This window comes from Alicyclobacillus suci (genome assembly GCF_017329615.1).
GTDB lineage: Bacteria > Bacillota > Bacilli > Alicyclobacillales > Alicyclobacillaceae > Alicyclobacillus > Alicyclobacillus suci.
On sequence record NZ_JAFMTW010000005.1, the window covers coordinates 57,672 to 115,342 of the forward strand.

The window sequence follows — 57,671 nt, forward strand, 5'->3', positions numbered from 1 at the left end:
AATTTTGTCGAGACCGGAGAGCACGTCGAGCTTCATCAACGCCAGTTCCGTATAGCCGTTAATCCAAGCACCATATCGCAAGGTCGGCAGGTCTAGCCAACCACACGCGCGTGGACGGCCAGTGGTCGCTCCAAACTCGTGGCCCTTTTCTTGCAAATAAGTTCCGTTTTCATCGTGCAATTCCGTTGGGAACGGACCTGCGCCTACCGCCGTCGTATAGGCTTTGGTAATCCCTGTGATGCGGCGAATCGCTGTCGGTGGAATGCCCGCGCCCGCTGGAATGCCTCCAGAAATCGGCGAAGAAGACGTGACGAATGGGTAGACGCCCCAATCCAGGTCTCGCATAATACCCAGTTGTCCCTCGAGTAGCACGTGTAAATCTTTTTGTGCTGCCTCGTAGAGCAGCGGGGTTGTATCTTGAATGTACGGAAGCAGACGCTCTCTCGCAGCCATCAGTTCGGTCCACATCTCGTCAAATTGTCCATAGTCCTTGAGTTGCGGAATGCGGGTTAGTTTTGCCTCCCAGGCTTGACGCAGTCGCGTCTCAAATCGGGACAAGTCGCGCAGTTCGCCAAATTGGAGACCAAAGCGCCCGACTTTATCTTGATAGCTGGGGCCAATGCCCTGCAGTGTGGTGCCAACCTTTTTTTTCCGCTGCTCCTCTTCCCACGCATCCTGCCAGATATGGTATGGAAGAACCATATGCGCGCGCTCTGAGATGACAAGGCGTGACGTGTCGATGTTCCCTGCTTCGAGCGTCTCTAATTCCTTCACCAGTTGCCCTGGGTGGATGACCATGCCTGCACCGAGGACGGATGTTGTATGTGGATGGAAAATGCCGGACGGAACGAGGTGAAGCGCAAATTTCCCGTACTTGTTGACAATCGTATGTCCTGCATTGCCACCGCCTTGGTAGCGAACGACAATGTCGGCCTGTTCGGCCAAGTAGTCTACCATTTTGCCTTTGCCTTCGTCCCCGTACTGCGCACCAATCACTGCATGAAACACTTGATGACCCCCTCTAGGAAAATCCTTTTTCAGTGTACGACTTCATTTGATATGTGTAAAATGAATGATGTGTATGAAATGGATGCGAATATTGTATAACGGTTTGTTCGCTTCGGATGGCAAAGGGAGGCATACCTACCAATGCTCGGTGCCTATCAAACGTTTCTTACGGTGGTCGAGCACGAGACCGTGTCGGCTGCCGCAGAGGTGTTGCACACCACACAACCCACCGTCACGCGGCAGATTCAGCAGTTGGAGCGCACTTTGGGGACGACCTTGTTCGACCGGGTTGGCAAACGGCTGATTCTGACCAGAGCAGGTGCGAAAGTTTACGATACAGCGCGCGAGCTTCTACAGACACAAACGCGGTTGTTGGATGCGTTGTCAGAATTGACTGACCCGGAGCAAGGAACAGTCCGTCTCGGTTCTGGTTTGACTCCATGTATCTATTTATTGCCAAATGTCATTGCAAACTACGCAGCTGAGCACCCTGCAGTCCGATTTCATATTGTGACCGGGTCGTCAAAGGAGGTCACTGAGCGGCTTGTGCGGCGCGAGATCGATCTCGCCTTTGTCACGACGCCCCCTGCAGACCGTGACCAGTTTACCGCTATGCCGTTGTGGCGGGATGAATTGTGCGTCGTCGTGGCGCCGTCGCATCCGCAGGCCGGGGTGCGTTGTTCGGTTGGTGACATGGCGGAGATGCCGCTGATTTTGATGCGATCTGATTCTGGTTTGCGGCAAATTGTCGACCAAAAACTCGGCGCTCGGCAGGAGGGCTTGCGCGCTGTCGTCGAAACAGACAGTTTGGAGGCAATTAGCCGCTTTGTTCAAGCTGGGCTTGGCATGGCGGTGTTGCCGAAATCGGCGGTGGCCGACGACGTAGCGCAAGGGCGTTTGGCTATAGTCACACTGACGGACGCCACGCTTGGTGCACGCACCATTACGGCCCTTACGCGCCGAAGTAGCGGCTTGCCTGCCGTAACTGCCGCGTTTGTCCAGTTCTTGATGACACTTACCTAAGCCTAAGTCGATGGGTTCAGGTAACATGGGAGGGAATGGACGTGGTTGTTCTGTTAGTTGAAGACGAGCCCGGTTTTGCTGAGTTCCTAGCGTTGGAGCTTGAACTTCAGGAATCTGTCGTGCACATGGCGTTAGATGGTAAAACGGCGTTGGATTTCGTGCAAAACAATACGTATGACCTTGTGCTCCTGGATATCAACTTGCCTGACATTAGTGGTTTGGAAGTTTGTAGGGCGCTCCGCGCGACAATGACTGTGCCCATTATTATGCTGACGGCTCGTGGAGATGTGGCGGATCGGGTGGAAGGACTAGACGCTGGCGCTGATGACTATTTGGTCAAGCCATTTGCAATTGAAGAATTATTTGCACGGATTCGGGCAACGATGCGTCGACAAGCGGCAGGATCTATGGCAAATCCACAAATCCATTTTGGCCAGGTCACCGTACAGCTTGATACGCATCGCGTAACATATCAGTCGCAGGAGGTCGAGTTGACCGCCCGCGAGTATGACTTGTTGCTCTATTTATTGCGTCACCCGAATGTCACGTGGTCGCGCCAGACACTACTAGAGCGCGTTTGGGGGTTTCACGCGGCAGTGGACACGAATGTCGTGGATGTTTATATCGGATATTTGCGGCAAAAGGTTGACCCGCATAAGGCGTTTATCAAAACGGTTCGCGGACAGGGCTACCGCTTTGAGGTGTCATTGTGAGGGAGCGGAGGTTAAGCGCCCGTATTAGTTGGTGGAGTGTCGTTTGGTGTGCAATTGTTCTTTTTGTATGTACAGTATTGTATACCATGTCGTTTCATGCGCGCACGCTTCAGTCGTACAAGCGCGTTTTGGCGCTTGAAATGGCAGTTTTACTCGGCCAAGGTGTCGACAAATTGGCTATCCAGGGCAGCGCAAGTGATTGGGATCGGTATGCTGCTGTGACCGATTCTGCGGTTCGGTTGGCGAACGACCGCGGGGACGTCTTGTTTGAGATTGGGAGTCCTTCGTTTTCCATCACGCGTATGGACGCCATTATAGCGAAACTATCTCAGCAACCATTTTTTGCGAATCACTCATCGTCAAGTTTATCCAATCCTGTGGTGTGGAATGACACGTATGTATGGCATGACAAGACGGGGACGCATCATGTCATTATCGCCTCGAGACGTGTAAAGTTTTTGAATGGGACTAGCGGTACATTGCAACTATTTAGTCTGACAGACGCATTGATGCAAGAAACTTGGCGGACAATGGCTTGGTTAGCGGCGATTGACGTGGTTGTGCTTGCATTGTTCGCGTTGGGGATGCGGTGGTTGACAAGGCGTGGATTACGGCCGTTGAAGCTGCTTATAGATGGGATTCAGGAAGTAGAGTGGCGTCAGTCGGCACGCATCAAATTGTCGAATGTCCCGCAGGAAATTGAGTCTCTTCAGCAGTCTATTAACCAATTACTTGATAGGATTGACGATGGCGTAAAAGAACAAAACCGCTTTATTGCGGATGCTTCGCATGAGCTGCGCACGCCATTGGCCATTATTGCAGGGCATGCAAATTTGCTGCGCCGCTGGGGGCATAACAATGTACGTGTTTGGGAGCCTGCGGTTCGCAATATCAATTCAGAAGTGGACCGACTGCAAAAACTCGTCAACCAACTTCTCGTTTTGGCCCGTTTGGAAGAACTGCCTCCCCGGCATGTCGAGGGATTGACGAGTGCTCAGCTTCGAGAACTTTTCCAGCGGTTGCGAGAGGATGCTCGAGTTCTACGTCCAGATCTCGATATTGTCGTTCGGGTTCATTTGACGAAAAATGCGCGCGCGTATATTGATGCAGATGATCTTCATCAAGTTCTGGTCGTTTTGATGGATAATGCACTGCGACATACAACGGATGGTTATGTGGAGTTAGCGGCACATGGGGACGAAGGGATGGTTCGTTTCACCGTGACGGACACTGGGGAGGGAATTCCAGAGGAGGTTGTCGCCCATGTGTTTGATAGGTTTTATCGCGCGGACGGCGCCCGTAAAACGGAAAGCCGGGGGGCCGGTTTGGGCCTCGCGATTTGCAAGCGACTGGTCGAATCCTACCAAGGCAGGATTTATTTGCGGACCAAGCTTGGAAGAGGGACGACTGTGATCATTCGATTGCCCGCACAAGAATGCCCCTCACCGGTGTTTCAATCGACGGATGAATTGGTGCCGAAGAGGTACAAAAAGGAGAAACCAAGAGATGATACAGGAACATCTACTGACGCTGATGCCACCAAGCATTGAGTTGAATACTGGAGAAGATTCTTCGGATGCAATGCGCAATATTCTTTTGGATGACGAGTGGGCACGGGAAGTCGGTCGGCAAGAACGTATGCCAACTGTCCGCGTATGGCGCCACGCACCTGTTCGGGGGCTTGTTGTGAGTAAACGTGACGTCGCGGGGCCTCAGGGGGAAGTTGCGATGGCCACGATGGATAGGCTGGGCTGGCCGATTTTCGTCCGACCGACCGGCGGTACGGCTGTGCCGCACGGGCCTGGGGTGCTTAATTTCTCTCTGCTTTTTCCGCGCATAAAAGATAAGGTGACGACAGATGCGTATTATCAATTGCTTTGTCAACCGATGTTGGATTGGTTTACGAGTATGAACCTTGTGGCGACGACGGGTGCTGTGCCGGGGAGTTACTGTGATGGGAATTACAATGTGTTGGTCGATGGCAAAAAAGTGGTTGGCACGGCACAAGCTTGGCGTGGTGGGCTGGCTGGTACGAAATCGAGGCACCCGGGATACGTACTCGCGCACGCCTGTATTGTGGTTGATGTTGACATGATGGAAGCAACGGATGTCATCAATCGCTTTTATGAAGAGGTCGGAGACCCATACCGTGTCGATGCCAGCACATCGACTTCACTGGCCGATGTGCTAAGCGAGGTACGACCAGGGCAGACGTATTCTGCAACTACTGCCCAAAAGGAATTTGTCACATTTCTCGAGCGGTATTATCGAAGTGCAGGTATCGTGGTTCATGTACGCTCCTGATGGTGCAGAGCCCGTGATGTGTCGCTGCCCCACGGGTCGACGGGCCCTGCGGCGCATCACGTTGTACTATTGTTGCCACCACGTGGAAATTTGGTGGGAATCGGCAACTCGACATGGACGGTCGTGCCTTTGCCAAGCCCTTCGCTGTCGATGCCGATCTTACCGCCGTGCGCTTCCACCACCCAGCTTGCGATGGAGAGGCCAAGGCCAGTGCCCTTTGCGGATTGTTCGCGGGAGCGGGCGGGATCAACCGTATAGAATCTGTCAAATACTCGCTTGAGATCTTCTTTTGCAATCCCGAGCCCTGTGTCCTGAACGGAAATGACAGCAAAATTACGCTGTTGTGTTAACGTGATGTGGATGCTTCCTCCTTCTTGTGTGAACTTCAAGGCATTGTCGAGCAGAATCACTAACAACTGATGCAGCCTATCTCTATCGCCTGAAATGGTAATTGGCACGGGGGCGTCAGCTTTCAACTGAATTCCTTTCATCTCGGCTAGCGTCTCGTACAACTCGTGAATATGCAGGATGAGATCCCGCAAATCGACGGCATCATGCTCAATATGCACTTGGTCTGAGTCCGAGCGGGCGAGCGTCAACAAGTCTTGGACGAGCTTGGACAATCGTCGCGACTCGCTGTGTGCGTTGTTTAGCCATTCCAGGTTTTCAAGCACGGTTTCATCGGTGTGTTCCATGACGATACCAAGGTTTGATTGAATGACTGCGAGTGGTGTACGCAGTTCATGCGAAGCGTCGGCGACGAATTCGAGTTGGCGTTGCCAGGCGGAGCGGATTGGGCGAAGCATACGGTCGGCGAGGATGAAGCCGACTAGGGTCGCACCGACTAGACCAAATGCGCCGACAATCAGAATGATATGCTGCAGGTACGTAAGTAAACGGAGACTTCCACTATCCTCCGTCAGGGTCGCTAGGTAAATTCGCTGTCCACCGGAGGTGGCTTGCCACGGAATGAACAGAATGCGGAAGTGGCCGTTGCTCGACGTGTAATTAAGGTAGGTCTTGGTCGTCAAGGTCGATATTCGGTTGTTGATTTGCGTGGCTAGGTTCTCTCCGAATTCAGCAAGTTCCGGCGATGCATATAAAGGCTGCCCAGCCCCATACGCTTCAATAATATAGACGCCCGGAATTTCTTGCGGCGTGACAAACCCAGGTGTCAGAATTTCACGGGCTGCCCGGTTTAACTGTCCGTCGATACTCTGCATCGCCGTGCCGCGGATAATCGCAAACACCGCAAACGAGGTGATGGAATAGAGAACGATTAACAAGATGACAGACAGTAATGTAATACGAAATCGCAGTCGTCTAAACAATCACAGACCTTCTTTATCCTTTGACATCGTTTAGCATGTACTATGCAAGAGACTTCGTGTCTCAAGCTTGCGGATCAGGCTGGAAGATGTAGCCGACCCCACGGACGGTTGCAATGTAAGACGGTTTATCTGGTTCGTCGATTTTTTTACGCAGAAAGTGTACGTAGTTTTCGACCGCATTGCCGATGACATCGGCGTCTGGCCCCCACACTCTATCGAGTATGATTTCCTTGGAAAGCACTTTGCCTTGATTGCGAAGGAACAGCTCCAATAGCTGAAATTCCTTAGCCGTGAGTGTCAGGGGTTCCTCGTTTCGGGTCACTGTGCGCGTGGTGAAATCGAGCCGGAAAGGCCCAGCCTCCATCGCGTCGGTGCCGCTGATTTGCCCTGTGCGCCGCGTCAAAGCCCGCACGCGTGCGAGAAGTTCCTTGTTGTCAAACGGTTTAACTAGGTAGTCATCCGCGCCCGCGTCGAGACCGACGACCCGGTCTTCCACGGTGTCCTTGGCGGTGAGTAAGAGTACCGGGGTTTGTACATCCTGTTCACGCATACCTTTGAGAATCTCGATACCGGACATGCCTGGCAACATAATGTCGAGGATGACGATATCGTAACTATCTGTCGTCGCTAAGTCGTAACCCGCTTCCCCGTCGTGTGCGACATCGACGATGTATTGATTTTCCTTAAACAGCTGTTTTAGCGCCGACGCTAGTCGCCGCTCGTCTTCCACGAGTAAAATACGCACGTCATCCCACTCCCACCCTGGCGAATTGTCTATCCATATTGTACATGGTTTGCACGTGACAATGAACGTGCTATACTATCGCGGGCTCACGAAAGTACAGACAAAGCACATCATTGAAGTTGTACCATAAAGCTACGTGGCTGCTTGCCGCGTGTATCACGGTTTCAGGAGGGGCTAATGGTTCGCACGGAGCGTTTACATCGACAGTTAAAATCAGATATTCCCATGATTGTCTGGTTATTAGGGCTCGGATGCCTTTTAAACGTAGGCGGACTGTCTCTTTTGTGGCCCGTGAACGCTATCTATATCCACACAAATTTACATAAAAGTATGGCTGTCGCCGGTGTCGTGTTGATGGTCTACTCTGGCACAGGTCTTTTTGGCAGTTTTCTCGGCGGTTGGCTGTATGACCGCTACGGCGCCATCCGGGTAATGGTTACGACGCTTGTCGTCAGTTGTTTTGTCATCGTCATTCCCGCCTTTACTGCAAATTTTGCGATATACGTAGGCGTTATGGCCCTCTTTGGCACGGCATGCGCCATTCCATTTCCCGTGTTGAATGCAGTCGCGGGTCATGCTTGGCCAGGCGGTGGTCGCCGGGCGTTTAATTTTCTCTATGTCGCCAATAATCTGGGCGTAGCGCTGGGGACCGCTCTCGGTGGTCTCATGGCTTCGCACTCGTTTCATGCTGTGTTTTACGGTATTGCGTTAGGATATGCAATTTTACTACTGCTTGTCGTCACCGCGCTGCGAGCCCCCTTGCAGCAACTTCAGCAGGTGCATCAGACAGCGCGCAAGGAAGCTGCTTCCCGGTTGCAGGAGACCATCCCATGGGGCGGAATTGGTATCTTGCTGGCCGGTTATATCACGGCGTGGATTGTCTATGTTCAATGGCAAAGTACGGTGTCTGTCGACATGCAGGCGTCTGGTTATCCACTGTCGCTATATAGTCTTTTATGGACTATCAACGGGCTCTTGATTTTTCTTGCGCAGCCCGTAGTCGCGTTTGTCACTCGGCGTATCCCTGCATTGCCGATGCAGATGGTTGGTGGCACGGTTCTATTTGCCCTCAGTTTTACGGCGATGTTGTTTGCACATCACTATGCCGTGTTCGTATTTGCGATGGTTCTAACGACACTCGGAGAGATGTTTGTGTGGCCCGCAGTCCCCGCCGCTATTGCACAAATTTCGCCATCCAGCCGCTTAGGGACGTTGCAGGGTTTGGTCAGTAGCGCCGCAACTTGCGGACGGATGATTGGCCCTGTGCTGGGAGGTATTTTGTATGATGAAGGTGGCCTTCAACGGATTCTTCTTTACGCGGTGCTGACGCTGGCGCTTCCGGTCATCTTGTTTTTGTTCTATCAGCGCCAGACGAATTCACATCGCTCGTGATTTGCCGCTGGTGTTGCTGTCATTTGGGAATCGGTCGTGGGGGCGGGGCGGATGTCTTGTGGCCGAGGTGTCTTATTAAGACATCCCGGCCCATTTCGGCATAAGGCAGGAAATCCACTTTAATTCCCGGGATCGTTTTCATCGGGTAGCATTTTAGATAGAGCACCTCAGGTGTCTTAATCGGTAGGAATCTACTGAAAACCCAGAAATAGCGCACAGAATTCACCTTATATTGGCCTATGCCTATGCCTATGCCTATGCCTATGCCTATGCCTATGCCTATGCCTATGCCTATGCCTATGCCTATGCCTATGCGGCTCGTCACGGCATGCCCGCTCTCTTCGCGCAATTCAATGAGATCTATATGATACGTGTAAGATTTTCTCACGAATTAAATCATAAGAGAATTCTTAATTTACCTCAGAAAAGGTTTAAAAACCCAATTGCGGTGCGGTTTTTTCTAATTACCGACCTAGTATAGAAATTTATGGTCTATTTACAAGGTGCAAATCCGCCGATAAAATCACGCTATAACAACGGAATAGTAAGTTAATTTTGATTCATGGGAGTATTTATGACTGCTGAAAATGAGATTGCGGACTAGTTGGAGTTAAGGGGGGAGATGGATGTCGGAACCATTACTTTCCATCCGGGATTTAAAAACCTACTTCATCAGCAAGGATACAGAGGTACATGCTGTTGATGGCATCGACATTGATGTGTTGAAGGGACAAATTGTTTGTATCGTCGGCGAGTCTGGCAGTGGAAAAAGCATGACTTCACTATCCATTATGCGATTGGTGCCAAAACCACGCGGTAAGATTATTTCTGGAGAGATTGTACTCGACGGCATAAATTTATTGGAACTATCAGAAAATCAAATGACTGAGGTTCGGGGAAACGAGATTTCCATGATTTTTCAAGAACCAATGACTGCACTTAACCCGGTGCTGACGATTGGTGATCAAATTACGGAGGTGTTGTTGCGGCATCGTAAGATGAACAGAAAGGATGCCTTGGCGCGAGCTATCGAGATGTTGAAGTTCGTCGGGGTTCCTCGAGCGGATCAGATTGTCAGGGAATATCCGCACCAGTTGTCAGGTGGCCTTCGCCAACGCGTGATGATTGCCATGGCGATGGTGTGCGAACCTAAGTTGTTAATTGCTGATGAGCCTACGACGGCGCTAGACGTGACAATTCAGGCACAAGTGTTAGATCTCATGCGCAAAATGCGCAGTGATTTTGGCACAGCGATTATTCTAATCACGCATGATCTTGGCGTTGTTGCAGATATGGCCGACCATGTAGTCGTTATGTATGCGGGGCAAGTCGTAGAGTCAGCCAACGCTGACGATCTATTTGAGGAACCAAAGCATCCTTACACCAAAGCGCTGTTGCAATCTATTCCGTCTATTGAAAAAGATCTGGATGTATTGTATTCCATTCCAGGTACGGTTCCGGATGCTGCGGCATTTCCAGTAGGTTGTCGCTTTGCTGAACGTTGCCCGGTGGCACAAGAGTCTTGCAGTCAACGTATGCCAACGCTGCGTGAGATCTCGACTAATCATTTTGTTCGATGCGATTTGCTGTAAGTGGGAGGTGAGAGTATGACTGACCATCTATTAGAAGTTAAAGAATTGAAAAAATATTTTCCGATCACTGCCGGTGTGATGAAGCGCACGGTCGGACATGTGAAAGCAGTAGACGGAGTTTCGTTCTTTGTTGATCCCGGCGAAACCCTAGGCATCGTCGGCGAATCGGGATGTGGCAAGTCGACGACGGGTCGTATGATCATGAGAGTATTGGACTCGACTGCGGGGAGTATTTACTTCGATGGCGAAAATATTACACGTTTACATGGAAGGAAATTGCGAAGGATTCGTACGAAATTTCAAATGGTATTTCAAGACCCGTATGCATCGTTGAACCCTAAGATGACCATACGTGAAGTTATTTCTGAACCACTTGTTGTTAATAAGATGTTGTCTGGTCGACAGGTTGTGGATAGGGTGGCCACCCTTTTAGAGACAGTAGGCTTACGGCCTGATGACATGATGAGGTATCCCCATGAGTTCTCAGGTGGCCAACGCCAGCGCATCGGAATAGCTCGCGCTTTGACCTTAAATCCAAAACTAGTTGTGGCGGACGAAGCGGTTTCGGCACTGGATGTGTCAATTCAATCTCAGATCTTAAATCTTATGGTCGATTTGAAACACCAATTCAATTTGTCCTATATCTTTATTTCTCATAATTTAGCGGTTGTGCGACACATTAGTGATCGTGTAGGTGTCATGTATCTCGGACATATGGTCGAAATATCTCCGAAGACAGACCTTTATGATAATCCTTTACATCCTTATACACAGGCGTTACTGTCAGCCGCTTTGGAGCCAAAACGTAAAGGACAGAGGCAACGAATGATTCTTCGGGGCGATGTTCCTAGCCCTGCAAATCCACCTGCGGGGTGTCCATTTCATACTCGTTGTCCACAAGCGATTGAACAGTGTAGAACTCAGCGCCCAGTCTTACAGCAGGTGCGACCTGCGCATTTTGTGGCATGTCATTTGTACTAGATAGGATTGGGGTTGAAGATATATGAACTCAGTAGGGGGCATTTACGTGAGAATGATGAAAAGAACAACGCTATCCACTATTGCACTTGCTGCGTCTGTCGCGGTTGTTTTAACTGGGTGCGGAAATGACACGTCAAGTACAAACAATGCTGGTGGTTCCAACTCAGCCGTGGATAGTGGAACCCCTGTAGACGGTGGGACATTGACGATGGCTGATACGACGAAGTGGGAAGACATGTTTATTCCATATCTCAATAACGCTTCACCTACTTTCGCGATGTGGGAATTATCGTTTGAACCATTGATGAGTTATGATAAATCACTGAACATTAAGCCTAATCTTGCTCAGTCATGGTCCTATTCGAATGGTAATAAAACATTAGATATTAAACTTGACCCAAATGCTAAGTGGTCAGATGGAAAGCCGATTACTTCTGATGATGTACTCTTGTTTATGAATTTCATTGGTTCGAAAGTGTACAATACCACGGATCAAGGCGAATATGGCTATCTAGTACAGCCTGTAGTTGGTTCTGAAAAAATCGCAAGTGGAGCGGCTCAGTCGTTTGCTAACACGGGTGGGTTTAAGAAGATTAGCAATACAGAATTTCAAATTAATTTTAGCAAAGCGGATGCTGCAGTTTTAGCGGCGGATGTGTCCTCCTACATCCCTTTGCCCGCTCATGTATTAGGGAAAATACCGTTTTCCCAGTGGATGAATTCGGATTTTAATAAGAAGCCAACGGTTGTTTCCAGTGCTTATATTCCAACACAGGTTAACGGCCAAAGTAGCGTTGAATATGATGAGAATGATAATTATTTCAAAGGGAAGCCGCATATCAGTCACATTGTTCTCAAGTATGTGTCGGAAGACGTCCTACCAAGCTTAATTGAGAATGGGCAAGTTGACATGAATATAGAAGGGAATAATCTTGACACGGATTCATTTTTGAAAATGGAGAAAGATCCTAACTTAAAAACAATTGCACAGCCAGCGATGTCTTATGGTTTCGTCGGTATGAAAGTGAATGAACCGAAATTCCAAAATGTTCAGTTGCGACAAGCCATGGAATACGCCATCGACAAACAAGCTATTATTCAAGGGGTATATAAAGGACTAGGCAAGCCTGCGTACGGACCGATTCCGTATTTTGATTGGGCAGCGGCAACGTCGGCGGATGGTATGAATACCTATGCGTACAACCCGACAAAGGCGAAACAACTACTAGAGCAAGCAGGTTACACAATTCCTTCCGGTCAGAAGTGGAGAATAGATCCGAAGACTGGAAAGCCGCTTGTATTCCACCTTGTGTACTCCAGCGGTAGTCCAGAAGTCCAGGCAATTTGTACGGCGGTTGCACAGAATTTGCAGGCGGTGGGCTTAAATGTGCAATTGGAAACGCCTCTTGATTTTAATGTCATGTTGAAAAAGATTGAGACAAATGATTCGAGTCTCGATATGTTCTTCTTGGCAAATGGTATTGGTACCGACCCAGATCCGAGGGGATCTTGGATGTCTACAGATCCGGGGAATTTGGACAGCTGGAAGGATCCTAAAAATGATGCGTTAATCGACGACACGTTTGGTGCTAAAGCGTTCAATCAAACATACCGTAAACAGGCCTTTGTCAAGTGGCAATTGTACGTGAATCAACAAGTTCCTATGTTATTCCTTTATGACCGGGACGACACTTGGGCCTACAGTGCGAAGGTTCACATTCCTGCCGATTCGTGGATCCCTGGCGGATATACCAATATTCAGGACTGGTGGATTTCTCAGTAACGACTACTGGCAAAAATGGGGGAAGGGGAGCAACGCTCTCCCCAACTCCCATCGCATGAGAGGGAGTTGAAAATGGGTACTTATATCCTTCGAAGATTGCTTGGAATGATTCCAATGCTTTTTGCCATTACAGTCTTTGTATTCTTAATGATGCATGCTGCTCCAGGTAACGCAATTGAAAGCATGTTAAATCCAAGGATTAAGGATATGGCGGCGCTTCAAGCGCAATTAATTCATCAAAATGGGTTAGATAAGCCTTTGCCTGTTCAGTATGTTGATTGGTTGGGAAACTTTATTCGAGGTGATTGGGGATATAGTTTTGCGCAAGGTGTACCTGTGCGTCAGTTGGTTTTACCAGCTTTGGGGAATACATTAATTCTGGCCGCATTGGCAGAGGTGTTTATCCTGCTAATCGGGGTTCCTCTAGGTATTTGGCAGGCTCGTAGACCCTATTCTTTATTTGATACGTCGACATCCATTGTCAACATTATATTATTTTCAATTCCATACTACATTATTGCGATTTTCCTAATTTACTTCCTGGCCATTAAATTGCATGTATTTCCATCCCAGAATGCTGTGGGCACGGGGCCACAGGCTGGTTCTATAGTAGATCACCTTTATCATGCATTGTTACCAGCATTATCGATTGCTTTGGCGTCAAGCGCCGTTTATAGCCGATATACGCGAGGTTCTATGCTAGATGTATCGAGACGGGATTTTACGCGTACGGCAAGGGCGAAAGGTTTGACCGAAGGAGTTGTCTTTCGTAAACACGTTTTTCGTAATGGCATGATACCAATCGTGACGCAGTTAGGTTTCGATATAGGCTCTCTTGCCGGTGGGGCAGTGATATTGGAAGGGCTGTTCGCGTATCAGGGAATGGGTTATATCACGCTTCAAGCTGCAACGCAGCGGGATTACAACGTGATTATGGCAACTAGTTTAATTATTGCAATAGGAGTGTTGTTAGGCAACTTGATTGCTGATATTTTGTATGCGGTAGTGGATCCAAGGATTCGTTATCAGTAGGGAGCTGGTGGAGAAACATGTCTTTAAACTCGGTGTTCGCAGATTCAATTGAAAAAAACTCCACGAGACGGCGTACAAAGAGCCCAAACCGATTGGCATTTGAGCGATTCATGCATAACAAACTTGCGCTCATCAGTGTCATTATCCTTCTATTAATTACTGTGATGAGTATTGCCGCCCCGCTGATTACGCATCAAAGCGCATGGCAGACATCGTTAATGCAGACAGATTTACCTCCCTCTTCCACGCATTTATTGGGTACGGATAGTGAAGGAATAGACCTATTTGCACGGGATTTGTATGGGGGAAGAGCTGATCTTCTCATTGGGTTCGTAGATACAATCATAACCATGGCGATAGGCATCGTTTTGGGAGGGTTGGCCGGATATTATAGCGGCTGGGTTGACGCTGTGGTCATGCGTATTTGTGATTTTATGTTCAATTTTCCGTTCATTCTGCTGATTATTGTGATTGTGGCGATTTTTAACGTATCAAATATTTGGATTCTCATTTTAGTCATGGGGTTCACCTCGTGGCCGGGTATTACTCGTCTCGTTAGAGGATTATTTCTAACGATAAGAGAGAGCGAATATGTTTTGGCCGCTCAGATTTCTGGGGCCTCTGTGTGGAGAATTATTTTTAAACATTTGCTTCCTAATAGTTTAGGACCATTGGTCGTCAATGCTACACTTTTAATGGCAGGAATGATTGGTGCTGAGGCGGCATTAGCTGTCGTTGGCTTTGGCGTTAAACCGCCATCACCGTCATGGGGAAATATTTTGGCTGGTGCACTAAACTTTTTGACTTTGCAGACGGAGCCATGGGTGTGGGTTCCACCGGCGGCGTTAATCACACTGACAATTCTATGCATTAACTTCATCGGCGATGGTTTGCGGGATGCATTCGACCCGTCGTTTGAAAAGTAATTGTCCCGTCAACCCCTTAAAACTGCTTATTTAGCGATGTTTCGCTAGAATAAGCAGTTTTTTGTTCGTGAATTTGTAATATTTAACCACATGCACTATGGTTGTCACGGTTTGTCCACATTTTTTCCATTGTGTTTTGATACGTGAACTTTGTATTATAAATGACGTTGCTTTTATTTCGTAAGCGAAGGATTTGCACCCAAATTGATCGGGCGCCGACGTGGAAAACAAGTTCCACTTGATGACCGAGCGACTGAATAGAACTTTATTTTATGTTTGGAGTGATGGATATGGACAATCGCGCGCCCAGTACCATACGTACTGGACCTATCTTCGCGATTATTCTGATTGGCGCGTTTGTCGCGTTCTTGAATCAAACTTTGATTAACGTCGCACTGCCGCAGATGATGGACAGATTGCATATCACTGCCACCACTGGAGACTGGCTGACAACGATTTATATGTTGGTCAACGGGATTGTCATTCCGGTTACCGCGTTCTTGATGGATCGCTTTACAACGCGTCAGTTGTACATTACGGCCATGTCGCTGTTTACCGCCGGTACACTGATTTGTTTTATCGCGCCTAACTTTGGATGTATTTTGGTGGGCCGCGTGGTTCAGGCGGCAGGCGCGGGTATTCTGTTCCCCTTAATCACAAATATTATCTTCACTTTGTTTCCTCCGGAAAAACGCGGTGGCGCTATGGGGCTTTTCGGGATTTCCATCAACTTTGCGCCTGCGGTTGGACCGACGTTATCTGGCTGGCTAGTTGAGAATCACTCTTGGCGGATTCTTTTTCTGGTGATTTTACCCATTGCTTTAATTGACTTGATTATATCGATATTTGTCCTGAAAAACGTTTCTGAGACGAGCCGACCGAAGTTGGATGTGCTCGGCGTCATTCTATCGACGATTGGGTTCGGCGGCATTTTGTATGGTTTCTCTACCGCAGGGGATAGCGGTTGGGGCAGCATTGACGTAATCTCTATGTTTGTCATAGGCGTTATCGCACTGATTTTATTTGTTTGGCGGCAATGGGTTGTCGGTCATGCGCTGTTGGAATTCCGCATTTTTCGCTACCCGATGTTTACATTGACGACAGTGATCAACGTCTTGGTCACTATGGCGTTGTACTCTGGCATGATTCTCATGCCGATTTACATGCAAGACGTGCGCGGATTCTCTTCTCTGCTGTCTGGGCTCATGTTGTTGCCTGGTGGAATTGTGATGGGCATCATGTCGCCAATCACGGGACGCCTATACGATAAGATGGGCGCTCGTTGGTTAGCCGTGGTGGGGTTGGCTATCACGTTGGTGACGACTTTCGCTCTGTCCCGCTTGCACACCGACACCAGTTTTACGTATGTCCTCGTTGTCTACACGGTTCGGATGTTTGGTATGTCCATTTTGATGATGCCTATCTTCACGGCTGGTTTGAATGAACTGGCTCTGACGTTGAATCGCTACGGAACGGCGATGGTCAATACACTTCGAATGATTGCTGGTGCCGTTGGAATGGCGCTCTTCGTGTCTATTATGACCAATAGCGGTGCGGCACACACAAAATTGTTGGTCGCGGCACGGCATATTGCCCCGACTGATCATGTTCACATGACGCAGGCAGTCAATGAGGGCACAGTTGTTGGGATTAATGAGGCGTTTATGGTCGCGACGATTGTCACCTGTGTCGCATTCGTGCTCTCATTCTTTATTCAACGCACTTCACCGAAGGAAGATACCATCACCACGCGCGTTCAACCGAAGAAGTCGAAAACCGCGTAATGCAGGCGTTCATCCACAAGGCGTACAGTGACGTGCGCCTTGTTTTTTTATCCCTTCACATGTCGCTTATATATCCCTGTCATATAGAAAGGACGCCACAGAAAAATTGGCTTGCCGGTGGCGTCGCCGAATGCACTCAAATTGAATGGTGAGTGCGACTCGGGTTAAGTCGGGGGCAGGTTGTTCTTTGGGTTTTAGGCAGACTTCCTTTGCTTCATTTGTCCCGACGTGTAGTACAGAAATCGGGTAACCGTCAAGAAATACGTCGGGTGTGAAGACGTGGTTATCTGACCGAAGGAACATGGTGACATCGAGGGCCGGCCCTGTGCCATAGTTGCGAAGTCGAATCGATAATTCGTCAGAATGAACCGTCAATCCGTCAATCGAAAGCACGGGGACAAACGAATCAATGACACTTCTTCGAGTTTGGTAAAGTGAGCACAAGGCAATCGCCAACGTGCCGAGCGACGAGGCAATGGTTGCAGACTCAATCATGTCAAACGTCGTCCACCACAATGGTTGTTCACCTCTTTGGATACGCTTTGAAGCTACTTCATTAGCTAGAATTTTTATTCTGTACTGTTGAACTCACCAGTATGAACAAGTTTTCGTCAATCGTTTTGTTCGGAATAAATCGGTGTCGGATTGATGTGCATGCTTTCGTGCGGACCAAGGCAACTTAAGGTTTGTCTTTGTCTGTGAGGAAACTCGCGAAGGAAGGAGTTTTCACATGTATGGAAGCATCGTGTCATTGGTTCCGTTCTTTGTCGTCATTCCGATTGCCCTTTGGACCAAACAGGTGATTCCTGGCCTTGCGGTTGGGTTGTTTATCGGCGCATATCTCCTGCACCCCTCGTGGCTAGGGGGATTGCAGGCAGCCTTAACATATGTCATTCACGAGACGACCACCAGTGGGAACTTAAACCTGGTCTTGTTCTTGTATGGATTCGGTTCATTCGTCGGATTGATTCGAGTAACCGGGGGTGTTTCCGGTTTTTCCGAGTGGATGGGAAGGCGAATTAAGACGGAACGCGGCGCATTTGCACTTACTTGGGTCTCATCCATTGCCACGTTCATGGCGCCGGATTTTCGCATTATCACCATCGCGCCGGTGGTCCGGCGAATTTTCAACAGGCTGGGGGTGGCGCCTGAAAAAGTTGCGTATGTCATCGATGTAACAGCGACGCCATTGTGTGCCATCGTCCCGTTAGGAACGGCGTTTGTCGGATATATGGTGGGGCTCATGCATACATCCCTGCATCATACGAATACGACCTATACGCCATACAGCTTGTTCTTAGCCAGCTTGCCGTTTAACTTCTTCGCTTGGGTGATGTTGGTGGTTGGCTTCGTTCTGACGTTTTTTGCGCGGCACCACCAGAAGGAAGTATCTTCGGTTGCGGGGGAAGCAGAGCCTGACTATCTACGGTCGCGAAACCGTGTGCACATCGCGCAGAAGTTGCGCCAGTTCACGGCTGCAGCCAGTATGGAGACTGGCGCGGTGGGCGCCGTGGTCTCGGTCGATGCGCATCGTAGGGATACAAAACCCGATGCGGATAAGGACATTCCAGACCCTGTGGAACTTGTTTCAGGGCGGGTGCAGCCTAGCGCCATCAATTTGGTCCTACCGCTCGCCGTCCTGCTTGTTCTGACCATCGCGTTGACTTACGTGTCTGGATTTGCCAACGGAGGACGGGGATTATTCCAAGCGCTCGTTCAAGCTGATGCATCTGCTGCAATGCTTCAGGCGCTGATTATCACTTTGGTGTTTATGTTTGTGTTTTACGCATTTCGTCGTCAGCCTATCGACAGAACCATGTTCGGCTTTATTTCAGGTGGCAACGAGATGATGTCCGTTATCGTGCTGCTGGTCCTCATTTGGGCTGTGTCTGCAGTTTCGAGCGATCTCGGCTTCTCGCAGTTCTGCCAGCGAGAAATCACGCGATTCGTTCCGCATGCGTTTATCGTCCCTGCCCTGTTTGTATTTGGTTGCGTCATTTCCTACTTTATCGGTTCGTCATTTGGAACCTGGGGCATGTTGATGCCGTTGGGATTTTCGCTTGCCTCGACTGGAGCGGGCAGTTTGCCGCTCATTGCCGGAGCTGTGTTTGCCAGTGGCACCTTTGGAGGTTTTGCCTCACCCCTAAGCGACAACACTGTGGCTATGTCGGCGATGATGAAACTGCCGGTGATGGGGTATGCCAACTACAAGACAAAAAGTGCAGCGGTTGCTGCGGGAATTTGTGTCCTGTTATATCTGGTTGTGGAGTGGGTCTTCTGACAGAAGGCCCACTAGCGGTGTTTCATTGAGTTTGCTTCGTGACCAGAAAGTGCGGTATGTTTATAAGGTTGACCTCAAAGTGGCAGGAGGGCATCTATGAGTGCAAAGACATTGATGCGGCAATTTCTTTCAGAAAATAAATGGGCTTATGTCATCTCTATTCTCGCAATTATCATCTCAAATTTTATCAATGTTCAGTTCCCACATATTTTAGGGCGATTTACGAACGCCCTGGAAGCACACCGATTGAATTTGCACGATGTGCTGGTGTATGCAATCTTACTGTTTGTCGTGGGCGTCGTCTATGTTCAATTCTACGCGATTGGCCAGTATCGCAACGGCAAACTCGGGCGCGAGTTCGAGTATTTGCTGCGGCGCCGGCTGTTCGCGCATTGGGAAGTCCTTTCAACCGAGTACTTTCGACATAAGAGTATTGGTGATTTATTGAACCATGCGATGAACGATATTCGGCAGGTTCGCGAGGCGCTCTCTGGCGGATTGAATATTTTAACGAATGCAGTGTTTTTGTTGTTGGCGACCCTAATCATGACGTTTACCACCGTCAGTATGAAATTGACTGTCGTCAGTATGATTCCACTTCTGTTCATCCCATTGTTCATCGTCTGGTTCGGACCACTTATTCGGACTTCTTCACGCCAAGTGCAAGAGGCGCTATCTGACATGTCAGACCTGACCGAAGAAAGTTTAAGTTCGATTCGGTTGATTAAGGCCACCGCAAATGAGGATGTGGAGACAGAGCGATTCCGCGCCAAGGTTGATCACATCGTTCACCAGCAACTCACGTTATTCCGGCGCAGTGCCACATTTCAGGCGTTTATTCCGACCATGAGTTCCATTAGCTTCGCCATCGCACTATTGTACGGAGGCTATCTCACGCTGTCGCATCAGATTCAACTCGGGGCATTTGTCGCATTTACGCTCTATATCGGACAATTGGTACAACCCTTGCAACAAATCGGCTTTGTGATTAACAATTTTCAGCGCGCTTCGGCATCCCTCACTCGGTTGCAGGTGTTGCTCGACGAGCGGCCAAGCATCACGGATTGTGAGCAGCCCATTGAGTTGGGGCACGTTCGTGGCGAGATTGAGGTAAATCTACCTTCCTTTCAGTATGCGGACGGTCAAGTTCCGGCGCTTCGCGACATACGGTTTCATTTGATGCCTGGGCAGACGCTCGGTATTGTCGGGCGTACGGGTTCAGGTAAGACCACCTTGGTGAATTTGTTGCCACGTATTTTCGATCCGCCGGCGGGCACCATTTTTCTCGATGGTCACGATATTCGTGACATCCGCCTCGAAGCGTTGCGGCAATCGATAGCATATGTGCCACAGGATGGTTTTCTGTTTTCGACCTCTGTTGGCGAAAACATTTCGTTTGGGGATGCCAACGCCTCGCGTGAGCAGATTGAAGAGGCGGCTAAGGCGGCGCAGGTGTATGACGATATCGCTTCGTTTCCGGATGGATTTGATACGGTGATTGGCGAACGTGGCGTTACGTTGTCTGGCGGACAGCGCCAACGAACGGCGATTGCGCGCGCGTTTTTGAAGTCCGCGCCGATTCTGATTCTCGACGACAGTCTCTCCGCGGTCGACATGAGGACGGAGAAGCGAATCATTGAGGAGCTTGAGAAGGTTCGGCAACACAAAACTACCTTGATTATTGCGCACCGGCTGTCTGCCGTTCGCCACGCGGATTTGATTTTGGTCTTAGAGCATGGCGAAATTGTGGAACGTGGCACGCACGATGAACTGATTCGCTTGGACGGGATCTACGCGAAAACTTATCATATGCAACAACAGGGGGAGGCGTTGCGCGCATGAGCACGATGGATTCATCTGCGGACAGACAGCGGCGCAAGGCGGGCGTGTCTAGCCTCGGGCGACTGCTTCCATACGCGAAACCCTATGTTTGGCAATTTGCGTTGGTGCTCGTATTGGTTGTCATTTTCAACGCGTCGACCGTGATGCAGCCGTATCTCGTCAAAGTGGCCATTGACAGCGACATCTCGACGAAACATCCTAATTATCATGGGGTTTTGGTGATTGCGTTGATTTACGTAGGCGTTGTCATTATCGGTGTCGCGGCCAATTTTGCCCAGACCGTGTTATTGCAAAATGCAGGGCAAAACGTCATTCGGACAATTCGCTTATCCCTGTTCTCGCACATTGAGCGGCAAGCTATGCGCTTCTTCGATACACGGGCTGTCGGACGCCTCGTGACCAATGTATCGAACGACACAGAAACCGTCAGTCAGTTTTTCACGAACTTCTTTCTAAGTTTGATTCGCGATGGGCTCAGCATCATCATGATTGTTGTTGCTATGTTTGAGCTCAATGGGCGGATTGCGTTGTATTGCATGGTGCTGATTCCGATTATCTTCGCCATCTCGTTTGGATTTCGCGGTCAGTTGCGAAGAGCCTATCAAACCACGCGAACGCGTTTGTCGAACGTCAATGCCTTTCTGGCCGAAAATCTTGCAGGCATGCGCATCATTCAAATTTTTCACCAGGAGGAGCGCCAATCTCGCGCGTTTGAGGAACTCAACGAGTCACACCGCCAAGCCAATGTCTACGAGTACCGTACATCGGTTTGGTTTAATCGGGCGTTTGAGGTACTCGGCAATATCGCTGTGGCGGCGGTCGTCTGGATGGGTGGCGGGGCCGTGTTGAAACACTGGATTGCCTTCGGGACTTTGTATGCGTTCATTCGGTATATCCAGCAGTTTTTTCAACCGATTAACGCCATGACACAACAGTGGAATACACTTCAGTCCTCGATGGTGGCTGCAGATAGAATCGGTCAAGTGTTGGCTGTGCAGCCGGAAATTGTGGATGCGCCAGAGCCCGTGAAAGTCAATCCGGAGAATGTCCGCGGTCGAATTGAATTTCATCATGTCACGTTCGGTTATCAGCCAGAACAGCCAGTACTGAGAGACATCAACTTTGTGATTGAACCTGGACAGTTCGTCGGTGTGGTGGGCGCAACAGGGGCTGGAAAGAGTTCGGTGATGAGTCTATTAACGCGGTTCTACGAACCACAGGCGGGGGACATCACAGTAGACGGTATTTCTATTCGCGCTTACGCACAAGCCGATTTACACCGCATCATCGGTATTGTCCAGCAGGATGTCAGCCTCTTTACGGGGACGGTAGCGGATAACATTCGGCTGTTTCGCGAGGACATCTCCGATGCAAAAGTACATGAAGCGGCTGAAATTGTCGGTGCCGATGCGCTCATCCGGCGTCTGCCAAATGGTTATGCGACGCAACTGTATGGTAAAGGATCGAATTTGTCGGCTGGCGAGCGACAGTTGATTTCGTTTGCGCGCATTGTGGCACTCAATCCTCGAATTCTCATATTGGATGAGGCCACGGCCAGTCTCGACAGTCAAACGGAGGAACTTGTACAACGTGGGTTGCACACGGTAGCGGAGGCTCGGACGACTATGGTTATCGCCCATCGGCTATCCACCATCCGTCGTGCGGACAATATCCTCGTATTGGACAAAGGCCGTCTGGTCGAGCAGGGCACGCATGAACAGCTGGTCGCTGCGTCAGGACTGTATGCCATGCTCGATGCAGAGAGTGGCGTAGAAGCTGGTACACGGGATACTCGGCCGCTGTAAGGGGCGCGTAGATCCATCCAGTGGGCGCCTTGTGCTATGATGTCTATGGTCGCGAACCTTGTCTTGTTTGCGGTTGACACAAAGGGGGATTCCCATTGCAAGTACAAAAACCGCGATCCGTCCGCGACGTGTTTGAGCAGAGTTTCCTGCTATATCGCCGGAGGTTTCGCTTCTTAATTGGCACTGCGGTGGCCATTTTATTTCCATACTATATCGCGAGTGCGTATGTCAGAACGCATTTTTTGCTCACCGATGATCAGGCGGATCAAATTGTTCAGGATATGGAGCAAAAAGGTGATGTGTGGAGCGCCTTATCGACGGTGGTCTCCGTTCGCACAGAGGTCTGGATGTTCGTCCTGTCCGCCGTCTTCATGCTTCTGGTGCTGCCTATCCTCTACGGCATGATTGCGCAGATGAGCAGTAAGTCTCTACAGCATGGCCAGGAGACGACCATTGCGGACGCCGGGAATGCGGCGTTCCGGCGTTTGTTCCCCAATATGGCCACGTTGCTGTTGGCAATCGTCATATATCTCGTATTGGCTGTGTGTTACATGGAACTGCTGTCGCTTGTCACCTACTATTTAGGCGCTGCGCTTGGTGTATTGGCGACGGTTATCGCCATTTTGGGAACGTTGGGGTTCATTGTGGGCGTCGTTGTGTACTTTATTCGGTTTTCGTTTTTACCAGCGATTGTGGTCGTCGAAGGTTTATCGTTTTTCCGCGCAATGGCCCGTTCCTGGCGTTTGACGAAATCCCGCAGCGGACAATTGCTCGGGTTTTATGTCATGCTGTCCATCGTCTGTTTTGTGGCGCAGGTGTTTATGACACTGATTGGCGACATGTTCTTTCAATCGGCGGGCACGCAATTGCTCATTGCAGCCATCATTGGCATGCTCGTTATGCCTTTTGCGCTGACCTGTATGTCCACGATGTTTGTCGAATTACAGTCGCGTGACAGAAACCCAATGAGGTGAGTCGTCGGTGAATTGGTTGCGTAAGCTAGAGTCTGTGATGCGTATTGAACTGTTGCTCTTGCTCGCGTGGATTTGTTTCTTTGCTATCCACGCCGGGGCGCCTTTGACTGATCCCGACACCCCTTGGCACTTAGCCACTGGCCAGTATATTTTGGCGCATCACGCGATTCCGACGACAGATCCGTTTTCTTGGTCGATGCGAGGTAAACCGTGGGTGACCCAGGAGTGGCTGTTTGAAGTGGTACTTGCCTGGCTTGCGCAACACGCTGGGTTTATTGGCATCTGGGCACTGGCAGTATTCCTCCATACCGCAACCGTCTTGGTACTATATCGACTTTGCTGTGACGTCTCTGCGGGACAGCGCATTTTTTCCGCTGTCGCCGCCAGTCTGGGTACGGCAGCTGGCCTCGATTTTTGGGTGCTGCGCCCGCAATTGATTTCCTATACGATGTTCGCCATCTTTTTGTGGATATTGTCGCGCGTGGAACATGGGTATCTCAAGGCCTTGTGGCTGGTGCCACCGCTTATTCTCATTTGGGCGAACGCGCACGCGTCCGTCAGCATCGGTATTATCATGTTGGTATTTGAAGCGGTGATGAGCTTGATTCCGAATGTCGGTCGCCTATCTCGTTTGTCGTTGTCAAATCGGGCGCGGATGTACCTGTTGCTGACTGCTGTCGTCGCGGTTGCCATTGGGTTTCTAAATCCAAACACATATCACGAATTTACGTACGCGTTATTATCGAATAACTCGTTGATGGTCAACAGCATTAACGAGTGGCACTCGCCTGACTTTCATAATCAGTACTACAAGTACGGTGTGATTCCGTTTGTGGCACTTGTGCTCATCTTGCTCATTCTTCGAAAACGTTCGGTTCCGCTTAAATACGTGTTGTACTTTGGCGGCTGTTTTGCGTTAACGCTTGTGTATCAGCGATTTATGCCGTATCTCGCCATCGCTGGGGCACCTTTAATTGCGTTTGGACTCTCTGATTGCTTGCGGGGTCTTTTGCATCCTTCACGGATGTTTCGTTATGTGCTCGGTATTTTAATGTGTGGGGTAGTCGTCGATTTTTTCGTTGCGGTACCGAATCTTCGCGGGTCGGTAGATAAGCATTTTTCTGCGAACGCATATCCCATTGACGCAGTGAACTACCTTAAGCAGCATGATATACCGGGTCCACTCTTAAATGCGTATGATTTTGGCGGTTATTTGATTTACGAGCACATCCCGACGTTTGTCGATGGTCGAACGGATATCTTTCTTGAAAACAATACGTTTCAGGATTATATGGACCTTCAGAACTTGGCTTGGGATGCACCAGAATTGTTAGATCAATACGGATTTAACTCGGCCATTTTGCCGCCTGGATACGCCTTGAGCGTGTATCTCAGTAATAATCCAGACTGGCATGTGGTATATCAAACCGACAATGCGGAGATATTCGTTCGCAACAAGGAGACGGCGAAACGCGTTTCTTTGTCGGGGGAATAGGACAAAACGTGACAAATTATTGCCCGAGCAATTGTCAGCGTCATCAAATAGCCATTTGGGCGGCTGTTGCATAGGTTAGACGGAAGGATGGATGGATAGGAGGATATGCCGCCATGCGTATACATCGCGTCCGCTCAGGTGAGACGCTTGAACAAATTGCTCAAAATTATGGGGTGACCGTACGTGATCTCATCCATTACAATGAGCTTCCCACGCGCAACGTCATCGTACCCGGTTTGGCACTGCTGATTCCCGGTGGGAATCCGATGGCGGTGCAGTCCTATGTCGTACAAAGCGGTGATACACCGAAGTCGGTGGCCGCAAAATTCGGCTTGACGCCTGAATTGTTTAGCCAGTGGACGGGTTATCGTGCAGACGCAACACTTGCCGCTGGAACGAGAATTTATCTCCCAGCGCGGCGGACGACTAAGCGTACCATTGAGGTCAATGGGTATTTGCTTCCGTCCGGAACGCCGTCCGATGCTCAGATTCTTCAGGAACTTTCGTATTTGACATACTTTTGCTCGTTTAGTTATCAGGCCCGCGCGGACGGCAGCCTGGAGGCGCCAAAGGACGATATCGCATTGACATCAGCACGTCAGCAACAGATTCGCCCCCTCCTCACGGTAACAAACTTTGACGGCACCAACTTTAGCCCGACGTTGGCCCATACGATTTTGGCGAATGCGTCGATTCGGCGGCGCGTTATTGATAATTTGGTCTCTACCTGTCGCAACAAAGGGTACGGTGGGGTAAATGTCGATTTCGAGCACATGCAGCCGACGGATCGGCAACTGTATAACCAGTTCATCGCTGCATTGCGTGATAGTCTGCACGTGAGAGGTCTATCGGTTTCCATTGCAATGGGGCCAAAGACGGCGGACAATCCAAATCAGTCTTGGATGGGTGCATTTGACTATCAGACTTTGGGTGAAGAAGTCGATTTCTTGATGTTAATGACGTATGAATGGGGGTGGGTCGGTGGACCTCCGATGACCACCAACGCACTACACCTAGCTGGCTGTTGACCCTGGCTGTTGACGGCAGGAATGAAGATAACTTTGAGTAGCCCCCAAAACACCTCTCCTCGTCTTTGCTCCTTCATTGCCATTGCGAGATTTTATTCAAATCGAGATGAACGTTTTGAATAACTTGACCGTCCATAGACATTGTAACGACTATGGCTCGCGTCGCGGGAAACGCATGTGCACCTGGTAGAGGGGGTGGTCCGTATTTGAACCAAAATGATATTGATCTGATTCGACACGCACGCAAGGGAAGCACAGAAGCGTTTACAGCCATTGTGAGAAATTATAAAAACTTTGTCTATCGGACTGTTCTTGCCATACTACAGAATCGTCAGGATAGCGAAGATGTTGCACAAGAGGTATTTATCAAGGCATATCGTGCACTCGCTGGGCTGCGCGATGCGCGGACTTTTCCTTCGTGGTTAGCACAAATCGCAACACGAACTGCATTGGACTTTATACAATCAAAGCGGAAAAACCAAACTGTAGAACTCGATTCGGAAAAGTTTGTTGTGAACGACGATATCCATCGTGCCGCAAATATTCGATTAGATTTGGAGAATGCTTTGGGACATTTAAGCGAAGAACATCGCGTGGTCACCATTTTGCGGGTCAATGGCTTCGACTATGAAGAAATTGCACAGATTCTCGGCATTCCAATCGGCACAGTGCGGTCGAGATTGCACAACGCAAGGATGCATCTTCGTCAACTCTTACAAGACGAAAGGGGCGACAACGGATGAGTTGCCACGAAATCCAGATGTATTTAACAGCTTACGTCGATGATGCGCTGGAAATAGACAAGCGAAACAGGGTCGAACAACACTTACGGCAGTGCTATGACTGTCAAGCACTCGTCAAGGAATTACAACAGACGACAGCGCTTGTCTTTGAACAGTTGAATCGGACAGTTGCACCGATAAACTTTGAGGATAGTGTGATGCAACAGATTGCTGGGGTGTATCAAGAGCGTCAAGTCCGACGTTTTTCCATTTTTTATTTAGCTTGTGCGCTGATTGGAATTGGCGGCTTCGCAGCTGTGCTCCTTTCACCGGTCGGTACGTTCATCCGGGTGTTGTTTCACTTGTTCCTGGCAGTGTTGAATGGTTTGAGCTTTGTTCCAGCTTCCTTGGGGCACTGGTGGATGGTCTGTATTTTGCTCTCGACGATAGTGCTTGTGGGAAGTTCAATTTTTGGCGTTTCCCGGGTGCTTCGCTCGTTACAAAGTGAGGTCGTTCTATGAAGCGTTGGCTAACCTGGATGATGTTGATTGTCATGTGTGCTGTTGTTTCGGTAGTGCCATTTATTCATGTTCGCAACGCGTTGGTCGCGAGGGATAATCATTCGATTATCAGCCAGCAATTGACTACAATTCCGAAGGGGCAGGAAGTTGCTGATGTGCTCGTCGTCGGAAATGATGTCAAAGTATCAGGGGATGTATACGAAATTTTGGTGGTCGTGAATGGCAACGTTCAACTCACGTCAACTGCACGAGCAGGAATCGTCGTGGACTTGGGTGGGGCGATTCACGAGGCGCCGGGTGCCCATATCAATGCATTATACCATGCGGCACTTAGTACCCCATTTTGGAACGGAATCTTCGTAGGTGGGTTGTTGTCCGTTCTCGTCTGGGGAGGATTATTGGTTCTCAGTATCGCTGTGGTTCTGTTATCAGTTGTGATAACCCTTGGGTTACGCAATCATGTAACCATCCCCATGAGAATCCTTGATAACTCGATTCGCAAAACCGGCGTCACTGGTTTTTTGGTGAGTGTCGCGGTGATGGCGATAATCGCTTTGTTGGCTGTGACGCTGATTGGTTTGCCGCTGGCCTTTGTGTTGGGTTTCTTCTATGCCATTGCAGGGGCCGTTGGTTTTTCCTTGATTTCTCACTGGGCAGGGAAGTTGGTATTGCGAAATTCGGGGATAGAACGACCAGCCTGGCTGACCTCTTTACTGGGTTCTAGTCTCATGGTGGCGTTTTGCAATATCCCGTTTATCGGACTTCTTTTATTTTGCTTCTTTTGGCTAATCGGGGTTGGTGTGACGACGATATGGGTGTGGGGGACTTGGCGTTCGCGTAAACACAAGGCGGCATCGGAATCATGAGGACGGTAAGTTCGTCATTGAATAGATGTGATTGGAAACGGGGAAGACGATTGAGTAACGCTGGAGGATTTGTTTTAGTAGCATCTTTTATGTCCATGTTTCTTGCCCAATTTGCCAAGGTCGTATTTGTTCGTATCCGACAAAAATCTTGGCAGTGGCATCAGTTTACCAACAGTGGCGGAATGCCAAGTTCGCATTCGTCGTTGATGACCACGTTGACCGTTTGTATGTGGCTCCTATTTGGCTGGAAATCACCTTGGTTTGCGATTGCCTTTGTATCCTCGGTCGTGGTCATGTATGACGCGATTGGTGTAAGGCGCCAAGCGGGTGAACAAGCCATGATTTTAGATGAACTGATGTCGCAAATTCACGATGCTGGCGTAGAAATTGACTTGTCCGTATTTGATCGATTTCGACACTGGAAGCGTCAGGGGCATACACCGCGCGAAGTTGCTGGGGGTATCGTTGTTGGGATTGTGGTGGCGTTTGTCGCGTATAAGTTTTTTTAGGTCGAGAGATGAATGAACAAATCGGCGCAGGCATTCCTGCGCCAGTTTTCGTTATGCTAAGTGAGAACGCCCCTTGCTTTGTTTGGCAGATCTTGCAGATGGACCGAACTTAAATATCTTCGCGATACGGGTGGAAAGGGGATATATGAAGCGTGAAAATGTCCACATGATTTTCCCTGAAAGGATACCAACGACCATACCTGCTAATACATCTGTGGGGTAGTGAACGCCAACGTAGACGCGGGCAAACATGACGATGATTGCAATCACCGTAAATGTGCGACTGATGCGTTTCGTGTTATGTCCCCATGAGCCTCCTGCGAAGCCCCAACTGCCTGATGCGTGATCGCTCGGAAAGGAGGCGTCGGTGTTATGTGCAACCAGTTCTGTGTAGGTTCCGTGTGGCAAAACGGTAAATGGGCGCGGGCGGAACCAAACGTGAGAAATGACGACGTTTATCACGAGGGCCAAAATACCTGAAAGACCTGCCATCACCAAGGCGTGACGGTGTTCAACATCACGTTTCGGAAGTGCGAAAAAAGCTATCACAAATAAAACAGCGTAAATTTCGAGCGCGTCCTTGGCAAAGAAGATCATGATTTTATCCAGCATCGGGTGATGTCCTGCTAAACCGTTTATCAAATGGTATAGCGTTAAATCAAACGGGTTTGCGTATGCAACATGAAACATGAAATCACTCCTATACGAACAGTATTCACAAAAGGGTTACAAACAGATAGACGGGCGGAATTGAAAAAGGTTCACGGAGAAATGAACTTTTGTCCTGTGTCTTGATCATTCATTTGAATGAATTGCCAAGCAATTTGACTTGAATACGGTACGGGGGTATAGTAATTGGTGAAAGGGGTGTTGACGTATGACTACAACGACTATCCCGGTTCAGGGAATGACTTGCAGTGGTTGCGTGAATTCTGTGACCAAGGCACTTACTGCGGTTGAAGGGGTACAGAAAGTGGAAGTCAGTCTGGAACAAAATCAGGCAACCGTCACGTTTGATGAGTCGAAAGTAAGCATGGCCAACTTGAAGGATGCGATTGAAGACGCAGGTTACGACGTCGCGTAAACTTCATGGAGGGAATGGGGCGATACGGTATCGCCCCATTTTCGCCAGCAAGGGTGAGGTGCTGTTTTTTGAGTTCAGAACACAATCATAGCTATGGAGCGAATAAGGCGGCGTTACTTAGCCGGTTAAAGCGAATTGAAGGTCAAATACGAGGAATTCAAAAGATGATTGAGGATGACCGGTATTGTGTGGACATCCTCACACAACTCGCAGCAGTTAAGAGTGCTACACATCAGGTCGCGTTGAATCTCTTGGATTCGCATACTCACCATTGTGTCAAAGAGGCACTCACAAATGGTACAGATGGCGAAGAAAAAATTGATGAGCTGATGGATGTGGTGCGAAAGTTTACCAAAGGGTGAGGGAGGTGCCCTGATGTTATGGCAATTGACAACCAGCAAATACGAGAAGCCACGCTTCCCATTGAAGGAATGACTTGTGCTGCTTGTGCGGCTCGGATTGAGAAAACAGTATCGAAACTTCCTGGCGTTCAATCATGCCATGTCAATCTTGCTTCTGAACGGGCACATGTCGTCCTGAATGGAGAGACCGATTGGGACGATGTGATTTTGCGCATCGAAAAAACGGGCTATACAGTTCCCACGAAAGAATTGACCTTGCGCATTGAGGGAATGACCTGCGCAGCCTGCTCGGCTCGCATCGAAAAGGTCGTTTCGCGCGTAAAAGGTGTGGAGTCGGTTCATGTCAATCTTGCGTCGGAAAAGGGGAAGGTTGTTTATCTTCCGGGGGTCGCAACCGAACAAGATGTGATTCGAGCCGTCGAAAAGGCAGGGTATTCGGCCAAAGTGGCCACGGATGAACTGGAACAGATGGAGCGCGAGCAAAAGGTCAAGCAGTATCGTCGCGAATTATCTACCTTTGGACTTTCGGTTGTTTTGACCTTGCCGCTCGTTATCCAAATGTTTGTGATGTTGGCAGGTGCGAATGCATTTATGCCAAACTGGGGGAGCTTGATGTTGGCCACGCCGGTTCAGTTCTTTGTCGGCTGGCGTTTTTATAAAGGTGCGTATCACGCGCTTCGCGGTGGCGCCGCGAACATGGACGTATTGGTGACATTAGGGACTACCGTGGCTTACGTGTATAGTGTAGTCCTCACGATTTTGGGGCGGACAGACACCTATTTTGACAGTAGTGCGACAGTCATTACGCTTATCTACATGGGGAAACTGCTCGAGACGCAGGCAAAACGGAAATCGAGTTCGGCGATTGAAGAACTGGCGAAACTCGGAGCAAGTGTAGCCCATGTCATTCGTGATGACGGCGAACACGACGTGCCGGTCGAGGAATTGCAAGTTGGCGACGTCGTACGCGTTCGTCCAGGGGAAAAGATTCCCGCTGACGGCGTGATTGTGAACGGGCAGACACTGGTGGATGAGTCGTTTTTAACTGGCGAGTCGATGCCAGTAGCCAAAGCGGAAAATTCCGCAGTTGTCGGTGCATCGGTCAACCAGACACAAGCGTTCACGATGCGCGTGACCAAGGTCGGTGCTGACACGGCACTGGCACAAGTGATTCGCGTGGTGGATGAAGCACAGGGTTCCAAGGCGCCTGTGCAGCGGCTTGCGGACAAGATTTCTGGGGTGTTCGTACCGGTTGTCTTAGGTATTGCCCTGTTGACATTTTTCGCATGGGGCATTTTCGGCGGTTGGTCTCATGCACTTGTCGCTGCGGTTGCGGTGCTCGTCATCGCTTGCCCATGCTCATTGGGATTAGCTACGCCTACCGCCATTATGGTTGGCACGGGGCTCGGTGCTGAACACGGCATTTTGATCAAAGGTGGAGAGCATTTAGAACTTCTACACCAGGTCAACACGGTGATATTTGACAAGACAGGTACGGTGACCAAGGGACATCCTGTGATAACAGAGCTTTGGACGGTAAATGGCGTGTCTGAGGCGACGTTGCTACAGAGTGCAGCGGCGCTAGAGTCGCAAAGTGAACATCCACTGGGCAAGGCCATCGTGGACTATGTGAAGGCCAAGCGAGTTTCCTGGCCGGAGGCGACCAGTGTCCAAGCAGTTCCAGGCAAGGGGATTGAGGGGGCTATCGACGGCCAACGGATTTGCATTGGCAATCTCTTTTGGTTCCTGGAACAGGGCATCGACGATGTTCCGATGGACCGGATTGCGGAATACGAAACGTCAGCAAAAACGACCGTACTTGTAGCAAAGGATAGACAACTTCTAGGCGTTATCGCAATTGCGGATTCTCTAAAGGAGGATGCGCATCGCGCGGTCGGCCAATTGCGACATATGGGTGTAGAAGTGTGGATGGTCACTGGTGACAATGTGAGAACCGCTACAGCCATCGCGCGGCAAGCTGGCATTGAACATGTGCTAGCAGGGGTCATGCCACAAGAAAAATTTAAAAAGGTGCAGGAGCTCAAGGCGCAAGGCAACGTGGTAGCCATGGTTGGCGATGGCCTGAATGATGCACCTGCGTTAGCAGCTGCAGACATCGGCATTGCGATGGGGACAGGTACCGATGTGGCGATGGAAGCGGCTGATATTGCGCTAATGCACTCCAAAGTACAGGGCGTAGTGGACGCCATCCAGTTGTCAAAGGCCACCATGCGCAAAATTCGACAAAATTTATTTTGGGCTTTTTTCTATAATGTCATTGGCATTCCGTTGGCAGCTGCAGGTATCTTAAACCCGATTATCGCCGGCGCAGCGATGGCACTCAGCTCGGTTAGTGTAGTGTCCAACAGCCTGCTGCTGAAACGAACGAAATTTGGCAAGTCGGTCGCTAGGTCATCAGGATGATGTGAGGGCGGTAAATTTTGATTCGTCCATCTCTGTCAGACCTGGCTTTTCGCCCACAATTGTAGGGCGGACCGGCATACTGTATAACATAATTGCATCGGTGATGGAGCTCACCAACATCACCCGAAAGGGTTAATGGCTCCTGCGAAGGGATTCGCAGGGGCCATTTTGCATGTAAGAGGGGGTGGAGTTGATGAAGATTTTGTACATCATGGGATTCGGATTTGTTGGCGGTGTACTGCGCTTTTTTTGTGGCGATTCCTTGACGAGTATTCTGATTTTGAATGCGGTGGGAGCCATCGCGCTTGCCATAATCTCTGCGTGCGCAGTGCATCGTATGGTTTGGTTAGAAACTGGGATTGGCGTTGGTTTCATTGGTTCCTTGACGACCTTCTCCTCGTTGACGTTGGTCACGGTTGACGCGTCTTCGCAGCACAGCATAGAGGCGCTTGCGAGCCTAGAAATCACGGTGGGCAGCATTGTCCTGTGCGGTCTTGTGATGGCGTTGACGCGGCGCACCAAAGGACGCGTGGAACTAAACGATGAGCCCCGCGACAACCAGCAGAATACCCGCAATCAATCCCGCATGCCTGCTCACCCGAGTGTGCCAGTGGGTGACGACGTGCAGCGGGTTTAACCAGAACACGGCACAGGCTAGTGCGGCACTACCAATTGTGTAACAAATACGCAGGTGCAAAAAGCCGATGCCAAATCCAACGGTTAAATTGGCGAGTGTTTGGCTGAGACCGACCAACATTCGCGTGTGAAACGTAAGCGGGGCAGCATTTCGCGAAAGGCGGTCACTGCGTAGGGCGTGAAGCGTGATCCAAATACCGATGGCGACAAGTACCCCTGAGCCGAGGTGACGCGCTGCGACGATGGGAATAAAATGATTAATACGCTCGGCGCTTCTATCGCCCGTGAATGAGGCAATCCCCGACATGACGGCCATTATCGTGTAAAACAGCGGTGCGCGTCGATGGGCTGCATCTCCGTTTGCCGGACCAGCGTCCATGATATCGAGATTGGCGCCGAGCCCGACCAACGCACCGAGTAATACGGCACTGACGTTCATATTGACGCCACCCCCGTCCATTGGCAGAAAACTGTTACCAATAGCGTATGGGGATGCCGGAGCGAACTCTATGGACGTGCGACCAACTATGCAAAAACTTGCGGTGCAAGCGGACAAACCGTCTTCACATATCCATCTCCGTATGGGGGGATGGAGATGAGGAAGATGCAAATTTCCGTAGTAAAGCTGGAGTACGGCGAGGAAGCGTTACACGAATTGGCTCAACATTTCCTCGACCGCCTCATCTACGTCGAACGAAATTTGAATGATAGCCATTTGAACGACGACAATCCGCTCACGCATGATGGAGCAAGCGGTGAAACATCGTGGATGCCCGAATGACTCTTTGTGCAATTTACGCGCGTGTGTCAGATGAAGCTCAATTGCGGGGAGACTCTCTCCAACATCAGATTGCCTATTGCCGCGAACACGCTCGGCGGCGAAGCCTAGAAGAGGGGACACCGTGGACGACGCCAGAGGACTTTGTTTATCTAGACGAGGGTGTTACGGGCACGAGTATGGTCAAGCGACCAGCGGTGCAACGCTTGTTGATGGACGCTCGTCGGCATTCATTTGACGTCGTGTTGTTTAAAGGAATTTCGCGTTTTGCCCGTGATACGGTCGACGCGCTTGTGATGCTGCGGGCATTGATGGCTTCAGGTGTCCGTGTGCTTTCTATGGAAGAAAACTTTGACAGCGCGCGCGATAGTGCGGAGTTTATTTTCACCATACACAGTGCACTGGCTCAGGCGGAGTCCGAAAAAACGGCGATTCGTGTGCGGGTGGGGGTGGCTCAAAAAGCGAGGTTAGGTCAGTGGAATGGGCAGCCTCCAGATGGGTATATCCTCGATGTTCACAGTAAGCACCTCGTTGTGGACGAAATGGTTGCCCCTACTATTCGGGATATTTTCGCGATGTATCTGAAAGGGTATGGCGTGCGCAAAATCGCCGAAGCCTTAAACCAGGCTGGACGCTATACAAAACGCGGTTCGTTGTGGACACAACGCAATGTCTCGAGGGTATTGAGAAATCCGGTGTACCAAGGAGATGTGGTCTATGGCCGCCGGGAAAAGCGATTGGTTGTGCCGGATGCGACCAATCCTCTGGCGCGACGCAAGCGGGCTGTGTATGTGACCGATTCGGACCAGCTCACCGTTTGTCAGGATGCACATCCTGGTATTGTGCCGCGCGAGGTGTTTTTGCAAGTGCAGGCGCGCTTACAGCGGCAGCGTGTGTCGTCTGGGCCAACGGGCAATCAACAATGGTTGACCAAGGGGCTATTGCGCTGTACATGTGGAAGTCGCATGACCATCACGTATAATCGAGCAGGCACCGCCTATTACCGATGTGCGCGGCGACGCGAGAGCGGGGCTTCTGCATGCCAGAGCGGGCATATCCGGGCAATGGCACTGGAGCGGGCGGTATTGTCCCAAGTCCGAAAGGACTTACTTGAATGGATCCCGTTTGCACGCCTGACATATCCAAAGCTGCCTGAGCACGATGTACAAAAGGAACTTCACAATCTTCAGGCGGCGTTGGCACGGCAATTTACGAAGTCGCAGAAGCTGTTTGACGAATATACCGACGGCATCATACAGCGTGAACAATATGAGCGCTTAAATCAGGAGATTCAACGCCGGATACAAACGCTTGAACAGGCCAAGGAAAAGCTGCATGTGGAGCTGAAAAAAGACAACCAGGTCGTGGACGCAGGCGAGATGGCGCGGCAGACACTTGTCAACCAGCTGTGCGAGCAGACGCCCAACCCACATCTGACGAAGGAGATTTTGGCGCTTTTTGTGGATCGCGTACAAGTGTGTAAGGGCGTCGGTCCACATCGTGAAATCGCGGTACATTACCGTTTCCAATGTCCATTGTAATCACGTCTTTGTGCAGTGCATTGGGGAGGAGCGGACCACCGATGGCCATCTCCCCAGTCAACCAGATTCGCGCTGTGCTCGACTATGCGACGTCTGTGATTGATCCGAATAAAATTCTCATGGGCTTTAGCCTGTACGGGTATGACTGGCCTTTGCCGTACGTACAAGGGCGCACACGCGCCAGCGGGCTGTCGAACAACGACGCGCAAAACCTGGCCTTGGCTGAGCAATCGGCGATTCAATGGGATCGTCAGTCGGAGTCGCCGCATTTCGAGTATACGACGGGGTCAACCGCACACAGCGTCTGGTTTGACGACGCCCAAAGTGGGGCTATTAAGTTGTCCTTGGTGGATGAATACGGTTTGCGTGGTGCTACGGTATGGGTTTTGGGAAATGAGTACCCACAATTTTGGTATTTAGTGAGAGAACTCTACAACGTCAAGAAATACTGAGTAACCGGCTCGCGCGGCGATGGTGGATTGTGGTAGAATAGAGATAATTAAATGATTGGAGCCACTAGGGGCGCTTGATGCTGAGACGAGGGTAACCACCCTTGAACCCTTAGCACCTGAACTGGGTAATACCAGCGTAGGGAAGTGGCACGGAATCGACGTTTTTCCCGTTTGCGTGCGGGGCGTCGCCTCCGTTCCCCGAAGGTCTCCTAGAATTAAGGAGGCTTTTTATTTTGCGGTTTACTGAAGAACTTCGTCGCGAAGCTGATCCAATTTTTGAGGCGATTAGAAATCACCCGTTTGTTCGGGGGATTGCCGAGGCCGCTCTTTCACCCGCGCAAATCACCCATTATGTCCAGCAAGACTCCTTGTATTTGAGCACGTACGCCAAAGTCTATAGCCTGGGTCTCGCCAAGTGCCGTACACGGGCGGAGATGCGCGAGTTTCACGAGCGCATTGGTTTCATTTTGAATGCAGAAGTGCATCCTCACTTGACTTTGTGTCGCTTTGCGAATGTGTCGTATGAAACTTTGCAGCAAAGTGCGAAGATGGCGCCCACTGCGCATCATTACGCGTCGCACATGTTGGCTTGTGCACAGGCGGGGACGCTTGGCGATGTGTTGGCAACCGTTTTGCCTTGTCACTGGACGTATGTCGATCTCGCCCGGAACATCGTCCACCGGGATCAACCGACCAAGGATCATCCGCTCTACGAATGGATTGCTTTCTACGCGAACGACGATATGTTGTTCGGGCTTACGGCGTTATGTCGCTGGATTGACGAGTACGCGGAGCGCGCGAGTGACGAAGACCGCGTTTCGATGCAAGAAATTTTCCTGGTGAGTTGTCACATGGAACGACGATTCTTCGAGATGGCGTATACCCTGGAGAACTGGTGATTAGGGTCCTTGGCGCCATGTTAAATCCTTTGGTGAGAAAGGATGGTATGCGGGTGCGTACGGATGAGATGGGACATGTGTTCCGGGCGCTGACCATCGCAGGCTCAGATAGCGGCGGCGGCGCTGGAATTCAGGCTGATTTAAAGACGATGCACCAATTTGGCGTCTATGGGATGTCGGTTGTGACGGCGCTGACGGCGCAAAACACTACAGGCGTCCATGGTGTGATGGAGGCATCGCCTGAGTTTGTCGCGGCGCAACTTCAGGCGGTCATCCATGATTTGGGTGTTGACGCGATGAAGACAGGCATGTTGGCTAACGAAGCAATTATCGCCACGGTGGCGGACGTCTTAAGTACAGCGACCGCCACCGTGGCGAGGCCGCTCGTGATTGATCCGGTGATGGTCGCCAAAGGTGGCACGAAGCTGATGGACGATTCGGCTATCGCGACACTTCGCGAGCGCCTGTTGCCGATGGCTGCACTTATCACACCAAACGCCCCGGAGACGGGTGTCCTGGTAGGCGCCTCGGTCAGTAGCTGGGATTCCGTACACTTGGCGGCAGCGCGTTTGGCGCAATGGGGTGCGGGTGTGGTGGTCGTCAAGGGCGGCCACTTGGATTTGGATGTGGCACACGCCGAGGGTTGGCGGTTACCAGCAGCCGCCCATCAAAGGGTAGCTGTTGACACCGTCTATGCCCAGGGAACCTTCACACATTTTCTCACGCCTCGTGTGAACAGTGTGAACACACATGGGACCGGCTGTACGTTTTCTGCGGCTATCACAGCACTTCTCGCGAGCGGTACTCCGGTACTGGATGCGATTGCACAAGCCAAGGCGTTCATCTACGACGCAATTGTTCGGGCAAGAGGCTGGGACGTCGGGCACGGTCACGGGCCGACTGACCACTCGACGCCGATTCCGGTGGCAATGTCGGGGGTGATGGCGGGCGGATCGTACTATTACGATGGGCGAAACTGGACGCGCGTCGACTGATTTGGTGGTGGACTCACTTGGTAATCCATTGCCGAGAACGACATCAGGAGGGATACATATGCAATGGGGGCATTGGTTGGCAGCGGTCCGACAAAATCGGCCGCTCGTTCACAATATCACAAACCTCGTCGTCACCAACACGGCGGCGAACGCGCTTTTATCCATCGGTGCCTCACCGGTGATGGCATATGCGCACGAGGAAGTGGCAGATATGGCGCGTATCGCGGCGGCACTGGCACTGAATATGGGAACTTTGACACCAGAGACGGTCGAGGCGATGCGAATCGCCGGTGGTGCCGCCAATTCAGCAGGGGTTCCTGTCGTATTTGATCCCGTCGGTGTAGGCGCGACACCGTATCGCACAGAGATGGCGCAGACCCTCATACGCGACGTAAAACTTGCGGTGTTGCGAGCGAACGCGGGGGAGATGAGCGTTCTTTTGGGGCTGCCTGGGCAAGTGAAGGGTGTGGATGCCTTAGCGGCGGATGACGCTTTGCCGATGGCTATGAAGGCGTACGCCGCCGAGCAAGGAACGGTGGTGATTGCCACTGGTGCAGTCGATTTCGTCACCGACGGGGAGCATATCTGGCAGCTCGCAAATGGCCATTCGCTCTTGTCGAACATCACCGGTTCTGGCTGCATGTTGACGGCGCTGTTAGGGGCGTTCGTCGGCGTGGTACCAGCGGGGAGTACACCTGCTACATATGCAGAAGCATGTATTGCCGCGGTGACGAGTTACAATGTGGCTGCCGAACAGGCAGCAAAGCTTGCACATGGCCCAGGGACATTCCAGGCCCACTTATTGGATAGTCTCTACACGTTAGAGCCGTCGACAGTGGATGAACGAGCCCGCGTGACATCCGGCGTATGATGTCGGGTGTCGATGTAAGATATGATAGATTGGATAGTCTTCGGGGTCACGCTATTCAGTCAATAGATTTCATGGTATTCTAATTTATATGGCGCTCTAGCGCGACTTTGGTGCGCATCATCCAGAATTTCCGGATATTGACCATTAAGACATAAAACACCGGCCTGCACGTGGGGTCAGGCCGGTGTTTTCCATTGGTTGTTATGGTGGTCGTCAAACCTTCATGGAGCGGATAGCTTGTTCCAACTTTTTGGTTCGAATGTGAAGGTAACGATTAAGTGCAAAGATACCTGCTACCACGCCCGCAAGTACGATATACGTTGTCATTAGATTTACACCTTCCTAGAAAACAGTTCATGTTGAGATGATATTCGTAGTCTACCCAATAAACCTTGAAATAAACTGCAAAGTGTCAATTGACATTAGATTTGTTGGTGATGGTGGATTGGATGACGTGGGTTTATCGCCTTCGGTCCTTCCTTCGATGCAGCCTTGGCAACTGGACGGCCTCTTTTCGCATACGCATCGATTGGGGGGATTTTATGTGTATGCAGATTGTCGTGGCAGACAAGAGATACGGGAAAATTTCACCGGAGCAGATTGCAACGCAACTGTTGCGCATTGTCTTCACAGACTACCGACCCACGTCGCATGCGTACACAGACGCCGATTTGCGCAACTTGCAACATCGCTATACGGCGGAGATTGACAGGGTTGTTTTGCGGGAGGTACGGACAGAAATTGCGCGGGTATTGGACCAACAGATTGCTACTTGCCCGAGTGCTGGTGTCTATCTTCGGAAGATTGCCGAAGAACGCTTACAACAACAAATGCGGATTGATAAATTGCTGTGGCAGTATGTAGAGGGTCGTCTGACAGCATTGCAGCTGAACCAAATGCATGGGCTGATTCACGGTCGATTAGCGTTTCTTGATGAACTGGAGGCTAAATTGCTGACGTACGTCCCGGTTGGCACAAATCAGAAGTCGCATTGGGTAGAGGCACACCAACGGATTCTCGACGCGCTACGCATGGGGGGAGACGTACACATGATTCGTGCGCTGGTTCACACCGTGTTGGAAGGTGTGAAGATTATCAGCGAGTCGTCGACCCGAATTGCATTACGTTTTTACTATCGGTGTCAACGCCCAAACTAACTGCCAGTACGATGTGGCTTGGTCGACAACCTATCTCTGTTACTCATTCTCTTCCACTCGAGCACCGAAAGACTTGGCCATCATCACCGCTTGTGTAAAATCTATTTTTACGTTGGCCAGGTCAAAGTCACGAAAGTTTACACCGTTCATATTCGCTCCCCGCAAATCTGCTTCGCGCAGATTCGCTTTCATAAAAGTGGTCATTGTGAGGTTGGCATGGGGGAGGTCGGATTTCTCTAGTCGTGCACCCGACAGATCAGCGAAACTGAAATTGACGTGTTGTAGGTTTAAGTTTTGTAGGTGTTGTCCGCGCAGATTGGTATAGGACCAATCCCCTTGTATTATGATGATGGCGCTTAAATTCGCTTGTTTAAACGTCGATCCGGTCATTTTGCACGCTTCAAATCGGGACGCAAACAAATTGCTTGCATAAAAATCACAGTTTAGAAATGCACTTCAGGTCTTGTTCTTCGAATGATTGGTTCATGAACAATTCCTTCTGAAAATGCTGGATGTTTTCCCCTTCCTCTTGGACATGCACATTTTGGGGTGAATGATACACGAAACGCGGCTATTCGAAAAGCCGCTCATGATTGGAGATGTGAGATACTGCTCGCACGGAAGAGACAGGGCTGCAAAAATAGAATTCCGCTTGCACGGTCATTTCTTAAAAATATATTTTATATATACCTTTTGTGTCTGGTTTTGTCTTGAGAGGAAGCACGGAGAGGAGATGAGGGATTGAATTTGACGATGTTTACGGATTATTCGCTGCGCGTACTGATTTATGCCGCCATGAAATCAGAGGGGGAACTGTCCAATATCCAAGAAATTGCACAGGTTTATCGAATCTCATCCAATCATTTGATGAAAAGTGTGCATAAGTTAGGAAAGCTTGGACTCATTCATACGATTCGTGGGCGCCATGGAGGTTTTCGCTTAGCAAAGCGTCCAGAGGACATCAATATTGGCCAGGTGGTTCGAGAAATGGAAGAAAATTGGAATCTTGTGGAATGCTTTGACGCAGAAAATGGAGCCTGTATTCTCAGTCCCGCGTGTCGTTTGCAGAATGTTCTTGGCGAAGCGTTAAATGCCTATTTTGCCGTTTTAGAGCGCTATACCCTGGCCGATATCGTGGTGAACCGTCGAGCGATGGGCCCACTATTGGGCTTGAATCATTCAGTTATCGGGGGAGAATGAGAAAGTGCAGGGGTGGTCAGGCAGCTGGCCCTTGTGAAATTGTGTTCCAAATTCAAGGCGATTGAAGGATTTTGTCGAATTTCATCGAAAACAGACGAGGCAGTTGATGCGTGCGCCCGGTGAAGCGACTTATCATCGCAACCATTCATCAACATTCTTGAACGCCTTTTTTTGGTATGACATATCTACGCCTGGAGGCTAGACATGGACACAAATCTCACACAAGTCGCGCTCCGACCTGGACTCGTCCTTGATTTTCGTCGTGGGGAGTTAGTTCAAGACGGTATGTCTGTCAGTTTGTCGAAGATTCAGTTTCGGATTCTTCACCTACTCGCGCTTCATTTGGGCCACCCTGTGCGCACCGACGACATTATTGAATATGCATGGGGAAAGGAACGTAACATCTCCAGAAGTGAACTATATGTCTATATCAGTCGCTTGCGTGCACGGGTGGGAGACAACCCGTATTCCCCGAAACTGATTATTAGTATCCGTGGTTTAGGATACTTATTGAGAAGTGAGATGGGGAAATCGTCTTAATGCCCACGCGGGAATCTGCGCTTTCTCTCCATTTATCCGCTGAGCCTACGCAGTGAATCGCCATGAACTCCAATGATACGCTCGGTCACCTTGGGAAATATCGAGAGAGGATGAGGACATCACCACCTGTGCATGTTGGCGGTGATGTCGTTCATGGGCTACCATGGTTTATTTGTGGTCAGAAACTCGGCTAACTTTTTGCTTTGCTCCCGTCTTTCTTTCCGGTGAATCGCGCGTGCCGACGCAGTTTCGTGCAGCTTTTTCTCTTCATCCGTCTGCGGAATTACCTGGGGAACCGCGACCGGATTTTTGTCCTTGTCGAGCGCCACGAATGTCAGAAATGAAGTTGCAGCAATGCGACGCTCCCCAGTCATCAGATTTTCAGCGATCACTTTGACGAAAACTTCCATAGAAGACCGACCTGTCCAGGTCACATAAGACTCGAGGCACACGGAATCGGACATACTGATAGGAGACAAGAAGTCGACTGAGTCCGTTGAAGCAGTGACGACTGGACAACGTGCGTGTCTTGTTGCCGACAAGGATGCGCAGTCGTCGATATAAGCCATCAAGCGTCCGCCAAAGAGTGTATTGTGGACGTTGGTGTCAGGAGGAAGTACGTGACTGGTTTTTACCACACGTGATTCATTGCAATACTTGGCTTCCGGGTTCACGTGAGGACACCTCTCTTTACGACGAAGTTCTATCCGAGAAACTGCGCTCGCAGCTCATCTCGGGTATACTTCACCATTTTAACAGGATTTAATCGCCACTATGAAATCCAGAAAGAATTTCCGATGTAGTTATCCGCATGTTTGATTCATCGTCATAGGGGTACTTCGCCTGCTTGACAGGGATGGGGTGCCGTTGTATAAATAGACGAAATATTGCTGGTGACTTGTGCAATTTGCTCTTGTTTGAATATGTGAAATATGTGAAATATGTGAATAAAGATAACATAGGTTCATATTTGCGATGAGTAATTGTGCACCCTTCAGCAGAACAGATTGTTTATAGAAGATCGGTCGGAGAGAGGAGACACCCTGGTGGATTTAGAGATTGGCCTTCTTGGTTGCGGTACGGTTGGGGCCGGAGTCGTGTCATTGGTGCGCCGTCGCGCTGGAAAGGTGGCCGATATGACGGGTTCTCGTCCGGTGGTCAAAACCATCCTTGTGCGTGATTTGGACAAGAATCGGGGTGTGACCTTCGAGCACGAACGGCTTACGACCAAACCTGATGACATTCTGCGGGACGAGGATATTCAGATTGTGATTGAGACAATCGGCGGGATTGAGCCCGCGAAAACATATATTTTAGAGGCGCTTCGAAACGGCAAACACGTGGTTACGGCAAATAAAGACTTAATCGCGGTACATGGCCCGGAAATCCTTCGCGTGGCCGAGGAAAATCATGTGAGTGTGCTGTTTGAAGCGGCGGTTGGCGGTGCCATTCCGCTCGTTGGGCCGCTCAAGGAGAACCTCACTGCCAATGAAGTGACGGACCTGAAAGGGATTATCAATGGCACGACGAATTTCATCTTGTCCGAGATGACGAGTCGACACATTGATTTTGAGGAAGCGTTGGCAATGGCGCAGGAACTCGGGTACGCGGAGTCTGATCCGTCGAGTGACGTGGATGGCTTGGATGCAGCGCGAAAACTCGTGATTCTATCTTCGATTGCCTTTCAGACCGAAGTACATTTGACAGACATCCGGATTGAGGGAATTCGCCACGTCCGCGCGAAAGATGTCCGTTATGCAGATGAATTGGGATATGTCATCAAACTGCTGGCTGTCGGCCGAGATCACGGAGGAGAATTGACTCTCTCTGTTCGCCCGACAATGATTCCGAAAGTGCACCCGCTTGCGCATGTGTCGGACGCCTACAATGCGTTGTACGTTCGTGGGGATGCTGCAGGAGACCTTATGTTCTTTGGACGAGGAGCGGGAAGCATGCCGACAGCGAGCGCCGTGGTCGGCGACGTCATCTCGCTCGTGCGCAATTTGAAACTCGGATATGTGGCCAGTTCGCCGAATGGCACACTGACCGTGAAACCGGTGGTGGACCGGGAAGATGATCAGTACAAGTATTATTTTCGGTTGGTGGTGCACGACCAGCCAGGTGTCTTCGCCAGCATTGCGCAGTTGTTTGGTCGTGCGCACGTCAGCATGGAGACTGTGCTGCAGAAGCGCGTAGATGGAGGTTGTGCCGAAATCGTGATTATAACGCATGAACTTTCAACGACTACAGCCAGGCATCTGGTGGATGAACTCCAACATCTCTCCCATCTCCAAGCAGTTGAGTGTGTCATGCCAGTAGAACCAGTCACCGAATAGTCGGTGACTGGTTTTTTATTTGTTAAACATTCTACCTCGCGTTAATTTTCCTGACATTAAAGATCTGGTTTTCCCTTGAACCACAAGGGATGTGGGTTTTTGAAAATTTTTTTGAATATTGCAATCCACTTGTTATAACGCCTTAGTAACCGCTTTCTTACGAATTATAGGAAAGCGTTTTCAGATAAACATCAGAACATACGCACATTGACACGTACATATACCCGTACTACAATGACCTGCAAGTCAAAGAAGACGCGTCATATCAATATTTTTTGGGCGGATAGCCCGGTCTTCATGAGCGCCTCAATTATATTTGTGGGAATATTTAAAAACTAGTGGATTCGGTCGCGTTACGTGTAGCGCCGAATGAGGCAATGAGGGGAGTTCATACGATGTCATCGCAAATTTTTCTAAACGGCGAATTCGTCGAGCGCGACGACGCAAAACTTTCGGTCTTTGACCACGGACTACTATATGGCGATGGGATTTTTGAGGGGATTCGAGTCTATGACGGCAACGTCTTTAAACTTGCGGAGCATGTACGTCGACTTTATGATTCTGCAAAATCAATTTTGCTAGATATCCCATATACGCAGGATGAGATGTGTGAGTTGGTATGTGAGACGGTTCGTCGAAATGCGTTGACGAGCGCCTATATTCGTTTGGTGGTGACGCGTGGCCCTGGAGATTTGGGGATTAGCCCGTACGTTTGCAAAGGTGCGCAAGTGTTTATCATCGCGGAGCAGCTGTCGATGTTCTCACAAAAGCTGTACGAGGAAGGAATTACAGCGGTGACGGCAGCGACGAGGAGGAACAGAACCGACGCATTGAATCCGAAAATTAAATCGCTCAACTACCTTAATAACGTTCTAATTAAAATTGAAGCACAAGCCGCTGGCGCCAATGAGGCGATTGTGCTCAACACAGAGGGGTACGTCGTCGAGGGGTCCGGTGAAAACATCTTCATTGTTCGTGACAATGTGCTATATACGCCACCAGCCTATCTCGGTGCGTTAGAGGGCATCACTCGGGCGACGATTATCGAATTGGCACATGAACTTGGCTATGTCGTCAAAGAGGAACCGTTTACGCGACACGACGTCTATGTCGCTGATGAGGTGTTTTTAACAGGAACTGCAGCGGAACTGGTTCCCGTCGTCGAAGTTGACAAGCGTGTGGTGGCGGATGGGCATCCTGGACCTGTTACCAAGGCATTGCATCAAGCGTTTCAACAGTGTACGCGCCATGTTGGTATGAAAGTTTACAGCAAGGAAGAAGCCATCTCATAATGGCTTCTCGGCGGATGGAATTTTCGCGCAACTCGTGAAGTTTGAAGGTTTAGGAGAGGAAGTTTATGCGCAGCGACATGATCAAAAAAGGGGCAGACAGGGCACCTCACCGAAGTCTGCTGTATGCCACGGGGATAAAACCAACAGATCTGCCCAAACCGTTTATCGGCGTTTGTAATTCCTATGTCGACATCATCCCAGGGCATGTGCATTTAAAAGCCTTTGCGGAGGTTGTGAAAGAGGCGATTCGCGAGGCGGGTGGTATCCCGTTTGAATTTAATACCATCGGTGTGGACGATGGTATCGCGATGGGGCATGTAGGAATGCGATATTCGCTCGCCAGTCGTGAACTGATAGCGGACAGCGCAGAGACGATGATCAATGCCCATTGGTTCGACGGTGTGTTTTTTATTCCGAATTGCGACAAAATTACGCCGGGGATGTTGATGGCTGCGGCACGGACGAATGTCCCATCCGTTTTCGTCTCCGGGGGACCCATGGAAGCCGGGCGCTCCAAGACCGGGCACAATCTGTCACTGACGACGGTCTTTGAAGGCGTTGGCCGCTACCGCTCTGGTCAAATGACAGAAGCTGAACTGGTCGAATTGGAGGAGACCGCCTGTCCAACGTGTGGGTCATGTTCGGGCATGTTCACGGCGAATTCGATGAATTGCATCATGGAAATGCTTGGCGTAGCACTCCCTGGAAACGGCACGATTTTGGCAACTTCCTCCGAACGACACGACCTCATTCGAGAAGCAGCCCATCACTTAGTTCGCATGATTCGAGAAGATGTGCGCCCGCGTGACATCATCACGAAGGAAGCTATTGACGACGCATTTGCGCTCGATATGGCGATGGGCGGATCGACCAATACCGTCCTTCACCTCATGGCTATCGCGCACGAGGCGGGCATCGCGTACGACCTTCGCGAGGTTAACGAGATTGCCAAGCGGGTCCCGTATCTTTCGAAAATCAGCCCTGCTTCCGAGTACAGCATCCACGATGTCCACTTGGCAGGCGGTGTTTCGGCCATTATTAAGGAATTGATAGATCATACGTCCGCAGTGCATCCAGACCGTATCACAGTCAGTGGAAAGACCATCGGTGAGGCTGTGGCCGAGGCGTCCATCCTGAACGAGCAGGTCATTCACCGAGCAGAGAACCCATATAGCCGTGAAGGGGGTCTCTCCATTTTCTATGGAAATTTGGCACCTGATGGCGCCGTGCTGAAAGTGGGCGCGGTTGATCCCGACATTGAGCGATTCGAGGGCACAGCGATTGTGTTTGACTCGCAAGAGGACGCACAACAGGGGATTGACAGTGGGCGTGTGCAGGCAGGTCATGTGGTCGTTATCCGCTACGAGGGCCCGAAAGGTGGCCCTGGGATGCCGGAGATGCTGGCACCGACTTCCTCGATTGTGGGTCGCGGTTTGGGCCGCGATGTCGCACTGATTACCGATGGACGGTTTTCCGGGGCGACGCGGGGGATTTGTGTGGGGCACATTTCGCCGGAAGCTGCTGAAGGTGGGCTGATTGGACTTATTGAGGATGGCGATAAAATCAGCATTGACTTGAAAGCGAGAACCATCCATCTCGACGTCGGCGAGGATGTTTTGGAAGCCCGTAGACAAGTGTACGCACCACCTGTTAAGGAAGTTCCGCGCGGGTATCTGCGGCGCTATCAGTACTTGGTTACATCCGCGAATACGGGTGCGGTTATGAAAATTTGAGTGAACACTCTGGAGAGGAGGAAAGAGACATGCGTGTGATATCGGAAGAAAAGAATGCGTCATCTGAATGGCAGGCGCCGATGCTGACGGGATCGGAAATCTTAGTTGAAGCACTGCGCAAGGAGCAGGTGGAAGTCATTTTCGGATATCCCGGCGGGGCCGTTTTGCCGCTTTATGACGCTCTGTATGACTGTGGGATTCGACATGTTCTCGCGCGCCATGAACAAGGCGCGATTCATGCGGCCGAAGGATACGCACGCGTGACCGGGAAGCCCGGCGTCGTCATTGCCACATCTGGGCCGGGGGCGACGAATCTCGTCACCGGCCTGGCGGACGCCATGTTGGACTCCCTCCCCATTGTCGCCATCACAGGCCAAGTTGCGAGGTCCGTGATTGGGTCAGATGCGTTTCAGGAAACCTCTATCATTGGCATCAGCACTCCGATTACCAAGCATAATTACCAAGTGCAGCACGCGAGTGAACTTCCGGCTGTGCTGAAAGAAGCCTTTCACATCGCCAATACAGGTCGAAAGGGTCCAGTCCTTGTCGATATTCCGAAGGATGTGGCTGGGGAAAAGGCGTTATTTATTTACGAGGACGCCCCTCAACTCCCTGGGTATCAACCGACCGTCGTCCCACACGCGATGCAGATTCGCAAAGTACTGGGGTTGCTTGAGGCAGCCAAGCGGCCGGTCATCCTTGCTGGCGCGGGTGTGCTCCACGCTGGGGCGAGCGGCGAACTTAGGCAGTTCGCAGAGCGCTTTGGCATCCCTGTTGTGCACACGTTACTAGGTCTCGGGGGATTCCCGGCTGACCATCCGCTGTTTCTCGGGATGGGCGGCATGCACGGAAGCAAGGCGGCCAACACAGCGCTTTACGAGACCGATTTGTTACTCAACTTTGGGGCGCGATTTGATGATCGGTTGACCGGTAATCTCAAGCATTTCGCGCCCGCAGCCACCGTTGTTCATGTCGATATCGATCCGGCCGAAATTGGAAAAAACGTCCCGACGGACGTGCCGGTTGTGGGCGACGTGAAAGAGGCGCTCACGATGTTGCTTGCAACCCAAATGGCGGCACCGGATATCGCATCGTGGCGGCAACAACTATTGGATATCAAGGCGCAAACGCCATTTTGGTTCGTGCAAGAAGGTTCTCTCGTCAAACCGCAGCGGCTGATTTCTGAGATTGCGCGATTGACGAACGGTCAGTCTACTATCGTTACCGACGTTGGTCAGCATCAGATGTGGGCCGCTCAGTTTTACCCATTCACTGAGCCGAATCATTGGGTGACTTCCGGCGGACTTGGAACGATGGGATTTGGTCTCCCTGCCGCCATTGGCGCACAGATAGCTGAGCCAACTCGCCAGGTGGTCGCGATTGTCGGCGATGCTGGCTTTCAGATGACGCTGCAGGAACTTGCCGTAGTCGCGGAGTTGGCACTGCCCTTAAAAATTGTAGTGGTAAACAACGGTGCATTGGGCATGGTTCGGCAGTGGCAGGAGCTATTTTATCAGGAGCGTTACTCGAGTTCGCTGTTGCAATGGCAGCCGGATTTTCTGAAGTTGGCTGCCGCGTACGACATTCCGGCGGTTCAGATTCGGGAGGACGGCGAACTGACCGCAAAGTTGGATGCTTTCCTCGCGGCGTCAGGACCGGGACTGCTGGAGTGCTTGGTGGCACCGATGGAAAACGTGTACCCGATGATAGCGCCTGGTGACGGACTGCATCAGATGGTGGGGGTGAAGCCATGAACCGCGTCATTAGCGTGATTGTCAATAATAAGGCTGGCGTGCTGAATCGGATTACAGCGTTGTTTTTGCGGAAAGGTTTCAATATTCAAAACTTGACTGTGGGCGTCACTGACACACCAGGTTTATCGCGGATTACCATCGTCATGAATGACACGGACGCGTCAGCACTCGAACAGGTCATCAAGCAACTTTATAAGCAAATTGACGTGTTAAAAGTGACCGACTTGACAGATCAGCCAATGGTCGCGCGCGAACTGGCGCTCATTCGAGTGAACAGTCCTGTGGCCCAGCGGTCGGTGATTACAACTATCATCGAGCCATTCCGGGCGAGCATTATCGATGTCGGTCGCGACTCCATCACGATTCAGGCCGTGGGCCGAACGGAGAAAATCGACGCGTTAATCGCGTTGCTCCGTCCGTACGGAATCAAGGAGTTGGCGCGCACCGGGCTCACCGCGTTGGCGCGCGATGTCGCGACGGTCACAGAGGCCCGACGCGTGTCCGAGAACAATGTGATTTCGATTTGACGGACATCCATTTGGGCGTGTACCTGCAAATGAGACGAAAGAAAAAACTGAATTTTACTGAGGAGTGTGTCCAGCTATGGCAAAAGTAATTTACGACGCAGATATTTCCACACAGGTTTTAGCAGATAAAACAATTGCTATCCTTGGTTACGGATCACAAGGTCACGCGCATGCGCAAAATTTGCGTGACAGTGGTTTTGATGTGGTGGTCGGGTTACGGCCGGGATCGAGCTGGTCGCGCGCGGAGGACGACGGTTTTACCGTGTTGCCGGTGGGCGAAGCGGTGGAGCGGGCGGACGTCATTATGATTTTGCTGCCTGATGAACGTCAAGTCGGCGTTTACCGGCAAGAAATCGAACCGTACCTGAATAACACCAAGGCGTTGGCGTTTGCCCACGGGTTCAACATTCACTTTTCGCAAATTCAACCGCCTGCGGATGTCGATGTCTTCATGGTCGCACCAAAAGGCCCAGGTCATCTCGTCCGTCGCGTCTATGAGGCCGGTGGCGGTGTGCCGTCTTTGATTGCTGTTCAGCAGGATGCCAGTGGCCAGGCCGAAGCGTTGGCACTCGCCTATGCGCGCGGAATTGGTGCTGGCCGCGCCGGCGTCTTGAAGACGACGTTCCGCGAAGAAACCGAGTCTGACTTGTTTGGCGAGCAGGCTGTGTTGTGCGGCGGATTGTCGGCGCTCGTCAAGGCTGGGTTTGAGACGTTAGTCGAGGCAGGTTATCAACCAGAGATTGCTTATTTCGAGTGTTTACACGAGATGAAGCTGATTGTCGATTTGATTTACGAGGGGGGTCTCGAGTACATGCGCTATTCGATTTCCGACACGGCGCAGTGGGGTGATTTCGTCACGGGTCCGCGCATCGTTACAGAGGAGACCAAGGCGGAGATGAAACGCGTATTGCAGGATATTCAGAACGGTGAATTTGCGAAAGGCTGGATTTTGGAAAATCAGGCGAATCGCCCGATGTTCAACGCGATTAACCGACGCGAACAACAGCATCCTATCGAAGTTGTCGGTCGCGAATTGCGCTCGATGATGCCGTTTATTCAGAACAAGCGCCCAGGTCAAAATCAGCCGGAGGTGGTCGATAGTGCGAAAGCTGGACGTGTTTGATACAACCCTGCGTGACGGTGAACAGTCAGCTGGTGTGAATTTACACGGAAGCGAAAAGTTAGAGATCGCACTACAACTCGAGCGTTTTGGCGTCGATATCATGGAAGCTGGTTTTCCAGCGTCGTCGGCTGGCGACTTTAAATCTGTTCAAGAAATCGCCAATCGCGTGAAAGACTGTTCGGTTGCGGGCCTCGCCCGTGCGACGAAGGCGGATATTGATGCAGCTTGGGATGCGTTACGCCATGCGGCGTTTCCGCGGTTACATGTGTTTATCGCGACGTCGCCCATTCACATGGAACACAAATTGCGCAAGACGCCGGACCAAGTGGTGGAGACGGCCGTGGATTGTGTGCGTTACGCGGCGTCTCGGTTCCCCGTTGTTCAGTGGTCGGCGGAAGACGCTACGAGAAGTGACTGGGATTTTTTAGTTCGGATTATCACACAGGTAATTGACGCAGGTGCAAAGGTCATCAACCTCCCGGATACGGTGGGGTATGCCACACCCAGTGAATACGTGCAGATGTTTGAGTACATTCGTGCGCACGTTCCCAATTTAGGTGACGTCAAACTCTCCGCCCATTGTCACGATGACCTCGGACTTGCGGTCGCGAATAGCCTTGCTGCGATTCAGGCCGGTGTAGATCAAATTGAAGGTACCATCAACGGTATTGGTGAACGGGCTGGTAATGCGGCGCTTGAGGAAATTTTGGTCGCGTTGGCCATCCGCAAGGACACGTACGGGCGCGAGACGCGTGCGCAGTTGACGGAGACCGTGCTGACCAGTAAATTGGTCGCGAAATTGACTGGCATGGCGGTACCCGCGAACAAGGCGGTTGTCGGGAATAACGCATTTGCGCACGAATCCGGGATTCATCAGGATGGTGTACTCAAAAACTCGCTGACCTACGAAATTATCCGCCCAGAGATGGTTGGTCTTCATTCCAACCGAATGGTGCTCGGGAAACACTCAGGTCGACACGCGTTCCGCGAAAAGTGTGACGCGTTAAACCTCCAATTGAGCGATGTGCAGTTTGACCGGCTGTTCACAGAGTTCAAGACTTTGACCGAGACGAAGAAGGAGATTACCGACGACGACATTTTAGCGTTGGTTGTCCAATCTTCCACGGAAGAGCACAAGTACGATTTGGAATTTTTACATGTTTCGTACGGTTTGAATGAGACGACGGCAGCGGTCGGCGTACGAGGACCCAATCGACAAGTCATCCGCGAGGCAGCGACCGGAAATGGCTCCGTGGAAGCCATCTATAACTGCCTCGAGCGCGTCGTTGAAGATCCTATCCAGCTGGTTGACTATCGCATTCAGTCGACGACGGGTGGAGGCGACGCCCTCGCGGAGGTGTACGTCAAAGTGGCGTACCATGACCGCATCGTTACGGGCCGCGGCGTTCACAGCGACGTGTTGTCTGCGTCGGCGAAGGCATTTCTCGACGCGATTAATCGTGTGCTCGTCAAGGAGCGGATTGACGACGTACAACTCACTGCAGCGTCTGTTGAGGCATGAGTTTTCGGTCGATAGCCGGGGCTCCTTGCGAGCCCCGAACCATTGCAAGAGGAGGACCTTATGACCAGACACATTACCATTCTACCTGGAGATGGCATTGGGCCAGAAGTGACAAAAGAGGCTCGGCGCCTGCTAGAGGAGGTGGCGCAGACACTTGGCGAGACATGGACATTGGAGGAAGCGCTGATTGGCGGCGCGGCGTACGACCACACAGGTCATCCGCTACCACCTGAGACCATCGCGAAGTGCAAAGCGTCTGACGCGGTCTTGCTGGGGGCTGTTGGTGGTCCAAAGTGGGATCACCTGCCTGGCGACGTTCGCCCGGAAGCGGGATTGCTCGGCATTCGCAAGCAGTTGGGCGTATTTGCAAACCTGCGACCAATTCGCACATGGCCCGGGTTATTGCTTGCATCCCCGCTCAAGCCAGAGTTACTCGACGGGGTCGACATGGTGATTGTTCGCGAACTGACCGGCGGATTGTACTTTGGTGAACCGAAAGCGCGGCTGGATGGTGGGAATGCAGTCGTTGACACGCTGCATTACACGCGGCAGGAAATTGAGCGCGTGGTGCGCCAGGCGTTTCTAATTGCTCAGAACAGGCGGAAGAAAGTGACTTCTGTCGACAAGGCGAACGTGCTTGAGTCGAGTCGGATGTGGCGCGAAATTGTGCAGGAGACTGCCACAGATTTTCCGGATGTGACCGTCGAGCACATCTTGGTGGACAGTGCTGCGATGCAGTTGATTCAGCGGCCCAATCAGTTTGACGTCGTCGTCACCGAGAATATGTTTGGCGACATTTTGAGCGATGAAGCTGCGGTGCTCACCGGGTCTATCGGCATGCTCCCATCGGCCAGCCTAGGCAGTGGTGGACCGGGTCTTTATGAGCCGGTTCACGGATCAGCCCCAGACATCGCGGGGCAAGGGATTGCGAATCCGCTTGCGAGTTTTTTATCTGTAGCGATGCTGTTGCGGCATTCGCTTGGGCTAGAAGTGGCGGCAACCGCAATTGAGGATGCTGTGCTCGCGACGATTGAGGCTGGACACCGGACACGGGATTTAGCTGGTCACGGCTCGGAACCGGTTGGCACAGAAGACATGAGCGCATTGGTTCGGCACGAGGTGCAAAGGAGGCTCAACGGATAAATGGGCAAAACATTATTTGATAAAATATGGGATGCACATGTCGTGAAAACATTGGAAGATGGCCAGAGTTTACTCTACATCGATTTACACCTGGTTCACGAGGTGACGTCACCCCAGGCGTTCGCCGGGTTGCGCATGGCAGGGAGATCTGTGCGGCAGCCAAACGCGACGTTTGCGACGATGGATCACAATATTCCGACGGACAACCCGTATGATGTGCGCGACCAGATTGCCAAGAAACAAATTGATACTTTAATTGAAAATTGCCGCGAGTTTGGCGTTCAACTGGCTGACCTTGACAGTCCTCATCAAGGGATTGTTCACGTGATTGGACCCGAGCTGGGATTGACGGTACCTGGCAAGACAATCGTTTGTGGCGACAGCCATACGTCCACACATGGGGCTTTTGGCGCGTTGGCGTTTGGCATTGGCACCAGTGAGGTCGAGCATGTGCTGGCCACGCAGTGTTTGTGGCAGACACGCCCCAAGACGTTGCGGATTCAGTTGGAAGGGTCACTCGCTCCTGGTGTCACGTCGAAAGATGTGATTCTCGCCTTGATTGCGAAGTACGGTGTCAATTTTGGGACGGGTCACGTTATTGAATTCGCGGGTAGTTTAATTCCGACATTGACGATGGAACAACGGATGACCATTTGCAACATGTCGATTGAGGCAGGGGCCCGGGCTGGGCTGATGGCGCCGGATGACACGACCATTGCTTACGTCAAGGACCGGCCACACGCTCCGCGCGGCGAACAGTGGGAACAAGCTGTGGCTCTCTGGCGAGAATTAAAGTCGGATGATGACGCGGTCTTTGACAGGGACATCGTGTTTGATGTCACGCAACTCTCGCCACAAGTGACGTGGGGCACGAACCCTGGGATGGGCGCGGACGTCAACGGCACAGTGCCTGATCCGGCTACTGCGCCCACGCCTGTCGAACAGCGGGCGCTCGCGGCGGCACTCGAGTATATGGGATTGGAACCAGGAACGAAAATCACGGATATTCCGGTACAACACGTGTTTATCGGCTCGTGTACGAATGCGCGCATCGAGGATTTGCGGCTCGCCGCGTCGGTCGTTCGTGGTCGCAAGGTGGCAAATGGTGTGCGGGCGTTGGTTGTGCCGGGGTCGAAACAGGTCAAGCGGCAGGCGGAATCGGAAGGGTTGCATGAAATCTTTCTGGCAGCAGGATTTGAATGGCGCGAACCTGGCTGTAGTATGTGTCTTGGCATGAATCCAGACATCATCCCAGCAGGTGAACGGTGTGCATCCACATCGAATCGGAATTTCGAGGGGCGGCAGGGCCGCGGTGCGCGCACGCATCTCGTGAGTCCAGCCATGGCTGCAGCGGCTGCGTTGGCAGGTCGGTTTGTCGATGTCCGCGAGTTTGCAGGAGTACATCAAGGAGGCGTTGCGCATGGAGCCGCTCGTTAAGCACAAAGGTCGCGTTGCTTTACTCAGCCGCGTCAATGTTGATACAGATCAGATTATTCCAAAGCAATTTTTGAAGCGGATTGAACGGGATGGCTTTGGTGAATTCTTATTCTTTGATTGGCGTTACCTGTCGTCTGGTGAGCCGAATCCGGATTTCGAATTAAATGCCGAGCGGGCGCAGGGCGCATCCATTTTGTTGGCCGACGCGAATTTTGGTTGTGGGTCGTCTCGCGAACATGCGGTTTGGGCCTTGAGCGATTATGGATTCCGGGTTGTCATTGCGCCGTCGTTTGCCGATATTTTTTTCAATAACTGTTTTAAAAATGGCGTGTTGCCTGTAGTCATTCCACAAGATGTCCGCGACGAATTGGCTGCGAGTTACGCGGCAGAGGCGTGGGACGCCATTACGGTTGATTTGGAAAATCAGGTATTGGTGACCGACCATGGACTATCCGTCCCGTTTGACGTGGACCCGCATAAGAAACATATGTTGCTCAACGGCCTGGACGATATTGGTCTCACGCTGCAGTTTGACGAGGAGATTTCTGGGTATGAAGCACGGCGACAAGTCTATCAGTTGACATACTAAATTCACTTTTTCAGTTATAGGGTTTTCATCGTGAATCGTACGCCGCAGACTCCGTATTTGGAGGCGCGGCGTACGATTTTTATGTGCTACACTGAAAAATGGAGAGGCGGGGACGCAATGGAACGGGAAGCGACACAGGTAGAGCAAGAAGTCACAAAGATGATTACGTGGATTTTTGAATCCTACACGCGCGTCCCCGCAGTGAAACGCGCTGGATACGACCGCGATGTCCGGCACCCTGAGTGGACCCGGTGGCTACTTGACGCGGTTGGACACCCGGACGAGTTTATGTACAATGTGGCGGTTACTGGGAGCAAAGGGAAGGGCACGCACGCGATTTTACTAGCGGCGGTGCTCGAGCGTTTGGGACTGCGTGTGGGATTATTCACAAGTCCGCACCTGGTAGATTTTTTAGAGCGAATCCGGATAAATGGCTTGACCGTGCCGAATGAAGATTTTGTTCGGCTCGCCAGGTGTGTCAAGTTGGCAGCCAGAGATGCCGAATTGCCGTCCGACGAGTATTTCGGACCGGTTGGTTTGGTGGCAGTGATGGCGAGTCTTTGGTTTCGCGAGCAGAAAACCGATGTCAATGTGTTTGAATTGGGGAGAGGGGCTCTGCACGACGACGTCAATCAAGTCGTGCATCAAGGTGCCTTGTTGACACCGATTTTTCCCGAACATCTGGATAAGCTCGGGCCAACGTGGTCAGATGTGGTTCGCGAGAAACTTGGCGTCGTCACCGCGCATACCAAATGGGCAGTTAGTTATACACAAGCGCCGGAGGTGGAGGGCCAGATTGCGGCCTATTTTGACGACTCTAAAGTCACATCGCGTCTATTGGGGCGAGATTTTTCGTATGAACTGGTGAATGGGACAGGCGGTGTACAGACGGTCTTCGCATACGCAGGGGGCGTGACACACCGCGCGGTGGTCGGTGCGGAGCTCGCTTTGTACGCGGGCAATGTGGCGGTATCCTTAGTTGCGGCACACCACGTCCTTCAGTCGCTGAAGCGGATTGATGACGCGATTGAGGTCAATCTTTTGGGACTGCGTTTACCTGGGCGGATGCAAGTGATTTCAAAGGATCCCACTTGCCTTGTCGACGGGGCGATTCACGCCGTCAATGCCCGGTTTGTTGTAAAATGGCTCAAGGCAGTTCGACCGACAGGGAAAATTACCGCAATCTTGTCGTTGCCCGACGACAAGGACGCGCTAGGTGTGATATCGACGCTTGCGCCGTATGTCCACGCGTTTGTCTTTACGACGAGTTCGAACCCGCATTTGCGATACACGCAGGATTATACAGCCGTTGCTACCGAGCAAGGCGTCCAATCCTCTGTGGAACCGGATGTCGAGATTGCGGTTCAACGCGCGCGAGATGCAGCGCACAAAGAGGATACGTTGTTGTTTCTTGGAACGCAGTCCTACGTTGGAGACGTGTTGCGTTTCTTTGACGTTCCGACGCAGTCTCTTTGGGAAAGTGGATGCGGTCAAGGGAGGGGACTTCACTGATTTGGCAACTCATTATGTTTGGTTTGGCTATGGGTGCAAATAACGGATTGGCATCTGTTGCGCTCGGCACATCGCAGCTCTCTCGCGTGCAACAATGGCGAACCGCACTCATCTTTGCGGTCTTTGAGGCAGTCATGCCGGTCATTGGGATGCTGATAGGCGAGTCGATTGCTGGCAGCATTGGCGGCAAGGCGCGCTGGGTCGGTATCGCTGTACTCGTCATCATGGGGATTTATAGTGTATTTAAGCGAGATGGTGACGAGGACGAAGCGGATAAAGCGGTTAAGGCAAAGGGCGCAAGCATTATTTTCTTGGCCGTGGCGCTGAGCTTAGATAATTTGACGGTTGGATTTGGCGTGGGGATGTTTGACGCTCCGTTGCTGCTTGCAGCAGTCGTATTTGGCTTGGTGAGTCTGTTGATGACGCTCGCTGGGTTGGAATTCGGGCGTTATCTCGGGAAGCGTGTGAACATTTCGGCGGACAAGCTGTCGGGTGTGGTGTTGTTGATTGTTGCCTGCGTGATGGCCCTTGTCTAGATTTGTGGTGGGGCTTTGCAATGAAGCGAATCGTTGCGAAGTCCCTCGTTGACGCCGGAGGCGTTCAGTTTTTCCATACTGGAACTTGTAGTATAATGGGGGTGGATATTTTTATGAAGGACGGCTGTGCATGACGAACATGCAGTTTATGCGTCCTTCATTAAGAGGTTTATAGGGATGAGGAGGCTATTTTATGGCGACTGATACGACGTTTAAAGCCGGGTTAGAAGACGTTGTTGCCAACACGTCCGAAATTTGTTTTGTTGATGGTAAAGAGGGCCGCCTCATTTACCAAGGTTATGATATTCATGATCTCGTCGGTGGAGGCGCTTCCTTTGAAGAAGTAGTCTATCTGTTGTGGCATGGCAAACTACCGTCAAAAGCCGAACTCGAAACATTTACGAAGCAAATTGCGACACAGCGCGAACTTCCGGAAGCTGTCTTGAACTTCCTTCGTGGCGTTCCGAAAGACGCAAATGCGATGGAAGTCTTGCGAACGGCTGTTTCATACCTCGGTTTGTACGACCCAGACAACGGAGACGAATCGATTGAGGCGAATATTCGAAAAGCT

Annotated in this window: 56 protein-coding genes and 2 riboswitches (2 of these 58 cut by a window edge); of the genes, 47 read left to right on the forward strand and 9 right to left on the reverse strand. The window is 51.0% G+C overall.

The features are described from left to right. Positions 1-1,008 carry the 5' portion of an adenylosuccinate synthase gene (locus tag J3482_RS04135; protein WP_146821273.1) on the reverse strand. It extends 255 nt beyond the left edge of the window, so the window shows 1,008 of its 1,263 coding nt (coding positions 1-1,008); it begins with the start codon at positions 1,006-1,008; the stop codon falls past the left edge of the window. Positions 1,009-1,149: 141 nt separating this feature from the next. On the opposite strand from J3482_RS04135, the gene J3482_RS04140 reads away from it, so the two are divergent. From J3482_RS04140 to J3482_RS04155, 4 genes are read left to right on the forward strand one after another with little or no spacing between them, the layout of a single operon-like run. After that, on the forward strand, positions 1,150-2,031 hold the full coding sequence (locus J3482_RS04140) for a LysR family transcriptional regulator (protein ID WP_146821271.1): 882 nt from the start codon (positions 1,150-1,152) through the stop codon (positions 2,029-2,031). 41 nt (positions 2,032-2,072) lie between these two features. After that, positions 2,073-2,744, forward strand: a complete 672-nt coding sequence (locus tag J3482_RS04145) for a response regulator transcription factor (protein WP_146821269.1) — start codon at positions 2,073-2,075, stop codon at positions 2,742-2,744. Further along, a complete protein-coding gene (locus J3482_RS21500; protein WP_223203966.1) occupies positions 2,741-4,294 on the forward strand; it encodes a sensor histidine kinase in 1,554 nt (517 codons plus the stop codon). The genes J3482_RS04145 and J3482_RS21500 overlap by 4 nt, the downstream gene beginning before the upstream one ends. Further along, on the forward strand, positions 4,251-5,048 hold the full coding sequence (locus J3482_RS04155) for a lipoate--protein ligase family protein (RefSeq protein ID WP_236017875.1): 798 nt from the start codon (positions 4,251-4,253) through the stop codon (positions 5,046-5,048). The genes J3482_RS21500 and J3482_RS04155 overlap by 44 nt, the downstream gene beginning before the upstream one ends. A gap of 56 nt (positions 5,049-5,104) precedes the next feature. On the opposite strand, the gene J3482_RS04160 is transcribed toward J3482_RS04155, so the two are convergent. Next, on the reverse strand, positions 5,105-6,379 hold the full coding sequence (locus J3482_RS04160; RefSeq protein ID WP_146821267.1) for a sensor histidine kinase: 1,275 nt from the start codon (positions 6,377-6,379) through the stop codon (positions 5,105-5,107). Between the two features lie 61 nt (positions 6,380-6,440). Further along, positions 6,441-7,124: a response regulator transcription factor gene (locus J3482_RS21505; protein ID WP_146821265.1), complete on the reverse strand. Its 684-nt coding sequence runs from the start codon at positions 7,122-7,124 to the stop codon at positions 6,441-6,443. Positions 7,125-7,301: 177 nt separating this feature from the next. Between J3482_RS21505 and J3482_RS04170 the strand changes: the two genes are divergently transcribed. Further along, the gene (locus J3482_RS04170) at positions 7,302-8,516 is read left to right on the forward strand and encodes an MDR family MFS transporter (protein WP_146821263.1); all 1,215 of its coding nucleotides are present in this window, start codon (positions 7,302-7,304) and stop codon (positions 8,514-8,516) included. A gap of 19 nt (positions 8,517-8,535) precedes the next feature. On the opposite strand, the gene J3482_RS04175 is transcribed toward J3482_RS04170, so the two are convergent. Continuing rightward, entirely contained in the window at positions 8,536-8,904 is a 369-nt protein-coding gene (locus J3482_RS04175; RefSeq protein ID WP_206922098.1) for a hypothetical protein, read from the reverse strand. 238 nt (positions 8,905-9,142) lie between these two features. On the opposite strand from J3482_RS04175, the gene J3482_RS04180 reads away from it, so the two are divergent. From J3482_RS04180 to J3482_RS04205, 6 genes are all read left to right on the forward strand, one after another. Beyond that, a complete protein-coding gene (locus J3482_RS04180) occupies positions 9,143-10,108 on the forward strand; it encodes an ABC transporter ATP-binding protein (protein WP_206917630.1) in 966 nt (321 codons plus the stop codon). Between the two features lie 15 nt (positions 10,109-10,123). Next, on the forward strand, positions 10,124-11,089 hold the full coding sequence (locus J3482_RS04185) for an ABC transporter ATP-binding protein (protein WP_146821260.1): 966 nt from the start codon (positions 10,124-10,126) through the stop codon (positions 11,087-11,089). Between the two features lie 52 nt (positions 11,090-11,141). Next, a complete protein-coding gene (locus tag J3482_RS04190; RefSeq protein WP_236017889.1) occupies positions 11,142-12,872 on the forward strand; it encodes an ABC transporter substrate-binding protein in 1,731 nt (576 codons plus the stop codon). A 72-nt stretch (positions 12,873-12,944) separates the two neighbouring features. After that, a complete protein-coding gene (locus J3482_RS04195) occupies positions 12,945-13,904 on the forward strand; it encodes an ABC transporter permease (protein ID WP_188332085.1) in 960 nt (319 codons plus the stop codon). Between the two features lie 92 nt (positions 13,905-13,996). Further along, positions 13,997-14,830 carry an oligopeptide ABC transporter permease gene (gene opp4C, locus J3482_RS04200; RefSeq protein WP_206922100.1) on the forward strand — a complete coding sequence of 278 codons (834 nt, stop codon included), beginning with the start codon at positions 13,997-13,999 and terminating at the stop codon, positions 14,828-14,830. A gap of 284 nt (positions 14,831-15,114) precedes the next feature. Continuing rightward, positions 15,115-16,614 (forward strand): DHA2 family efflux MFS transporter permease subunit, encoded by a 1,500-nt coding sequence (locus J3482_RS04205; protein ID WP_146821454.1) that lies wholly within the window; start codon positions 15,115-15,117, stop codon positions 16,612-16,614. 66 nt (positions 16,615-16,680) lie between these two features. On the opposite strand, the gene J3482_RS04210 is transcribed toward J3482_RS04205, so the two are convergent. Continuing rightward, complete coding sequence (locus tag J3482_RS04210) at positions 16,681-17,130, reverse strand: hypothetical protein (RefSeq protein WP_206922101.1); 450 nt, start codon at positions 17,128-17,130, stop codon at positions 16,681-16,683. Between the two features lie 214 nt (positions 17,131-17,344). Between J3482_RS04210 and J3482_RS04215 the strand changes: the two genes are divergently transcribed. From J3482_RS04215 to J3482_RS04260, 10 genes are all read left to right on the forward strand, one after another. Next, the gene (locus J3482_RS04215) at positions 17,345-18,895 is read left to right on the forward strand and encodes a Na+/H+ antiporter NhaC family protein (RefSeq protein WP_206919000.1); all 1,551 of its coding nucleotides are present in this window, start codon (positions 17,345-17,347) and stop codon (positions 18,893-18,895) included. A 96-nt stretch (positions 18,896-18,991) separates the two neighbouring features. Next, the gene (locus J3482_RS04220; RefSeq protein ID WP_206922102.1) at positions 18,992-20,737 is read left to right on the forward strand and encodes an ABC transporter ATP-binding protein; all 1,746 of its coding nucleotides are present in this window, start codon (positions 18,992-18,994) and stop codon (positions 20,735-20,737) included. A 5-nt stretch (positions 20,738-20,742) separates the two neighbouring features. Next, the gene (locus tag J3482_RS04225) at positions 20,743-22,542 is read left to right on the forward strand and encodes an ABC transporter ATP-binding protein (RefSeq protein WP_146821452.1); all 1,800 of its coding nucleotides are present in this window, start codon (positions 20,743-20,745) and stop codon (positions 22,540-22,542) included. A gap of 95 nt (positions 22,543-22,637) precedes the next feature. Further along, positions 22,638-23,516, forward strand: a complete 879-nt coding sequence (locus J3482_RS04230; RefSeq protein ID WP_146821247.1) for a DUF7847 domain-containing protein — start codon at positions 22,638-22,640, stop codon at positions 23,514-23,516. Between the two features lie 7 nt (positions 23,517-23,523). Further along, positions 23,524-25,011, forward strand: coding sequence for a hypothetical protein (locus J3482_RS04235; RefSeq protein ID WP_223203962.1), 1,488 nt, complete (start codon positions 23,524-23,526; stop codon positions 25,009-25,011). A 113-nt stretch (positions 25,012-25,124) separates the two neighbouring features. Beyond that, complete coding sequence (locus tag J3482_RS04240) at positions 25,125-26,039, forward strand: LysM peptidoglycan-binding domain-containing protein (protein ID WP_206922103.1); 915 nt, start codon at positions 25,125-25,127, stop codon at positions 26,037-26,039. Positions 26,040-26,245: 206 nt separating this feature from the next. Continuing rightward, positions 26,246-26,782, forward strand: a complete 537-nt coding sequence (locus J3482_RS04245; protein WP_146821243.1) for an RNA polymerase sigma factor — start codon at positions 26,246-26,248, stop codon at positions 26,780-26,782. Next, positions 26,779-27,282, forward strand: a complete 504-nt coding sequence (locus J3482_RS04250) for an anti-sigma factor family protein (protein WP_206922104.1) — start codon at positions 26,779-26,781, stop codon at positions 27,280-27,282. Before J3482_RS04245 ends, J3482_RS04250 begins: the two co-directional genes overlap by 4 nt. Continuing rightward, on the forward strand, positions 27,279-28,148 hold the full coding sequence (locus tag J3482_RS04255; RefSeq protein WP_206922105.1) for a hypothetical protein: 870 nt from the start codon (positions 27,279-27,281) through the stop codon (positions 28,146-28,148). Before J3482_RS04250 ends, J3482_RS04255 begins: the two co-directional genes overlap by 4 nt. A 50-nt stretch (positions 28,149-28,198) precedes the next feature. Continuing rightward, the gene (locus J3482_RS04260; protein ID WP_188332083.1) at positions 28,199-28,657 is read left to right on the forward strand and encodes a divergent PAP2 family protein; all 459 of its coding nucleotides are present in this window, start codon (positions 28,199-28,201) and stop codon (positions 28,655-28,657) included. A gap of 51 nt (positions 28,658-28,708) precedes the next feature. Here the strand turns inward: J3482_RS04260 and J3482_RS04265 are convergent, their stop codons facing one another. Then, positions 28,709-29,347, reverse strand: a complete 639-nt coding sequence (locus J3482_RS04265; RefSeq protein WP_206918980.1) for a phosphatase PAP2 family protein — start codon at positions 29,345-29,347, stop codon at positions 28,709-28,711. Between the two features lie 187 nt (positions 29,348-29,534). On the opposite strand from J3482_RS04265, the gene copZ reads away from it, so the two are divergent. From copZ to J3482_RS04285, 4 genes are all read left to right on the forward strand, one after another. Beyond that, positions 29,535-29,741, forward strand: a complete 207-nt coding sequence (gene copZ / locus J3482_RS04270) for a copper chaperone CopZ (protein ID WP_146821234.1) — start codon at positions 29,535-29,537, stop codon at positions 29,739-29,741. A gap of 68 nt (positions 29,742-29,809) precedes the next feature. Beyond that, positions 29,810-30,103 carry a metal-sensitive transcriptional regulator gene (locus J3482_RS04275; protein WP_223203961.1) on the forward strand — a complete coding sequence of 98 codons (294 nt, stop codon included), beginning with the start codon at positions 29,810-29,812 and terminating at the stop codon, positions 30,101-30,103. Between the two features lie 18 nt (positions 30,104-30,121). Next, positions 30,122-32,527 carry a heavy metal translocating P-type ATPase gene (locus J3482_RS04280; protein WP_146821230.1) on the forward strand — a complete coding sequence of 802 codons (2,406 nt, stop codon included), beginning with the start codon at positions 30,122-30,124 and terminating at the stop codon, positions 32,525-32,527. 90 nt (positions 32,528-32,617) lie between these two features. Further along, a riboswitch (Fluoride riboswitch) is annotated at positions 32,618-32,679 on the forward strand. 41 nt (positions 32,680-32,720) lie between these two features. Continuing rightward, positions 32,721-33,164 carry a fluoride efflux transporter FluC gene (locus J3482_RS04285; RefSeq protein ID WP_146821228.1) on the forward strand — a complete coding sequence of 148 codons (444 nt, stop codon included), beginning with the start codon at positions 32,721-32,723 and terminating at the stop codon, positions 33,162-33,164. Here the strand turns inward: J3482_RS04285 and J3482_RS04290 are convergent. Further along, positions 33,063-33,602: a manganese efflux pump gene (locus J3482_RS04290; protein WP_188332082.1), complete on the reverse strand. Its 540-nt coding sequence runs from the start codon at positions 33,600-33,602 to the stop codon at positions 33,063-33,065. The genes J3482_RS04285 and J3482_RS04290 overlap by 102 nt on opposite strands. Before the next feature lie 156 nt (positions 33,603-33,758). Here J3482_RS04290 and J3482_RS04295 point away from each other — a divergent pair, with 156 nt between their 5' ends. The 7 genes from J3482_RS04295 to J3482_RS04325 all read left to right on the forward strand — a co-directional run bounded on the left by J3482_RS04295 (position 33,759) and on the right by J3482_RS04325 (position 39,856). Continuing rightward, positions 33,759-33,944 carry a hypothetical protein gene (locus J3482_RS04295; protein WP_146821224.1) on the forward strand — a complete coding sequence of 62 codons (186 nt, stop codon included), beginning with the start codon at positions 33,759-33,761 and terminating at the stop codon, positions 33,942-33,944. Continuing rightward, positions 33,941-35,482: a recombinase family protein gene (locus tag J3482_RS04300; protein ID WP_146821222.1), complete on the forward strand. Its 1,542-nt coding sequence runs from the start codon at positions 33,941-33,943 to the stop codon at positions 35,480-35,482. The genes J3482_RS04295 and J3482_RS04300 overlap by 4 nt, the downstream gene beginning before the upstream one ends. Before the next feature lie 41 nt (positions 35,483-35,523). After that, complete coding sequence (locus J3482_RS04305; RefSeq protein WP_223203960.1) at positions 35,524-35,934, forward strand: glycosyl hydrolase family 18 protein; 411 nt, start codon at positions 35,524-35,526, stop codon at positions 35,932-35,934. A 56-nt stretch (positions 35,935-35,990) separates the two neighbouring features. Then, a riboswitch (TPP riboswitch) is annotated at positions 35,991-36,094 on the forward strand. A gap of 73 nt (positions 36,095-36,167) precedes the next feature. Continuing rightward, positions 36,168-36,833 carry a thiaminase II gene (gene tenA / locus J3482_RS04310; protein ID WP_146821217.1) on the forward strand — a complete coding sequence of 222 codons (666 nt, stop codon included), beginning with the start codon at positions 36,168-36,170 and terminating at the stop codon, positions 36,831-36,833. 68 nt (positions 36,834-36,901) lie between these two features. Continuing rightward, positions 36,902-37,828, forward strand: coding sequence for a bifunctional hydroxymethylpyrimidine kinase/phosphomethylpyrimidine kinase (gene thiD / locus J3482_RS04315; protein ID WP_146821448.1), 927 nt, complete (start codon positions 36,902-36,904; stop codon positions 37,826-37,828). Between the two features lie 58 nt (positions 37,829-37,886). Next, a complete protein-coding gene (gene thiM / locus J3482_RS04320) occupies positions 37,887-38,699 on the forward strand; it encodes a hydroxyethylthiazole kinase (RefSeq protein ID WP_146821215.1) in 813 nt (270 codons plus the stop codon). Positions 38,700-39,247: 548 nt separating this feature from the next. Next, on the forward strand, positions 39,248-39,856 hold the full coding sequence (locus tag J3482_RS04325; protein ID WP_146821213.1) for a hypothetical protein: 609 nt from the start codon (positions 39,248-39,250) through the stop codon (positions 39,854-39,856). A 39-nt stretch (positions 39,857-39,895) separates the two neighbouring features. Here J3482_RS04325 and J3482_RS04330 read toward each other — a convergent pair whose 3' ends face one another. Further along, positions 39,896-40,246, reverse strand: a complete 351-nt coding sequence (locus J3482_RS04330; protein ID WP_188332081.1) for a pentapeptide repeat-containing protein — start codon at positions 40,244-40,246, stop codon at positions 39,896-39,898. A 351-nt stretch (positions 40,247-40,597) separates the two neighbouring features. On the opposite strand from J3482_RS04330, the gene J3482_RS04335 reads away from it, so the two are divergent. Then, entirely contained in the window at positions 40,598-41,056 is a 459-nt protein-coding gene (locus J3482_RS04335; RefSeq protein ID WP_146821209.1) for an RrF2 family transcriptional regulator, read from the forward strand. A 204-nt stretch (positions 41,057-41,260) separates the two neighbouring features. Next, positions 41,261-41,596 (forward strand): winged helix-turn-helix domain-containing protein, encoded by a 336-nt coding sequence (locus tag J3482_RS04340; protein ID WP_146821207.1) that lies wholly within the window; start codon positions 41,261-41,263, stop codon positions 41,594-41,596. A 158-nt stretch (positions 41,597-41,754) separates the two neighbouring features. Here the strand turns inward: J3482_RS04340 and J3482_RS04345 are convergent, their stop codons facing one another. Continuing rightward, positions 41,755-42,270: an acyl-CoA thioesterase gene (locus tag J3482_RS04345; protein WP_146821205.1), complete on the reverse strand. Its 516-nt coding sequence runs from the start codon at positions 42,268-42,270 to the stop codon at positions 41,755-41,757. Positions 42,271-42,642: 372 nt separating this feature from the next. Here J3482_RS04345 and J3482_RS04350 point away from each other — a divergent pair, with 372 nt between their 5' ends. From J3482_RS04350 to J3482_RS04410, 13 genes are all read left to right on the forward strand, one after another. Continuing rightward, the gene (locus tag J3482_RS04350; RefSeq protein WP_146821203.1) at positions 42,643-43,932 is read left to right on the forward strand and encodes a homoserine dehydrogenase; all 1,290 of its coding nucleotides are present in this window, start codon (positions 42,643-42,645) and stop codon (positions 43,930-43,932) included. A gap of 395 nt (positions 43,933-44,327) precedes the next feature. Then, on the forward strand, positions 44,328-45,224 hold the full coding sequence (gene ilvE / locus J3482_RS04355) for a branched-chain-amino-acid transaminase (RefSeq protein WP_146821201.1): 897 nt from the start codon (positions 44,328-44,330) through the stop codon (positions 45,222-45,224). Between the two features lie 65 nt (positions 45,225-45,289). Then, positions 45,290-46,957, forward strand: coding sequence for a dihydroxy-acid dehydratase (gene ilvD / locus J3482_RS04360; protein ID WP_146821199.1), 1,668 nt, complete (start codon positions 45,290-45,292; stop codon positions 46,955-46,957). A gap of 29 nt (positions 46,958-46,986) precedes the next feature. Next, positions 46,987-48,711 carry a biosynthetic-type acetolactate synthase large subunit gene (gene ilvB / locus J3482_RS04365; RefSeq protein WP_146821196.1) on the forward strand — a complete coding sequence of 575 codons (1,725 nt, stop codon included), beginning with the start codon at positions 46,987-46,989 and terminating at the stop codon, positions 48,709-48,711. After that, positions 48,708-49,238, forward strand: a complete 531-nt coding sequence (ilvN, locus tag J3482_RS04370; protein WP_146821194.1) for an acetolactate synthase small subunit — start codon at positions 48,708-48,710, stop codon at positions 49,236-49,238. The genes ilvB and ilvN overlap by 4 nt, the downstream gene beginning before the upstream one ends. Before the next feature lie 76 nt (positions 49,239-49,314). Continuing rightward, entirely contained in the window at positions 49,315-50,361 is a 1,047-nt protein-coding gene (gene ilvC, locus J3482_RS04375) for a ketol-acid reductoisomerase (RefSeq protein WP_021296992.1), read from the forward strand. Then, on the forward strand, positions 50,339-51,883 hold the full coding sequence (locus J3482_RS04380) for a 2-isopropylmalate synthase (protein WP_146821192.1): 1,545 nt from the start codon (positions 50,339-50,341) through the stop codon (positions 51,881-51,883). The genes ilvC and J3482_RS04380 overlap by 23 nt, the downstream gene beginning before the upstream one ends. Positions 51,884-51,943: 60 nt before the next feature. Next, positions 51,944-53,026, forward strand: coding sequence for a 3-isopropylmalate dehydrogenase (gene leuB / locus J3482_RS04385; RefSeq protein WP_146821191.1), 1,083 nt, complete (start codon positions 51,944-51,946; stop codon positions 53,024-53,026). Beyond that, on the forward strand, positions 53,027-54,463 hold the full coding sequence (leuC, locus tag J3482_RS04390; RefSeq protein WP_146821189.1) for a 3-isopropylmalate dehydratase large subunit: 1,437 nt from the start codon (positions 53,027-53,029) through the stop codon (positions 54,461-54,463). Next, the gene (leuD, locus tag J3482_RS04395) at positions 54,447-55,052 is read left to right on the forward strand and encodes a 3-isopropylmalate dehydratase small subunit (protein WP_146821187.1); all 606 of its coding nucleotides are present in this window, start codon (positions 54,447-54,449) and stop codon (positions 55,050-55,052) included. Before leuC ends, leuD begins: the two co-directional genes overlap by 17 nt. A 117-nt stretch (positions 55,053-55,169) precedes the next feature. Next, positions 55,170-56,564, forward strand: a complete 1,395-nt coding sequence (locus J3482_RS04400; protein ID WP_146821185.1) for a bifunctional folylpolyglutamate synthase/dihydrofolate synthase — start codon at positions 55,170-55,172, stop codon at positions 56,562-56,564. Next, positions 56,537-57,100, forward strand: coding sequence for a manganese efflux pump MntP (locus tag J3482_RS04405; protein ID WP_223203959.1), 564 nt, complete (start codon positions 56,537-56,539; stop codon positions 57,098-57,100). Before J3482_RS04400 ends, J3482_RS04405 begins: the two co-directional genes overlap by 28 nt. Before the next feature lie 193 nt (positions 57,101-57,293). Beyond that, positions 57,294-57,671: the 5' end (the start) of a citrate synthase gene (locus J3482_RS04410; protein ID WP_206922106.1), read on the forward strand. It continues 756 nt past the right edge of the window; 378 of the gene's 1,134 nt are visible here — the first part of the coding sequence; its start codon is at positions 57,294-57,296; its stop codon lies off the right edge, out of view.

What these genes read in the sequence shown, in the direction of transcription:
- J3482_RS04185 (WP_146821260.1), top strand. Translation starts at nt 10,124, where the DNA reads ATGACTGACCATCTATTAGAAGTTAAAGAATTGAAAAAATATTTTCCG.
- leuC (WP_146821189.1), top strand. Translation starts at nt 53,027, where the DNA reads ATGGGCAAAACATTATTTGATAAAATATGGGATGCACATGTCGTGAAA.
- ilvC (WP_021296992.1), top strand. Translation starts at nt 49,315, where the DNA reads ATGGCAAAAGTAATTTACGACGCAGATATTTCCACACAGGTTTTAGCA.
- thiM (WP_146821215.1), top strand. Translation starts at nt 37,887, where the DNA reads ATGCAATGGGGGCATTGGTTGGCAGCGGTCCGACAAAATCGGCCGCTC.
- ilvD (WP_146821199.1), top strand. Translation starts at nt 45,290, where the DNA reads ATGCGCAGCGACATGATCAAAAAAGGGGCAGACAGGGCACCTCACCGA.
- leuB (WP_146821191.1), top strand. Translation starts at nt 51,944, where the DNA reads ATGACCAGACACATTACCATTCTACCTGGAGATGGCATTGGGCCAGAA.
- J3482_RS04255 (WP_206922105.1), top strand. Translation starts at nt 27,279, where the DNA reads ATGAAGCGTTGGCTAACCTGGATGATGTTGATTGTCATGTGTGCTGTT.
- J3482_RS04195 (WP_188332085.1), top strand. Translation starts at nt 12,945, where the DNA reads ATGGGTACTTATATCCTTCGAAGATTGCTTGGAATGATTCCAATGCTT.
- ilvN (WP_146821194.1), top strand. Translation starts at nt 48,708, where the DNA reads ATGAACCGCGTCATTAGCGTGATTGTCAATAATAAGGCTGGCGTGCTG.
- copZ (WP_146821234.1), top strand. Translation starts at nt 29,535, where the DNA reads ATGACTACAACGACTATCCCGGTTCAGGGAATGACTTGCAGTGGTTGC.
- J3482_RS04190 (WP_236017889.1), top strand. Translation starts at nt 11,142, where the DNA reads ATGATGAAAAGAACAACGCTATCCACTATTGCACTTGCTGCGTCTGTC.
- thiD (WP_146821448.1), top strand. Translation starts at nt 36,902, where the DNA reads ATGGGACATGTGTTCCGGGCGCTGACCATCGCAGGCTCAGATAGCGGC.
- ilvE (WP_146821201.1), top strand. Translation starts at nt 44,328, where the DNA reads ATGTCATCGCAAATTTTTCTAAACGGCGAATTCGTCGAGCGCGACGAC.
- J3482_RS04180 (WP_206917630.1), top strand. Translation starts at nt 9,143, where the DNA reads ATGTCGGAACCATTACTTTCCATCCGGGATTTAAAAACCTACTTCATC.
- leuD (WP_146821187.1), top strand. Translation starts at nt 54,447, where the DNA reads ATGGAGCCGCTCGTTAAGCACAAAGGTCGCGTTGCTTTACTCAGCCGC.
- J3482_RS04265 (WP_206918980.1), bottom strand. Translation starts at nt 29,347, where the DNA reads ATGTTTCATGTTGCATACGCAAACCCGTTTGATTTAACGCTATACCAT.
- J3482_RS04280 (WP_146821230.1), top strand. Translation starts at nt 30,122, where the DNA reads ATGGCAATTGACAACCAGCAAATACGAGAAGCCACGCTTCCCATTGAA.
- J3482_RS04300 (WP_146821222.1), top strand. Translation starts at nt 33,941, where the DNA reads ATGACTCTTTGTGCAATTTACGCGCGTGTGTCAGATGAAGCTCAATTG.
- J3482_RS04400 (WP_146821185.1), top strand. Translation starts at nt 55,170, where the DNA reads ATGGAACGGGAAGCGACACAGGTAGAGCAAGAAGTCACAAAGATGATT.
- J3482_RS04170 (WP_146821263.1), top strand. Translation starts at nt 7,302, where the DNA reads ATGGTTCGCACGGAGCGTTTACATCGACAGTTAAAATCAGATATTCCC.
- J3482_RS04285 (WP_146821228.1), top strand. Translation starts at nt 32,721, where the DNA reads ATGAAGATTTTGTACATCATGGGATTCGGATTTGTTGGCGGTGTACTG.
- J3482_RS04340 (WP_146821207.1), top strand. Translation starts at nt 41,261, where the DNA reads ATGGACACAAATCTCACACAAGTCGCGCTCCGACCTGGACTCGTCCTT.
- J3482_RS04405 (WP_223203959.1), top strand. Translation starts at nt 56,537, where the DNA reads ATGCGGTCAAGGGAGGGGACTTCACTGATTTGGCAACTCATTATGTTT.
- J3482_RS04225 (WP_146821452.1), top strand. Translation starts at nt 20,743, where the DNA reads ATGGATTCATCTGCGGACAGACAGCGGCGCAAGGCGGGCGTGTCTAGC.
- J3482_RS04305 (WP_223203960.1), top strand. Translation starts at nt 35,524, where the DNA reads ATGGCCATCTCCCCAGTCAACCAGATTCGCGCTGTGCTCGACTATGCG.
- J3482_RS04140 (WP_146821271.1), top strand. Translation starts at nt 1,150, where the DNA reads ATGCTCGGTGCCTATCAAACGTTTCTTACGGTGGTCGAGCACGAGACC.
- J3482_RS04250 (WP_206922104.1), top strand. Translation starts at nt 26,779, where the DNA reads ATGAGTTGCCACGAAATCCAGATGTATTTAACAGCTTACGTCGATGAT.
- J3482_RS04240 (WP_206922103.1), top strand. Translation starts at nt 25,125, where the DNA reads ATGCGTATACATCGCGTCCGCTCAGGTGAGACGCTTGAACAAATTGCT.
- ilvB (WP_146821196.1), top strand. Translation starts at nt 46,987, where the DNA reads ATGCGTGTGATATCGGAAGAAAAGAATGCGTCATCTGAATGGCAGGCG.
- J3482_RS04325 (WP_146821213.1), top strand. Translation starts at nt 39,248, where the DNA reads ATGCAGATTGTCGTGGCAGACAAGAGATACGGGAAAATTTCACCGGAG.
- J3482_RS04155 (WP_236017875.1), top strand. Translation starts at nt 4,251, where the DNA reads ATGATACAGGAACATCTACTGACGCTGATGCCACCAAGCATTGAGTTG.
- J3482_RS04290 (WP_188332082.1), bottom strand. Translation starts at nt 33,602, where the DNA reads ATGAACGTCAGTGCCGTATTACTCGGTGCGTTGGTCGGGCTCGGCGCC.
- J3482_RS04220 (WP_206922102.1), top strand. Translation starts at nt 18,992, where the DNA reads ATGAGTGCAAAGACATTGATGCGGCAATTTCTTTCAGAAAATAAATGG.
- J3482_RS04330 (WP_188332081.1), bottom strand. Translation starts at nt 40,246, where the DNA reads ATGACCGGATCGACGTTTAAACAAGCGAATTTAAGCGCCATCATCATA.
- J3482_RS04205 (WP_146821454.1), top strand. Translation starts at nt 15,115, where the DNA reads ATGGATATGGACAATCGCGCGCCCAGTACCATACGTACTGGACCTATC.
- J3482_RS04295 (WP_146821224.1), top strand. Translation starts at nt 33,759, where the DNA reads ATGAGGAAGATGCAAATTTCCGTAGTAAAGCTGGAGTACGGCGAGGAA.
- J3482_RS04215 (WP_206919000.1), top strand. Translation starts at nt 17,345, where the DNA reads ATGTATGGAAGCATCGTGTCATTGGTTCCGTTCTTTGTCGTCATTCCG.